The 56,847-nt window shown below is 65.2% G+C and carries 48 protein-coding genes and 5 pseudogenes (1 of these 53 running past the window's edge); 27 read left to right on the top strand and 26 right to left on the bottom strand.

Annotated features, from left to right (window positions below; genetic code table 11):
• Positions 1-57: 57 nt before the first annotated feature.
• A complete protein-coding gene (locus QF047_RS22145; RefSeq protein ID WP_307281600.1) occupies positions 58-900 on the top strand; it encodes a TIGR04086 family membrane protein in 843 nt (280 codons plus the stop codon).
• On the opposite strand, the gene QF047_RS22140 is transcribed toward QF047_RS22145, so the two are convergent.
• Positions 901-1,299 (bottom strand): YchJ family protein, encoded by a 399-nt coding sequence (locus QF047_RS22140; protein ID WP_307281599.1) that lies wholly within the window; start codon positions 1,297-1,299, stop codon positions 901-903.
• A gap of 228 nt (positions 1,300-1,527) precedes the next feature.
• Here QF047_RS22140 and QF047_RS22135 point away from each other — a divergent pair, with 228 nt between their 5' ends.
• From QF047_RS22135 to QF047_RS22115, 5 genes are all read left to right on the top strand, one after another.
• Positions 1,528-2,217 carry a hypothetical protein gene (locus QF047_RS22135; protein ID WP_307281597.1) on the top strand — a complete coding sequence of 230 codons (690 nt, stop codon included), beginning with the start codon at positions 1,528-1,530 and terminating at the stop codon, positions 2,215-2,217.
• Positions 2,218-2,244: 27 nt separating this feature from the next.
• Positions 2,245-3,249, top strand: coding sequence for an aldo/keto reductase family protein (locus tag QF047_RS22130; RefSeq protein WP_307281595.1), 1,005 nt, complete (start codon positions 2,245-2,247; stop codon positions 3,247-3,249).
• A 20-nt stretch (positions 3,250-3,269) separates the two neighbouring features.
• Positions 3,270-4,118 (top strand): SDR family oxidoreductase, encoded by an 849-nt coding sequence (locus QF047_RS22125; protein WP_307282124.1) that lies wholly within the window; start codon positions 3,270-3,272, stop codon positions 4,116-4,118.
• A gap of 144 nt (positions 4,119-4,262) precedes the next feature.
• Entirely contained in the window at positions 4,263-5,402 is a 1,140-nt protein-coding gene (locus QF047_RS22120) for a sulfite oxidase (RefSeq protein ID WP_307281593.1), read from the top strand.
• Positions 5,403-5,487: 85 nt separating this feature from the next.
• Positions 5,488-5,868 carry an RNA-binding S4 domain-containing protein gene (locus QF047_RS22115; RefSeq protein ID WP_307281590.1) on the top strand — a complete coding sequence of 127 codons (381 nt, stop codon included), beginning with the start codon at positions 5,488-5,490 and terminating at the stop codon, positions 5,866-5,868.
• Positions 5,869-5,877: 9 nt separating this feature from the next.
• On the opposite strand, the gene QF047_RS22110 is transcribed toward QF047_RS22115, so the two are convergent.
• Positions 5,878-6,384 carry a hypothetical protein gene (locus QF047_RS22110; protein WP_307281588.1) on the bottom strand — a complete coding sequence of 169 codons (507 nt, stop codon included), beginning with the start codon at positions 6,382-6,384 and terminating at the stop codon, positions 5,878-5,880.
• Positions 6,385-6,501: 117 nt separating this feature from the next.
• Between QF047_RS22110 and QF047_RS22105 the strand changes: the two are divergent.
• The 3 genes and pseudogenes from QF047_RS22105 to QF047_RS22095 all read left to right on the top strand — a co-directional run bounded on the left by QF047_RS22105 (position 6,502) and on the right by QF047_RS22095 (position 9,705).
• Positions 6,502-8,029 (top strand): annotated as a pseudogene (locus QF047_RS22105) (HNH endonuclease).
• 115 nt (positions 8,030-8,144) lie between these two features.
• Positions 8,145-8,762, top strand: coding sequence for a uracil-DNA glycosylase (locus QF047_RS22100; protein ID WP_306636604.1), 618 nt, complete (start codon positions 8,145-8,147; stop codon positions 8,760-8,762).
• Between the two features lie 13 nt (positions 8,763-8,775).
• Positions 8,776-9,705, top strand: a complete 930-nt coding sequence (locus tag QF047_RS22095; protein ID WP_307282121.1) for a hypothetical protein — start codon at positions 8,776-8,778, stop codon at positions 9,703-9,705.
• Between the two features lie 13 nt (positions 9,706-9,718).
• Here QF047_RS22095 and QF047_RS22090 read toward each other — a convergent pair whose 3' ends face one another.
• Positions 9,719-10,981 (bottom strand): type II toxin-antitoxin system HipA family toxin, encoded by a 1,263-nt coding sequence (locus QF047_RS22090; protein WP_307281585.1) that lies wholly within the window; start codon positions 10,979-10,981, stop codon positions 9,719-9,721.
• Entirely contained in the window at positions 10,978-11,244 is a 267-nt protein-coding gene (locus tag QF047_RS22085) for a type II toxin-antitoxin system Y4mF family antitoxin (RefSeq protein WP_307281582.1), read from the bottom strand. Before QF047_RS22085 ends, QF047_RS22090 begins: the two co-directional genes overlap by 4 nt.
• 334 nt (positions 11,245-11,578) lie before the next feature.
• Between QF047_RS22085 and QF047_RS22080 the strand changes: the two genes are divergently transcribed.
• From QF047_RS22080 to QF047_RS22055, 6 genes are all read left to right on the top strand, one after another.
• Positions 11,579-12,691, top strand: coding sequence for a thermonuclease family protein (locus QF047_RS22080; protein WP_307281580.1), 1,113 nt, complete (start codon positions 11,579-11,581; stop codon positions 12,689-12,691).
• 265 nt (positions 12,692-12,956) lie between these two features.
• Positions 12,957-13,586, top strand: a complete 630-nt coding sequence (locus QF047_RS22075; RefSeq protein ID WP_307281577.1) for a DedA family protein — start codon at positions 12,957-12,959, stop codon at positions 13,584-13,586.
• Between the two features lie 41 nt (positions 13,587-13,627).
• The gene (locus tag QF047_RS22070; RefSeq protein ID WP_306636613.1) at positions 13,628-14,335 is read left to right on the top strand and encodes a FadR/GntR family transcriptional regulator; all 708 of its coding nucleotides are present in this window, start codon (positions 13,628-13,630) and stop codon (positions 14,333-14,335) included.
• 29 nt (positions 14,336-14,364) lie between these two features.
• Positions 14,365-15,441 (top strand): asparaginase, encoded by a 1,077-nt coding sequence (locus QF047_RS22065; protein ID WP_307281570.1) that lies wholly within the window; start codon positions 14,365-14,367, stop codon positions 15,439-15,441.
• 6 nt (positions 15,442-15,447) lie between these two features.
• On the top strand, positions 15,448-16,890 hold the full coding sequence (locus QF047_RS22060) for an aspartate ammonia-lyase (RefSeq protein WP_307281568.1): 1,443 nt from the start codon (positions 15,448-15,450) through the stop codon (positions 16,888-16,890).
• 29 nt (positions 16,891-16,919) lie between these two features.
• Complete coding sequence (locus QF047_RS22055; RefSeq protein WP_307281565.1) at positions 16,920-18,434, top strand: amino acid permease; 1,515 nt, start codon at positions 16,920-16,922, stop codon at positions 18,432-18,434.
• Positions 18,435-18,523: 89 nt separating this feature from the next.
• Here the strand turns inward: QF047_RS22055 and ggt are convergent.
• Positions 18,524-20,402 (bottom strand): annotated as a pseudogene (gene ggt, locus QF047_RS22050) (gamma-glutamyltransferase).
• A gap of 199 nt (positions 20,403-20,601) precedes the next feature.
• Here ggt and QF047_RS22045 point away from each other — a divergent pair.
• Positions 20,602-21,918, top strand: coding sequence for an ATP-binding protein (locus QF047_RS22045; RefSeq protein ID WP_307281563.1), 1,317 nt, complete (start codon positions 20,602-20,604; stop codon positions 21,916-21,918).
• 9 nt (positions 21,919-21,927) lie between these two features.
• Positions 21,928-23,187 carry a low temperature requirement protein A gene (locus QF047_RS22040; protein ID WP_307281560.1) on the top strand — a complete coding sequence of 420 codons (1,260 nt, stop codon included), beginning with the start codon at positions 21,928-21,930 and terminating at the stop codon, positions 23,185-23,187.
• On the opposite strand, the gene QF047_RS22035 is transcribed toward QF047_RS22040, so the two are convergent.
• Genes QF047_RS22035 through gluQRS form a run of 3 tightly spaced genes read right to left on the bottom strand, consistent with a single transcriptional unit; the run spans position 23,165 to position 24,980 of the window.
• Entirely contained in the window at positions 23,165-23,818 is a 654-nt protein-coding gene (locus QF047_RS22035) for an HD domain-containing protein (RefSeq protein WP_307281557.1), read from the bottom strand. The two genes, QF047_RS22040 and QF047_RS22035, sit on opposite strands and share 23 nt — an antisense overlap.
• A gap of 26 nt (positions 23,819-23,844) precedes the next feature.
• Positions 23,845-24,045: an AsnC family protein gene (locus QF047_RS22030; RefSeq protein WP_255470780.1), complete on the bottom strand. Its 201-nt coding sequence runs from the start codon at positions 24,043-24,045 to the stop codon at positions 23,845-23,847.
• 47 nt (positions 24,046-24,092) lie between these two features.
• Positions 24,093-24,980 carry a tRNA glutamyl-Q(34) synthetase GluQRS gene (gene gluQRS / locus QF047_RS22025; RefSeq protein ID WP_307281552.1) on the bottom strand — a complete coding sequence of 296 codons (888 nt, stop codon included), beginning with the start codon at positions 24,978-24,980 and terminating at the stop codon, positions 24,093-24,095.
• 334 nt (positions 24,981-25,314) lie between these two features.
• Between gluQRS and QF047_RS22020 the strand changes: the two genes are divergently transcribed.
• From QF047_RS22020 to QF047_RS22010, 3 genes are all read left to right on the top strand, one after another.
• Positions 25,315-25,782 (top strand): Lrp/AsnC family transcriptional regulator, encoded by a 468-nt coding sequence (locus QF047_RS22020; RefSeq protein ID WP_307281550.1) that lies wholly within the window; start codon positions 25,315-25,317, stop codon positions 25,780-25,782.
• 79 nt (positions 25,783-25,861) lie between these two features.
• The gene (locus tag QF047_RS22015) at positions 25,862-27,352 is read left to right on the top strand and encodes a WXG100 family type VII secretion target (protein ID WP_307281548.1); all 1,491 of its coding nucleotides are present in this window, start codon (positions 25,862-25,864) and stop codon (positions 27,350-27,352) included.
• Positions 27,353-27,489: 137 nt separating this feature from the next.
• Complete coding sequence (locus tag QF047_RS22010; protein WP_307281546.1) at positions 27,490-28,002, top strand: hypothetical protein; 513 nt, start codon at positions 27,490-27,492, stop codon at positions 28,000-28,002.
• Between the two features lie 20 nt (positions 28,003-28,022).
• Here the strand turns inward: QF047_RS22010 and QF047_RS22005 are convergent, their stop codons facing one another.
• Positions 28,023-28,478: an Lrp/AsnC family transcriptional regulator gene (locus QF047_RS22005; RefSeq protein ID WP_083435594.1), complete on the bottom strand. Its 456-nt coding sequence runs from the start codon at positions 28,476-28,478 to the stop codon at positions 28,023-28,025.
• A gap of 105 nt (positions 28,479-28,583) precedes the next feature.
• Here QF047_RS22005 and QF047_RS22000 point away from each other — a divergent pair, with 105 nt between their 5' ends.
• On the top strand, positions 28,584-29,222 hold the full coding sequence (locus QF047_RS22000; RefSeq protein ID WP_307281542.1) for a LysE family translocator: 639 nt from the start codon (positions 28,584-28,586) through the stop codon (positions 29,220-29,222).
• A gap of 7 nt (positions 29,223-29,229) precedes the next feature.
• Here the strand turns inward: QF047_RS22000 and QF047_RS21995 are convergent, their stop codons facing one another.
• From QF047_RS21995 to QF047_RS21970, 6 genes are all read right to left on the bottom strand, one after another.
• On the bottom strand, positions 29,230-30,207 hold the full coding sequence (locus tag QF047_RS21995; RefSeq protein WP_307281540.1) for a hypothetical protein: 978 nt from the start codon (positions 30,205-30,207) through the stop codon (positions 29,230-29,232).
• A gap of 56 nt (positions 30,208-30,263) precedes the next feature.
• Positions 30,264-30,638, bottom strand: a complete 375-nt coding sequence (locus tag QF047_RS21990; RefSeq protein WP_307281538.1) for a nuclear transport factor 2 family protein — start codon at positions 30,636-30,638, stop codon at positions 30,264-30,266.
• 40 nt (positions 30,639-30,678) lie between these two features.
• Complete coding sequence (locus QF047_RS21985) at positions 30,679-31,182, bottom strand: DUF456 domain-containing protein (RefSeq protein WP_307281535.1); 504 nt, start codon at positions 31,180-31,182, stop codon at positions 30,679-30,681.
• Between the two features lie 98 nt (positions 31,183-31,280).
• On the bottom strand, positions 31,281-32,480 hold the full coding sequence (locus QF047_RS21980; RefSeq protein WP_307281532.1) for an NADP-dependent malic enzyme: 1,200 nt from the start codon (positions 32,478-32,480) through the stop codon (positions 31,281-31,283).
• A 283-nt stretch (positions 32,481-32,763) separates the two neighbouring features.
• Entirely contained in the window at positions 32,764-33,372 is a 609-nt protein-coding gene (locus tag QF047_RS21975; RefSeq protein ID WP_306636644.1) for a TetR/AcrR family transcriptional regulator, read from the bottom strand.
• Positions 33,373-33,509: 137 nt separating this feature from the next.
• Positions 33,510-34,832, bottom strand: coding sequence for an MFS transporter (locus QF047_RS21970; protein WP_307281527.1), 1,323 nt, complete (start codon positions 34,830-34,832; stop codon positions 33,510-33,512).
• A gap of 143 nt (positions 34,833-34,975) precedes the next feature.
• On the opposite strand from QF047_RS21970, the gene rraA reads away from it, so the two are divergent.
• A complete protein-coding gene (gene rraA, locus QF047_RS21965) occupies positions 34,976-35,470 on the top strand; it encodes a ribonuclease E activity regulator RraA (RefSeq protein ID WP_307281525.1) in 495 nt (164 codons plus the stop codon).
• 108 nt (positions 35,471-35,578) lie between these two features.
• A complete protein-coding gene (locus tag QF047_RS21960; protein WP_307281522.1) occupies positions 35,579-37,231 on the top strand; it encodes an MDR family MFS transporter in 1,653 nt (550 codons plus the stop codon).
• A 103-nt stretch (positions 37,232-37,334) separates the two neighbouring features.
• On the opposite strand, the pseudogene QF047_RS21955 reads toward QF047_RS21960, so the two are convergent.
• Positions 37,335-38,400: pseudogene (locus tag QF047_RS21955) on the bottom strand (IS30 family transposase).
• Between the two features lie 715 nt (positions 38,401-39,115).
• On the opposite strand from QF047_RS21955, the gene QF047_RS21950 reads away from it, so the two are divergent.
• Entirely contained in the window at positions 39,116-40,555 is a 1,440-nt protein-coding gene (locus QF047_RS21950; protein ID WP_307281519.1) for a sugar porter family MFS transporter, read from the top strand.
• A 120-nt stretch (positions 40,556-40,675) separates the two neighbouring features.
• On the opposite strand, the gene QF047_RS21945 is transcribed toward QF047_RS21950, so the two are convergent.
• From QF047_RS21945 to QF047_RS21925, 5 genes and pseudogenes are all read right to left on the bottom strand, one after another.
• On the bottom strand, positions 40,676-41,899 hold the full coding sequence (locus tag QF047_RS21945; RefSeq protein ID WP_307281517.1) for an MFS transporter: 1,224 nt from the start codon (positions 41,897-41,899) through the stop codon (positions 40,676-40,678).
• 28 nt (positions 41,900-41,927) lie between these two features.
• Positions 41,928-42,374, bottom strand: a complete 447-nt coding sequence (locus QF047_RS21940; protein WP_307281514.1) for a MarR family winged helix-turn-helix transcriptional regulator — start codon at positions 42,372-42,374, stop codon at positions 41,928-41,930.
• Positions 42,375-42,755: 381 nt separating this feature from the next.
• Positions 42,756-43,920 (bottom strand): annotated as a pseudogene (locus QF047_RS21935) (mannitol-1-phosphate 5-dehydrogenase).
• Positions 43,920-46,014 (bottom strand): annotated as a pseudogene (locus QF047_RS21930) (PTS mannitol transporter subunit IICBA). The pseudogenes QF047_RS21935 and QF047_RS21930 overlap by 1 nt, the downstream one beginning before the upstream one ends.
• Positions 46,015-46,095: 81 nt before the next feature.
• Complete coding sequence (locus QF047_RS21925; protein ID WP_306636666.1) at positions 46,096-46,821, bottom strand: TetR/AcrR family transcriptional regulator; 726 nt, start codon at positions 46,819-46,821, stop codon at positions 46,096-46,098.
• A gap of 161 nt (positions 46,822-46,982) precedes the next feature.
• On the opposite strand from QF047_RS21925, the gene ptsP reads away from it, so the two are divergent.
• The gene (gene ptsP / locus QF047_RS21920; RefSeq protein ID WP_307281512.1) at positions 46,983-48,668 is read left to right on the top strand and encodes a phosphoenolpyruvate--protein phosphotransferase; all 1,686 of its coding nucleotides are present in this window, start codon (positions 46,983-46,985) and stop codon (positions 48,666-48,668) included.
• Between the two features lie 21 nt (positions 48,669-48,689).
• Here ptsP and QF047_RS21915 read toward each other — a convergent pair whose 3' ends face one another.
• Complete coding sequence (locus QF047_RS21915) at positions 48,690-49,484, bottom strand: alpha/beta fold hydrolase (protein ID WP_307281510.1); 795 nt, start codon at positions 49,482-49,484, stop codon at positions 48,690-48,692.
• Between the two features lie 57 nt (positions 49,485-49,541).
• On the opposite strand from QF047_RS21915, the gene QF047_RS21910 reads away from it, so the two are divergent.
• A complete protein-coding gene (locus QF047_RS21910; RefSeq protein WP_307281507.1) occupies positions 49,542-49,943 on the top strand; it encodes a helix-turn-helix domain-containing protein in 402 nt (133 codons plus the stop codon).
• On the opposite strand, the gene QF047_RS21905 is transcribed toward QF047_RS21910, so the two are convergent.
• Positions 49,906-51,126, bottom strand: coding sequence for a CdaR family transcriptional regulator (locus QF047_RS21905; RefSeq protein WP_307281504.1), 1,221 nt, complete (start codon positions 51,124-51,126; stop codon positions 49,906-49,908). The genes QF047_RS21910 and QF047_RS21905 overlap by 38 nt on opposite strands.
• Positions 51,127-51,359: 233 nt before the next feature.
• Between QF047_RS21905 and ald the strand changes: the two genes are divergently transcribed.
• Positions 51,360-52,478 carry an alanine dehydrogenase gene (gene ald, locus QF047_RS21900; protein ID WP_306636676.1) on the top strand — a complete coding sequence of 373 codons (1,119 nt, stop codon included), beginning with the start codon at positions 51,360-51,362 and terminating at the stop codon, positions 52,476-52,478.
• Between the two features lie 146 nt (positions 52,479-52,624).
• Here the strand turns inward: ald and QF047_RS21895 are convergent, their stop codons facing one another.
• The 3 genes from QF047_RS21895 to QF047_RS21885 all read right to left on the bottom strand — a co-directional run.
• Positions 52,625-53,695: a Gfo/Idh/MocA family oxidoreductase gene (locus tag QF047_RS21895; protein ID WP_307281500.1), complete on the bottom strand. Its 1,071-nt coding sequence runs from the start codon at positions 53,693-53,695 to the stop codon at positions 52,625-52,627.
• A 134-nt stretch (positions 53,696-53,829) separates the two neighbouring features.
• Positions 53,830-55,530: an ABC transporter family substrate-binding protein gene (locus tag QF047_RS21890; protein ID WP_307281497.1), complete on the bottom strand. Its 1,701-nt coding sequence runs from the start codon at positions 55,528-55,530 to the stop codon at positions 53,830-53,832.
• 49 nt (positions 55,531-55,579) lie between these two features.
• Positions 55,580-56,847, bottom strand: the 3' portion of a protein-coding gene (locus tag QF047_RS21885; protein ID WP_307281495.1) for an ABC transporter ATP-binding protein. The gene runs 970 nt beyond the window's last position; 1,268 of the gene's 2,238 nt are visible here — the last part of the coding sequence; the start codon falls outside the window, past its right edge — the gene reads right to left on this strand; it ends in the stop codon at positions 55,580-55,582.

Below are 56,847 nucleotides of genomic sequence, written 5' to 3'. Positions count from 1 at the left end.
GGTCACAAAATAGTAAGCATCCTTGCTATCTCTGTGGAGCGATGGTTGAGTGGAGCCATGAGCAGCGCAACAAACCCCGAGAACCTGCCTCCGCGCCGAGCCCGCGAGGATACTGACGGCAACGGAAGCTACCGCGCCGCCCCGGCCGGCGACGATTCGACGCGAACCTTTGACCAGGTGCCGGCCACCGACGCGGGAACTACGTCCACCTACGAACAGGTACCGGCGGCCCGGAACGAGCGGGCTACGGCCGCGTACGCCGAGCGGGACTACGTCCCCGCGGCTGCGGCGCCGGCCGTTGATCCGAATCTGACGGACAGGCAGACCGCCGTGGCCCGCGAAAAGGAGCAGTTCGGCGGTATCAAGGTGGGCTCGGCGTTCTTTGGCTGGCTGACTGCCACCGGCATGGCCGTGCTCCTGACGGCCCTCGTGGCCGCGGCCGGGACAGCTGTAGGCCTGGCCACCAATACGGACGTCAATGAGGCGGTAAACCAGGCGGCCTCGAACAGCGGCACCGTTGGCCTGGTGGGCATCATTGTGCTGCTGGTCATCCTGTTCCTCTCCTACTACTGCGGCGGTTACGTGGCAGGACGCATGGCGCGGTTCAACGGAGCCAAGCAGGGCCTCATGGTGTGGATCTGGGCGCTGATCGTTGCGGTCCTCGTCTCCATCCTGGCGCTCGTGGCAGGGCAGCAGTTCAACGTGCTGGCGAACCTCAACAGCTTCCCGCGGATCCCCATCAACGAAGGCCAGCTCAACACCATGAGTATCGTCGCCGCCGTGGTGGTCGCCCTGGTGGCGCTGGTGGGGGCCGTACTCGGCGGGCTTGCCGGCATGCGGTTCCACCGCAAGGTGGACAAAGTGGGCTTCACCCCGCGGGAAGATTACGACGACGAGTAGTCAGGCCAGGATCTTTCCGTCCAAGTAGAACCAGCGGCCGTTTTCCCGCACAAAGCGGCTCACCTCGTGCAGGACGCCGCGGTCACCGCCGTGCCGGTAGTAGGCCTTGAACTCCACCGTGCCCTGGACATCCAGCGGACCCCCGCGGTCCGTGGACACGATGTCCAGGCGCCGCCACTCCATCTCCGGATCCAGGTCCAGGTCCTTCGGGGCTTCCGAAGGGTGCCAGGTCCGCCGCAGGTAACTCTCATCAAGGAGCACGAATGCGCTGTAGCGGGACCGCATCACCTGCTCCGCGGTGGCTGCTTCTGCCGTTCCCGAATGGAACCTGCCACAGCACTTCCGGTACTGCTCACCGGACAGGCACATGCAGTTCCTGCTTCCCAGGTCCTCGGCCATCGGCGCTCCTGCCTTCTTCTCCCGGCCGCACCGCGCGGGCCCGGCATGCCAGTTCGACTATAGGCCCGAGGCCCTTGTCATATCGGATAACAGCTTTGAAACAACCCTGGGCGGCGCCGGGGGTCCGGCGGCGCCGCGCGGTAAAAATCCGTATGGTGGAGAAGGAGTTGTTGCCCTGGCCCCGTGGTGCCGGTGCGGGCTTCGCTGACGGCAGAGAGGAGAGATGACGTGGAACATCCGGATACGCTCATCCTCAACCTGACCTTTTTGGGCACCGTGGGCATGGCATTCCTGATGTTCCTGGTCCTCTTCCTGCTGGGCGTCATCACCCTCGTCCTCGCGGGGATCGGGCGGCTTACCGCCGTCACCCTGATGGCCTTGTTCGGGAGGCGCTTCCGCAGGGGAAACCATCCCCCCTTCCGCTCTGGCAGGCAGGCCACGGCAACGTCCGACGACGGGTCCCCGGCATCCGCGGCACCCGGCCGCCCGCCCCGCGACTGGCGGGCCGCGCTGAAGCCGGCTCGCCTGCGCAAGGCGCTGCGCACCGCCGTCGTGCACCATCCCGCCCTGGCGGCCGCGCGCCGCGAGCCCCCTGTCCTTGCTGAGGATTGGGCCTCAGCCGTTGCAGAGGCGGACGCGCGGGCCATGGCGCGGGCACGTGCCGCCGCCCCCGAAATCAAGCTTTCCGTGCGGGACCTGCCGGACCCCCATGTTCCTGCCGAGAAGGTGGTCGAAATCGCGCCGCTCGTAGAGTCGAAACTCGATGACCCCCGTCACGCACGCGTCGCACGGTCGTTTAAGAAGCAGGAACTTCCCCAGCCGCTGTCGCCGCTGGATACGGGATCGCTTGTTTCCCTGTCCGGCCCGGTACAGGTGCTCAAGGGCAGGGCCACCAACGGCAAACAGCCCTTACCCTGAGCAACCATCTGGGTTAGCGTGAAACCCATGGAATTCAGATACCTCGGAAACAGCGGCTTCAAAGTCTCAGAAATCACTTTCGGCAACTGGCTCACGCACGGCTCCCAGGTGGAGAACGACGTCGCCTCCCAGTGCGTGCGGGCCGCCCTCGATGCCGGCATCAGCACGTTCGACACGGCGGACGTTTACGCCAACACCGCGGCCGAAACTGTCCTCGGCGAAGCCCTGAAGGGCGAGCGCCGCGAGTCCCTGGAGATCTTCACCAAGGTCTTCGGCCCCACCGGCCCCAAGGGCAAAAATGATCTGGGCCTGTCCCGCAAGCACATCATGGAGTCCATCAACGGCTCGCTGCGGAGGCTCCAGACGGATTATGTGGACCTCTACCAGGCCCACCGCTACGACTTCGAAACGCCGCTGGAAGAGACCATGCAGGCGTTCGCTGACATCGTCCGGCAGGGCAAGGCGCTGTACATCGGCGTCAGCGAGTGGACCGCGGAGCAGCTGCGCGAGGGCCACGCGTTGTCCAAGGAACTCGGCTTCCAGCTCATTTCCAACCAGCCGCAGTACTCCATGCTGTGGCGCGTCATCGAAGCAGAGGTTGTGCCGGCGTCCGAGGAGCTGGGCGTCTCGCAGATCGTCTGGTCCCCCATGGCCCAAGGCGTCCTCAGCGGCAAGTACCTGCCCGGCCAGCCGGCTCCCGAAGGCAGCCGCGCCACGGACGAGAAGGGCGGCGCCAAGATGATCCAGCGCTGGATGCGCGACGACGTCCTGGCCGGCGTGCAGGAACTGAAGCCCATCGCGGAGGAAGCCGGCCTCTCCATGCCCCAGCTCGCCGTCGCCTGGGTGCTGCAGAACCCCAACGTGGCCTCTGCAATCATCGGCGCGTCCCGGCCCGAGCAGATCGCCGACAGCGTTGAGGCCGCAGGGGTGACACTGGAACCGGACGTCCTGAAGAAGATCGACGACGCCATCGGGTCCCTGGCCGAGCGCGACCCTGCGCAGACCAAGTCCCCGGCCGGGCGTGAAGCCTAGGATTCCTGGTGACTGACGCCATGGACCTGGCGGACCTCGCTGTCACCGGTTCCACCGGCGGCCTGGGCGGAATGGTGGCACGGCAGCTCGCCGCTGCCGGTTCCGCCCAGCGCCTGCTGGTCCGAGACGCCGGCCGCGCGCCGGAGCTGGAGAACGCCAGGCCCGTAGTGTGCAGTTACGCGGACTCCGCTGCTGCGCGGCAGGCCTTGGAGGGGGTGAGGGTGCTGTTCATGGTGTCCGCCGCCGAAACGGAGGACCGGGTGCAGCAGCATTACGCCTTTGTGGACGCCGCGGCCGACGCGGGGGTGCAGCATGTCGTTTACACGTCCTTCTACGGTGCGGCCCCGGACGCCACCTTCACGCTGGCCCGGGACCATTACGCCACGGAGCAGCGCATCCAGGATTCCGGCATGGACTACACCTTGCTGCGAAACAACTTCTACCTGGACTTCCTGCCGCTCCTTTGCGGCGAAGACGGCGTGATCGGCGGGCCCGCCGGGGAGGGCGTATTTTCCGCAGTGGCGCGCGAGGACATCGCACGCTGTGCCGTAGCAGTGGTGCGGGATCCAGCAATCCACAAGGGCAAGACCTACAACCTCACGGGCCCGGAGGAACTCACCATGGCCGAGGCTGCCCGGATCCTCACCGCAGGAACCGGGCGGACCATCACCTACCACCCGGAAACCACGGAGGAAGCGTACGCATCCCGGGCCTCGTATGGTGCGCCGCCCTGGCAGGTGGACGCGTGGGTGAGTACCTACACCGCCATGGCCGCCGGGGAGATGGCCGGGATCTCCCCGGACATCCACGGGCTGACGGGGCAGGACCCCCTGACCCTGTCCGAGTTCCTGAAGCGGCCGCAGCTGTAGCGGCTGCAGGCGCTACAGCTGCGGCCGCGCGTTGACGCGGGCGTTGACGGGCCGGCGGCGTGGGCGTAAACCTGATGCAACGGGCGCTGCCCCGGGCAGCACCCGAAGCCGCAGGAATCCGAGTGCCAGCAGAATCGCAGCGCCATGACCCAAATCCAGCCAGATCCACAGTCCACCCTTCCCGCTGCGGCCCCGAAACAGCAGGTGTCTGCCCCCGCCGGCCCCGCAGCCGGACCAACCACCGGACCGCTCACTCCGGAGGAACTCCAACTGGGCGCCCGCAACCACTCCATGCCCCTGGAAGCCCTTCGCCGTGATATCACTCCGCCGGGCCTCCACTACGTGCTCACCCATTTCGACATCCCGTTTATCGACAACGGGGCCTGGCACCTGCGGGTCAACGGCGCGGTGGAGCGTGCCCTCGAGCTGAGCATGCCGGCGCTGCGCAGGGACCCCGCCATTACGGTGCCGGTCACGCTGGAGTGCGCGGGCAACGGCCGCTCGCTCCTGAAGCCGCGGCCACTGAGCCAACCGTGGGTGCTTGAAGGAGTGGGCACGGCTGCCTGGACCGGGGTTCCGCTCGCCTATCTCCTCGGGAAGGCGGGGATCCTTCCGCACGCAGTGGAAGTGGTGTTCACCGGCGCTGATGCCGGGATCCAGGGCGGCGTCACCCAGCGGTACGCTCGGAGCCTGCCGATCCGTGAGGCGATGCGTGCCGACATCGTACTTGCTTACAAAATGAACGGCAGCGAACTGCCGCCCCAGCACGGATACCCTCTCCGGCTGGTGGTGCCGGGCTGGTACGGCATGACGAGCGTGAAGTGGCTGGAATCCATCGAAGTGGTCACCGCGCCTTTTGCCGGCTACCAGCAGCAGGTCGCGTACCGCTACCAGGATTCACCGGACGACGCCGGCACACCCGTTTCGCGGATCAGGGTACGTTCGCTGATGGTTCCGCCGGGTATCCCGGACTTCTTCACGCGGACCCGGGTAATACCGCCCGGTCCCGTGATGCTGCAGGGCAGGGCGTGGTCCGGGCACGGGGCCATTACTGCTGTTGAAGTAGGGATCGACGGCACGTGGCTGCCCGCGCAGCTGGAAGAATCGGCGGGCGGGTTCGCGTGGCGCAAGTGGACCCTGCCATGGGTGGCGGATCCGGGCGAACATGAGCTCACGTGCCGTGCCACCGATGCCAGTGGCGCCACCCAGCCCCTGGAGCAGAACTGGAACTACCAGGGGCTGGGCAACAATGTGGTGCAGCGGGTCAGCGTCAGGGTGGAATAGGCCCGGGCCGGTTCTAGGCCCGGGCCGGTTCAGATGGCGACTGCTCGGAGGAGTCCCGCTGGCGGGGCTATACTCGGTGCCAGCCATGACCAGCCTTCCTTCCTCCCCCGCCAGCGTCCGAATTGATGCGTGGCTGTGGGCCATCCGCGCATACAAGACCCGCTCGGCGGCAACCGCCGCCTGCCGTGCAGGGCACGTCCGGCTGAACGGAAGCCCGGCCAAGGCTTCTGCCACGCTCGTCAACGGGGACAGCGTCACCGTCCGGATGTCCGGTTACGAACGGATCCTTGAGGTGCGCCGGCTGATCAACAAGCGCGTGGGCGCGGAGGCCGCTTCCCACTGCTTCACCGACCACACACCGCCGCGTCCGGCAGCCCCCGCACTGGGCCTGCCGCAGCGCGACCGGGGTTCGGGACGGCCCACCAAGAAAGACCGGCGCGAGATGGAACGGCTGCGCGGGGCCTGACGGGCCTGGTTAGTTCTTCACCCGCGCGCGCACCAGGTTCGCGAACGGCAGTTTCCCGTACTCCTCGATAAAGGCTGTGTGGTACTCCGCTTCGGCTTTGCTGAGGGCTTCGGCGGGCAGTTCCATCCAGGCAATTAATAACTGCCCGGCGTCCTTGAGTTGCCAGACCAGGCGCCCATCCCAGTGCCCCGGCGGTTTACCTTGCCCGAAGTCCAGGAACTCCTGGATCTGCCTCCTCAGGCCGCGGTTGCCTTTGCTGCCTGGACCGGCCTTGCCCAGATAAAGGACGACGGCGGCCTCCACCCACGCGGCTGCAAGCTCCGGCTCCTGCAGCGACGGATCCTTCTTCTTAAATACACCTGCGGTGCTCTTCTTCAGGAAGTCCGGCTGGAACCCGTCCGGCCTCAGGACAGCGAAGATGCCCGTTCCCTGCGGGACCCGCATGGCATCGAGGTCTTTGCCGGACCTAAAGCCCGCAAAGCCTTCATCTTTCAGGCCCTTCCTGGTGAACTGCATCCCTACATTGAACAGCATGGGCCCGGGGCGGTTGCTGCTTTATTCACAGCGGCTGGGTTATCCACATAGGGCGCGAGGGTTCGTGCCTATGGCTGGGCCTGCTGGAAGACTTTGTTTATGGAAGCGGATCAGTTATCGGCAGGGGCGGTCCCGGTGGGGAAGCGTGCTGTGCCTTCTGTTGCTGGTGTCCTTGCATTGCTGGCTGCTGTTCCTGTCGCTGAGGACCGCGCCGGAAAGATTGATCAGATGCGGGAATTCGAGGACGTGAAGTCCGCGGTCGCCGCGAAACAGGCCCGGATTGCCGTTCCCTATGACCTTGAGGTGCGGCGGGAACAGGCCGCCGCGGGCGTGCCCGCCGATGAGCTTGGTGCCGGGGTAGGCGCGCAAATCGCCCTGGCCCGGCGAGAGTCCCCGGCACGCGGCGGCAGGCTGCTGGGACTGGGGAAAGCCCTGGTCACCGAGATGCCCCACGCGTTCGCGGCACTTCAGAGCGGGCAGCTGAGCGAGTGGCGGGCCATCCTGATCGTGAAGGAAACCGCCTGCCTGTCCGCCGAAGACCGGGCCGCGGTGGACGAAGAAATCGCCGCGGACACCGGCACCCTGACCGGCTGCGGGGACCGGGCCATCACCGCCGCCGTCCGCACCGCCGCCTACCGGCGCGACCCCCAATCCTTCGCGAAACGGGCTTCCCATGCCGTGGCGGAACGGACCGTCAGCCTGCGCCCGGCACCGGAAACCATGGCCTACCTGACCGCGCTGGTCCCGGTCGCGCAGGGCGTCGCCGCCTACGCTGCCCTGACCCGCCAGGCAGACGCCCTCAAATCTTCCGGCGATGAGCGGTCCAAGGGCCATCATGGCCGACGAACTGATCGAACGCATCACCGGCACCCCGGGCGGCTACACCGGCATCGACCTCCAGCTCGTGATGACCGACCGGACCCTCTTCCAAAGCGACGGCGAACCCGCCCCCCTCGCCGGCTACGGCATCGTTCCAGGTGAATGGGCCAGGAAAGTAGTCACAGGAGAACTGGTGGCTGGCCCAGGATCCACCGGTTTCGTGGCGGCTGGTCCAGCACCAGCAGGGCCGGGATCAGGTGATTCAGCAAACAGCGGCACGGGGGCCGTTGGTTTTGGCGGCCCGGGGACCGCACTCTCGGCAGGAACCGTGGAAAGCAAAGAATTCATAGTCTGGCTGCGCCGGCTCTACACCGCACCAACCAGTGGCGAGCTGGTGGGGATGGACTCCAAGGCCCGGCTCTTCCCGCCTGGGCTCCGCCGGTTTATTCAGGTACGGGATGACACCTGCCGCACCCCGTACTGCGACGCGCCGATCCGCCACCTGGACCACGTCATCCCCTGGCACAACAACGGCCCGACCACCAGCACCAACGGCCAAGGCCTCTGCGAAGCCTGCAACCACACCAAAGAAACACCAGGCTGGGCCGCAAAGCCGGTAACCTGGCCAGGGCAACGGCACACGGTGGAACTCCAAACTCCCACCGGGCACACTTACCGATCAACCGCCCCGCCCCTGCCCGGGGCTCCCTTGCCTGCGGCTGCTAAGCCGGCCTCCCGCCGTCGACGGAGATTACGGCACCGGATGAAAGCGCTCAAACGCGCCCATAAGACGCGATTACCGGTGTGAGCACAACCTCCGCAGCAGAAGGGAGACAACACTTCCCCTGCCCACCCCCTAGGCCGGAAGCGTAGAGTGGCCTAAGACGCCTGATTCTGGACGCCTTGCTGCTGAGGGAGAAATCGTGACGATTGACTGGGACGAAAAGAAAGCCCTGCTACAGGAACCGAACATCGCGAAGGTAACCCAGCTTTGCGACGAACTGATGGAAAAGAAGCCGGGCTCCACCGTTCCCTACATCGACCCGGTGCACGACGAGGATGAATGCCGGATCGTCAGCCTGCAGGTCAGCCCCGGAAAAGGCACCGAATCCGGCTTCGTCTCGCACTACAACGATGACGAAGCCGCCCGCCGCGCCACCCAGATTTACGAGCTCGCTGAGCTCGATTCCCGCTACGTTATGCCTTGGAACGCGTACCCCTGGGTCCGTGATCCGGGGATGCCCTCGGCGCTGAGCGTGCAGGAAAAAACTGATGGCCTGCGGCCCTTCCGCCAGTTCCTCAAGATCAACTCCCGGGTTTCAGCCATCATCGCCCACGGCACGGACGCCTCCACCTTCCTCACCCTGTTCGAGAAGACCTACCATTCGTCGCTGAAGAACAGCGGCATCAAGGTTTACAAGGCCACGGCCCTCGGGGGCCGGGCCTTTGCTGTCTCCGAAGCCAAACAGGAAGAGCTGCTGGCCAAGAACGTGGAAATCTATAAGGACGCCATGCAACGGGCAGGCATCCAGCACCTTTGATCCGTTGATGCCAATGGATGTCCTCGATTGGCTGCTCGACGGTGATCCTGCCATCCGCTGGCAGGTCCTGCGCTACCTGACGAATGCTTCGCCTGCGGAGGTCCAGGCCGAGCGGGACCGCGTCGCCACCGAAGGCTGGGGCGCCAGGCTGCTCGCACTGCAGGGGATGGACGGTCAATGGGCAGGCGGCACTTACTGGCCGGCGAACGATGACGGCCCCGGCCAGCCCTGGACCGCGACCACCTACACCCTGCTGCTCCTGCGGGACTTCGGCCTGAACCCGAACAGCCGCGAAGCGAGGCATGCGGTAAAGCTGGTCCGCAGCAACAGCCGTTGGGAAGAAGGTAACCAGCCCTTCTTCCAGGGCGAAGTGGAACCGTGCATCAATGGCATGGTCGTGGCACTCGGAGCCCACTTCGGAGAGAACGCGGACCAAGTAGTTGAGCGGTTGATCCGCGAACAACTCGACGATGGCGGCTGGAACTGTGAGGCCGAGAGAGGCTCCACCCGTTCCTCCTTCCACACCACCATCTGCGTTTTAGAGGGCCTTCTTGAATATGAGAGGGCCACAGGGGGAACGCCGGGATCCCGCAAAGCCCGGCACCGGGGAGAGGAGTACCTGCTGGAGCGCGGGTTGCTGCGGCAGAAGTCCACCGGCGGGCTGATCAGCAGGGACTGGCTGAAGTTCTCCTACCCGACACGCTGGTTCTACGACGTCCTCCGCGGGCTCGACTACTTCCGGGCCACCGGCGGCAACCCGGACCAGCGGCTGGAGGAGGGCATCGAAGTAGTGACATCCAAGGAGCAGCCGGACGGCAGGTGGCTGCTGGAAAACACCCACCCCGGGAGCGTCCACTTCGCAATGGAGGACGGCGACGGACAACCAAGCCGGTGGAACACCCTCCGCGCTCTGCGCGTACTGCGGTGGTATCAGGGCGGCTAAGCCACGCCCGTGCTCACCCTTCCATCAGCCTGCGGCGGTGCTTCAACTCCTTGACCCACGCCCTGGTGACCAAGTCAGGAAACGGCGATCCGCCGTCGTCATTGCGCTTTGTCCCGGCTCCGCCCAAGCCACGAAAAGCCGTCCCCGACTCGAGGTCCGCAATCAACGGTCCCGACGCCTTGAGCGCGATCTCCGCCACCTGGGCGGCCGCGCGGTCCGCGAGTCCCAGCTCGGAGGCCCAACCCAGGAACTGGCGGCGCGAAATCCCCGTCCGCTTTCCGTTTATGGTCAAGGCAAGGGTCTTATCTCCGTAAACCACGGTGGAAGGGATGTCGTACACCGGGGCGATGGTCCACTCCCCGAGTGGCTGCTGCACCATCGATACGTTCTTCGCGTGCAGGTCTCCGTTACCCGTCAGCCACGCGTACGCTGCCTGGATCGCCAGGTTCCGGAGCGCCGGAAGCGGCGCGGAGCAGTGGTCCGCGAGCGCGTGGCACACCTGGCCGTACCCCACGTTGTACTTGTCGGCAGGATAGAGCTTCAGCACTTGCGCGCCGTCCTCAACGGCGAGGCGCCGAAGGTCCCGCAGCCCTGATCCTGGTTTTGTCCCCGGCTCTGGCACACGGTCAAAACGCTCCACCAGCAGCCCCGGCCGGCCGGCAATATCCCGGATCAGCTGAACGCGGCTGAGCGGGATCCGAAGCTTGGCGGCGTAACGGAACATCACCAGCTCGTTCTCGACGACGTGCGGGAACTCGGGCGCATTTAGCTTCAGGATGAACTGCCGGCCGGCATTGGCCACCGGCAGCGAAATCATTCCAGCGGACAACTTATCCTGTACCCCGGCGAGGGCTACAGGATCAATGAGGTCCGGATCACCGAGCAGCTGGTCAAAGTCCAAGGCCTGCTGCGGATCCAGCTGGACCGCGTGCTCATCCCTGTTCAGGGGTTCGCCATGCCCGACGATCTGAACGTCTCCCACCGGGTTGCCGCCGGCTGCGATCAGGAGGGACAGGTCATCGTCCGCGCTGGTCTTGATGGAACGTCGCAGGGCGTTGAGCCGGCGGCCCTCCGGCAGCAGACCGGTGAAATACGGCGGGGCGGCCCCGGCGCCGGAGAGGACTGGTTGGCTGGTGAGCGGCAGGGAAGTGGCGACGGCGGGACCACCGGAGGTGAGATAGCCCGGGACATAGCTGAACCTGGTACCGCCGTCGTGCCGCTCGAGCCGCGCGGCGAGCACGCCCGCCTTGTAGATATCGGCAATGCGGTGCCTCACGGCCGGGCCTCCTCGGGGCTCGCCGTCATCGTGCCTTGCCGGGCAGAGGCGCCTGTCCGCGTAGTCAGCTGGAGGTCCAGACCGAGAGTATCCAAAAGCACCAGGAGTGAGTCGAGCTGGACGCTCTGTTTGCCTTGTTCAACGAACCGCACGAAGCGCTCCGACACCCCGGCCAGCTGGGCGAGATCCTGCTGCGTCAGGCGCAGGATAGCGCGGCGGGACCGGACTTCCGCGGCAAGATGGTTCGAAAAGGATGCCCTCATCGGACCTCCTCCTCCGGCACGAACGTTCCGATTAGTGATGCTGCCTCAATTCTATGGGCACCCCCATCCTGGTCAACAGCTATCTTTCGGAACGAGCGTTCCGGAGAGTGGCCTGCAGACTACTGCAACTTGCGGCCGCCTATTTCCGCTCCTGCGCCAGCCGCCGAATCCGCGGCGTCCGCAGGCAGGGCAGAGAACTCTCCCGATCTTGAGCTTCTCTTGAGGAAGCCTTGCGTCAGGACGTTCAGCATAAATGTAGGAAACTTCCAGGTTCTCCTAGGTTGGATCCTCACGCCCTGAAGCATCTGGCCGTAAATGCTAAGGAAAGCTCCGAATGAAAAACCTGATTGTGGCTTCGCTCGCCACTGCCGCACTGATTGCGGGATCCATAGCAGTAGGTGCAGCTGCAAACGCAGATTCCGGAACGGTGGTGCGGGTAGTCGACGGTGACACTCTAATCGTCTCCATCAACAATGGTGATCACACCATTCGACTTCTGAATGTGGACACGCCTGAAACAAAGGACCCCAATCAGCCGGTGGAATGCCTTGGCCCGCAAGCCTCGAAGTACTTGGAAGAGACGCTTCCGAAAGGCACTCAAGTAAGGCTGGAATTTGATGTCGAACGGCACGACAAATACGGCCGCACGCTGGCCGGGGTCTTTGCTCCGGACGGTTCTCTCGTGAATGCCGAGATTGCAAGGGAAGGGCTGGGGATACCGGTGCAGTTCGGCGAAAACCGCAAGTTCCTTCCCCCCGTGCAGGCAGCCTATGAGGAAGCCCGGACCGCGCAGGCCGGCCTGTTCTCTGATGAGATCGAGTGCACGCTGCCCGCGCAGCTGGCAGAGACAACCAAAGCACTGGAAGAAGCAGCCGGAGCTGCGCCGGCAACAACGTCGGCGGCCGCAAGCACGGCGGCGTCGGTACTGGTTACGAAGCTGGCCGCCGCCAAATCCCTCAGAGCCATCTTTAGCGCAACCAAGGACGCCAACAGGGCGATCTACTGGGCCGGGCTTTCCGTTGCTGCCACCACGGCCGGCCTCGCCGTTCTCGATAACAAGATCGCCACGGGGGAGCAGAAGAGGGACGAATTCAAGTCACAGCAGTCGACGTTGGCGGCAGCTGAAAAGAAGGCTGAAGAAGAACGGCTGGCAGCAGAAGCCCGCGCCGCCGCAGAAAAGAAGGCCGCTGAGGAACGCGAAGCCGCTGAGAAGAAGGCGGCCGATGAAGCAGCAGCCGCCGCAAAGACCGCTGCAGAGGAAGCCGCCCGCCAGGCCGCGGCAGAAGCAGAGCGGCTTCGGAGACTGCCCGCACCTGCGCCTTACGTGACCCCGGTTCCCCGGCCATATGTTCCGCCCGCACCGGCGCCCTATGTACCACCGGCACCCTCCAAATACACAGGGCCTCGGTGTTATGCACCGGGCGGGAAGACCTGGAGCCCCTGCTAAATAAATAGCGAAAGCGAACGGGTCCCAGGCATTCTTGGGACCCGTTGGCGTCTGAAGCAGGAGTCTCTTATGGATTACTTGTCCGCCTCGGCGCTTTTTCGGCGCTCCTCGATGCTCTGGGCAACATTGAGGACCGCATCCTCCGAGCTGGTACACCTGATCGAGAAACGCAAGCGGAACGTTATGTACACCAGCTTCCTCGACGAACTCGGCGAGCTGGAGGAAATCAGCTCCATTTCCTGCACCTCAGGCCTAGGATGTCCCCATGACGGCCTTCGTCGACGGCCTCCTGAACGTCAGCCCGCTGGTGGCCTACATCGCCGTCTTCTGCTTGGTCTTCGCCGAAGACGCGTTGTTTGTCGGCTTCGTCATTCCCGGTGAGACGGCGGCCGTGCTGGGCGGGGTGGTGGCCAGCCGCGGTGAAGTGCAGCTGGCCGGCATGATGATCGTTGCGGTGCTGGCCGCGGTCCTGGGCGACACAGTGGGCTACGAGGTGGGCAAGCATTTGGGTTCCCGGTTCTCCAGGTCCCGGGCACTATCCAGGCACCAGAAGCAGATGACGAAGGCCGAAGACTTCCTGCAGCGCAAGGGCGGCTGGGCGGTCTTCCTGGGCCGTTTCATCGCCTTCTTCCGGGCAGTGATGCCCGCCCTGGCCGGCACGTCCCGGATGCCCTACAGACGATTCCTGGTTTTCAATGCGGCGGGAGCCCTTGTCTGGGGCGCTGGCTTTGTCCTCCTCGGGTACCTCGCGGGCAACTCCTACGAGGCAGTGGCGAAGGCAGCCGGCCGGGACATCGCCGTCGTGATCGCCGTGCTGGCCGTGGCCGGGCTCATAGCCTGGCACTTCGGTTCCCGGCGGCAGCGCCAGCGCGCAGCCCGCCAGCCGGAGAGGTAGGAAAGTTTGACAGGCACTGTGACGCCTGCCATATTTAAAGCGTGAACCTGTCAGACAGCCGGACAGCAGGACAGCCTGCGGCCCTTCCGCTCGCACGGCTTAGTGCTGCCGAAGCGGTGTTCAACGCCATCCGCCAAGACATCGAGTCCGGCCGGCTGGGAGTGGGCAGCAAGCTCAACTCGGAAGCAACTCTTTCCCAGCAATATGCAGTTAGCCGCTCGGTGATCCGGGAAGCACTCCGCTCCTGTACCGCGCTGGGCCTCACGGTAACCAAAACGGGCAAGGGCACATTCGTGGTCGCCAACAAAGTGGCCAACGATCTCACCCTGGGCCAATACTCGGCCCGGGACCTGACCGAAGCACGCCCACATATCGAGGTTCCCGCAGCCGGGATGGCCGCGGAGCGCCGCAGCAAAGAGGAGCTTGAAACCCTCCGCCACATTGTTGCTGCCATGGCCACCGAAACCGATCCGGAATCCTGGGTAGCCCTGGACTCGAGCTTCCACGCCGCCATTGCCCGCGCAAGCGGCAACAAAGTATTCGCCAGCGTGGTGGCGGACATTCGCGGTGCCCTGGCCCACCAGTCCGAAACGCTGAACATGGTGGCGGACCGGAAGCACGCCTCAGACGTGGAACACCAGGAAATCTTGTCCGCCATCGAGGCTGGCTCTGCCGAAATAGCGCGTGACGCCATGGCCCGGCACCTGCAGGCCGTGGGCCTTGCCCTCGACTCCATCCTTAACAACTAACGACCGCAACAAAACCACCCAAGGATCCCATGCCCTCCCCTGTGTTTTCCGCTGCCCGCACTGCTGCCCCGGCAGAACTGGCCCTGCCGCAGCACCAGCCCCTGGTCGCCGCAATTCGTGACGGTCTGGTGGAAAGTGTGCACTACGGTTCGGCGATTGCCGTTGCGGCTAACGGAGCACCTCTGGCGTCTGCGGGCGATCCCCTCGTGCCGTTTTATCCCCGGTCCTCTCTCAAGCCGCTCCAGGCCGTGGCCATGGTCCGCGCCGGGCTCCAGCTGCCGGCCGATCTCCTTGCCTTGGCCGCGGCAAGCCACTCCGGCGCAGCGGAGCACCGCGAAGGGGCGCTCCGCATCCTCGAGCTGCACAGATTGAGCGTCAGCGACTTCGAGAACAGCACCGACCTCCCCTACGGCGTGAACGAGCGCGAAGAATGGCTGCGCAACGGCGGCGGACCCACCCAGCTCACCCAGAACTGCTCCGGAAAGCACGCCGCCATGGCCGCCACCTGCGTCATCAACGGCTGGCCGGTAGAGGGCTACCTGGATCCCTCCCACCCCCTGCAGCGGCTTGTAGCCGAAACGGTCAGGGAGCTGACCGGTGAGGAGCCCTTCGCCCTCAGCACCGACGGCTGCGGTACACCACTGTTCGCCCTGACGCTCCGCGGCATGGCCCGCGCGTTCGGACGCATCGCGTTCGCTGCGGCAGACTCCCTGGCAATAAACGACGACGGCGGGCAGGCTGCCCAGAGTGCGGAAGCCGCCGTCGGACTCGCCATGCAGCGGCATCCGGAGATGGTAGCCGGGGAAGGCCGCGACGTCACCGAGCTGATGCGCCTGCTGCCGGGTTCGGTGGCGAAGGACGGCTTTGAAGGCGTACAGGTGGTGGGCCTGGCGGATGGCAGCGCCGTCGCCGTGAAGATTTCCGACGGCGGCGACCGCGCCCGCATGCCCGCCACCGTGACCCTGCTCGGGGCGAGCGGCGTGGACACCGCGCCGCTCGCCGCCATCGCAACCGCCCCGGTCCTCGGTGGGGGCCACCAGGTGGGCCTGCTGCAGGCCACCGACTTTTTGAACCAACCGTCCGCACCCGTCAACGAAGCCCTGTAAGGACACATGACTGCCATCGACACCGCCGGGAACCCAGCACAACCGGCTGCACCCACACGGACCCGGTCCGAACACGATCTCCTCGGGGACCGGGACGTCCCCGCCAGCGCTTACTGGGGCGTGCACACGCTCCGGGCGGTGGAGAACTTCCCCATCACCGGCCAGAAACTGTCCTCGAACATGCATCTGGTCCGTGGCCTGGCAGCGGTCAAGCTCGCCGCAGCCCGCACCAACCGCGAACTCGGGCTGCTGGACCCCGAACGCGCCGACGCGATCGAACGGGCCTGCCAGGACATCCTGGCCGGCGAACTCGCCGACCAGTTCGTGGTGGACGTCATCCAGGGCGGCGCCGGGACGTCGTCGAACATGAACGCCAACGAGGTCATCGCCAACCGCGCCCTCGAAATCCTCGGCCACCCCAAGGGCAACTACGCCCGGCTGCACCCCAACGACCACGTGAACCTCTCCCAGTCCACCAACGATGTGTACCCCACCGCCGTGAAGCTGGGCACCATCTTCGCCGCCCGGGAACTGCTGGACGCACTGGCCGAACTCGAAGAAGCCTGTGCCGCCAAAGCCCTCGAATTCCGCACCGTCGTCAAAATGGGCCGCACTCAGCTGCAGGACGCCGTGCCCATGACCTTGGGACAGGAATTCGGCACCTACGCCATCACCATCGGCGAGGACCGGCTCCGCCTCGCCGAAGCCGAACTGCTGATCCACGAAATCAACCTCGGCGCCACCGCCATCGGCACCGGCCTCAACGCCCTGGCAGGCTACGCCGAAACCGCGTGCCGGCACCTGGCCGAAATCACTGGACTTCCGCTCGTCACCGCCGTCGACCTCATCGAGGCTACCCAGGACGTGGGCGCCTTCGTGCACCTCTCCGGCGTGCTCAAACGCGTCGCCGTCAAGCTCTCCAAAATCTGCAACGACCTCCGCCTGCTCTCCTCCGGCCCCCGCGCCGGCTTCGGCGAAATCAACCTGCCGGCGGTCCAGTCCGGCTCCTCCATCATGCCCGGCAAGATCAACCCGGTGATCCCGGAAGTGGTCTCCCAGGTGGCCTACGAGGTAGTCGGCAACGACGTCACCATCACCATGGCCGCCGAAGCCGGGCAGCTACAGCTCAACGCCTTCGAACCCGTCATCGTCCACAGCCTCCACAAGAGCATCTCCCACCTGGAAGCAGCCTGCCGCACCCTCACGGCACGCTGCATTCGGGGCATCACCGCCAACACCACGCACCTCCGCCGCACGGTGGAGCAGTCCATCGGCCTGGTCACCGCCCTGAATCCCCACCTGGGCTACGCCACCGCCACCGCCATCGCGCAGGAAGCACTCGCCACCGGCAAGGGCGTCGCCGAACTCGTCCTCGAACACGGACTCCTCACGGACACCCAGCTCCAGGAACTCCTCAGCCCCGAACGCCTCGCCAACCTCAGCAAGTAGTCCCCGACCGCCCCCTGAAGGACCCAGCCATGACAAACTCCCCCATACCCGACCACCTCATTGACGGCGGGCACGCGCACGCGTCCGAGACTTCCCTGCACGCGGAGGACAAGGGCTACCACAAGAACCTCAAGCCCCGGCAGATCCAGATGATCGCGATCGGCGGTGCGATCGGCACCGGCCTGTTCCTGGGCGCCGGCGGCCGGCTCAACGCCGCCGGACCGTCCCTGGTCATCGCCTACGCCGTCTGCGGATTCTTCGCGTTCCTGATCCTCCGCGCCCTGGGCGAACTCGTCCTGCACCGCCCCTCCTCAGGCTCCTTCGTCTCCTACGCCCGGGAATTCTTCGGCGAAAAAGCCGCGTTCGTTTCCGGCTGGTTCTACTGGATCAACTGGGCCACCACCACCATCGTGGACATCACCGCCGCGGCCCTCTACATGCACTTCTTCGGCAACTACATCCCCTGGATGGCCGACGTCCCGCAGTGGGCCTGGGCCCTGACCGCCCTCGTCGTCGTCCTCGCCCTGAACCTCGTCTCGGTCAAGGTCTTCGGCGAAATGGAATTCTGGTTCGCCCTGATCAAGGTCGCCGCCCTGGTCATCTTCCTCATCGCCGGCACCTACTTCGTCATCTTCGGCACCCCCGTGGACGGCCAACCAGTCGGTATCAGCCTCCTGACCGACAACGGCGGGATCTTCCCCAACGGCCTGCTGCCCATGATCATCCTCATGCAGGGCGTCCTGTTCGCCTACGCCTCCATCGAACTCGTCGGCACCGCCGCCGGCGAGACCGAAAACCCCGAGAAGATCATGCCCAAGGCCATCAACTCCGTGGTCTTCCGCATCGCCGTGTTCTACGTCGGCTCCGTCATCCTCCTGGCCCTGCTCCTGCCCTACACCTCCTACGTCAAAGGCGTCAGCCCCTTCGTGACGTTCTTCGGCTCCATCGGCATCCAGGGCGTGGACGTCATCATGAACCTCGTGGTCCTCACCGCCGCCCTGTCCTCGCTGAACGCAGGGCTCTACTCCACCGGCCGGATCCTGCGCTCCATGTCCGTCAACGGCTCCGCCCCCAAGTTCGCCTCCCGCATGAACAAAGCCGGCGTCCCCTACGGCGGGATCGCCATCACCGCCGGCGTGTCCCTCCTGGGCGTCCCGCTGAACTACCTCGTCCCGGCCGAGGCCTTCGAAATCGTCCTCAACGTCGCCTCCGTCGGCATCATCATGACCTGGGCCACCATCGTCCTGTGCCAGATCCAGCTCAAACGCTGGGCCGACAAAGGCTGGCTCGCCCGCCCGTCCTTCCGGATGTTCGGCGCCCCCTACACCGGCTACCTCTCCCTCCTCTTCCTGGCGGGCGTGCTGATCATGGTGTTCATTGAATCCCCGCTCACCATGCTCGTCACCGCCATCGCCTCGGTCCTCATGGTCATCGGCTGGTTCGCCTGCCGCAAACGCATCCATGAAATCGCCGAAACCCGCGAAGGCCACACCGGCCTCTCCCCGGTGGTCGCTAATCCGCCAGCTGCGACATTCAAGAAGTAATCCCGCTCTAGCGCGTACGACGGCGGCACCTGGGTTCTGATTTTGGAGAACCCAGGTGCCGCCGTCGTTAGCTGTTGTTCAGTTCCTGTTCAGTGTGATGGTGTCACCACCATCGCCGAGCCACCGCCTCGCCGTACGGGTTCAGCTACGGCGGTCACGGATTTACCGTCCCGGCTGAACTCGATAGCTGTCGCGGCACCTATCTCCGCCGCGGATGTTCCAGCCTTACCGGCAGGGGTGAATGTATGCCCGTACCGGGCCGACAAGACCTTCCCCGATGACGAGTCGATGAATGCCTGTTCGGCCGAAACTTGGGCCGTGTTGCGCTGGGAGGCGCGGGGGGCGGCCAGGGCGTCCTCGATGCTCATGCCGAGGTCGATCCTGTTGATGAGCGTTTGCAGCACAGTGGTGATGATGGTGGAGCCGCCAGGGGACCCAAGCGCCAGGACCGGCTGGTCATCCTTGAGCACGATAGTGGGCGACATGGACGAACGCGGGCGTTTGCCCGGCTGTATGCGGTTCGGGTCCGTTTCGTTGAACACCGGCGAGAAGTCGGTGAGTTCGTTGTTCAGGATGAACCCGCGGCCGGGAACCACAATGCCGGACCCGCCAGTCTGCTCGATGGTGAGGGTGTACTCCACCACGTTGCCCCATTTGTCGGAGACTGTGAGGTTGGTGGTGTTGATATTCTCGCTGTCCTTTTCGTCCTCGTGGGCACCAGGCTCAACGTCGCAGGCGCCGTCGTAGTCCACCACGTCTCCGGCCGCCACCGGCTTCGTCGCCGCGTGCAGCGGGTCGATCTCGCAGGCCCGCTCCTTCCCGAATACGGGGTCGAGGAGCGCCTTCGTGGGGACATCGACAAAAGCGGGGTCACCCACATACTTGCCCCGGTCCGCGAATGCCAGGGCGCTTGCTTCCAGGTAGTGGTGCAGGACAGCAGATTGGTTGCTCGCATTGCCATCGCCTTTCACCAGGCCCGGCAGATCGAACGTCTCCAGGATGTTCAGTGCCTCGCCCACGGTGGTGCCACCGCTGCTGGACGGGGCCATGCCGTAGACGTCGTAGCCGCGGTAGTCCAACGTGGGTGGGATCGCGGTCCAAGACCTTGTAGTCATTGAGGTCCTCGGCCTTCATGACGCCAGCTGGCCCAGGAACCGGAACCATAGGATCCAGAGAAGACGGCGCGTTCCGGACGGTGGAAACGATCTCTTCTGCCAGCTCGTCCTCGTAGAAGGCATCCATTCCCTCCCGCGCAAGGAGACGGTATGTCTGAGCCAGATCTTCGTTCTTGAAGGTTGATCCCACGGCGGGCGCATCGTTGTCCGGTCCCGGCAGGAAGAGCTTTCTGGTTGCTTCGAACGGAAGGAAACGATCCTTGTTTTCGAGGGTCTGCTTGCGGAATGTCTCGTCCACCGCAAACCCGTCCGTTGCCACGTCAATGGCGGGCTCCAGGACGTCGCCAAGGCTTAGGCTCCCCCAGCGCTTCAATGCCCGCTCCCACGTAGCAGCAGTACCGGGAACCCCCACGGAAATGCCGCTGGTCGCCTGCTTCTTGAACTCAAATGCCTCTTTGGTGCCGGGCTTTATGAACGCGTCCCTCGGCATCGCCGCCGGGGCAGTCTCCCGGCCGTCGATGGTTCTGACTTTGCCCTCCCGGGCGTCATAAAACACAAAGTAGCCGCCCCCGCCGATGCCGGCGGAATACGGCTCTGTGACGCCAAGGGTGGCTGCCGCGGCGACGGCTGCATCGACGGCGTTACCGCCTTCGCGTAGGACTTCGATGGCTGCGGCAGATGCGTCAAGATCCACCGTGCTGACGGCACCGCCGTAGCCCATGGCCGTAGGAGTCTTTTTGATCTCCTCGGCAGCCCCGGAATGTGCAGAGGCGGGGCTGATGATGGCTCCGGTGGTCACGCTCATTGCCAGCGCAGCCGTTATGGCGGCGGCCCGGCGTCCCAGAATTGGCATGATTGCTCCTGAAAGGGTTTTGAGTGATGTGGGTCACGCTACTCCTCGGCCAGTGGACACTCAACGGAATTCCCTACCCAACGGGCCCCCTCTAAGCGTCATGCAACCGACCGGCAACGCCCCGCGGCGCCCGGTTCGCATATGCTTCGCTGAGTAGCTCACGCTGGCTCAAGGACGAACCACAACAGGAGTAATGCTGATGACCAACTGGCGGATCAGGGACTTCCACTCATCGGACCTGGACGGGATCCTGCACCTTTGGGAAACCCTCAAGGCCCACAACGTCGGGCCGGTTTATGCCCTCTCCGAAGTCCTGGCATCCTGCGAAAAGGACCATGCCGTGGTGGCCGTGCAGGGCGACCAGGTGGTGGGCGCCGCCGTCGGACGGGCCGCGCACGACCAGGGCTGGATCGTTTTCCTGGCCACCCTGCCCGAATACCGCGGCCGTGGCATCGGCACGTCGCTGCTGGCCGCCGTCGAAAACCGCATGGCCCCGCATGGGCTGAACAAGCTCTCGGCACTGATGCCCGAATCCGAAACCCGGGTGGAAGCTTTCCTGGGCCGAGGCTTCGCCCTGAAGAAGAACCTGCGTTATTTCGAACGGACCATCCCGGTCCAGCGGCAGGAACTCGGCGCACTCGGCCAGCTCGGCGGGCGCGTCCTGGCCCGCGACCTGTGGGAAAACGTGGCCGGCATGCGCAAGGAAAAGGAATTGCTCGAACGCCGGCTCGTCCTTCCCCTCGCAGAGGCGGACCTTGCGGACGAATTCGGTGTAGTGCCGCCGCGCGCCGTCGTGCTCTTTGGCCCTCCGGGCACCGGGAAGACCACTTTCGCCAAAGCCATCGCCTCCCGGCTGGAATGGCCGTTCGTCGAAGTCTTCCCCTCCCGTCTCGCCGCCGATCCCCAAGGCCTGGCGGGGGCGCTGCGTGAGACGTTCCTGGAAATCGCCGAGCTGGAGCACGCAGTGGTGTTCATCGACGAGGTGGAGGAGATCGCCTCCCAGCGCTCCGGCGAACCACCGTCGCCGCTCCAGGGCGTCACCAACGAACTCCTCAAGATCATCCCGGCGTTCCGCGAACAGCCGGGCCGCCTGCTGGTGTGCGCCACGAACTTCATCCGCGCCCTGGACACCGCCTTCCTGCGCCACGGCCGCTTTGACTACGTCATCCCCATCGGACTGCCGGACCGGCAGGCCCGTGAAGCCATGTGGCAGCGCTTCATCCCTGCCCCCGTGGTGGATGCCGTGGACGTGGAGCTGCTCGTGGAACGCACCGAGGGATTCTCGCCCGCGGACATCGAGTACGCCGCCCGCAGCGCCTCCCAGCGGGCGCTGGAAAAAGCTGTGTACGACGACGGCGGGCTGGCCTCCGGCGGCACAGTTTCCGTCCGGGAGGCTGTACGGAAGGGGCCCTCCACGCAGGACTACCTCGACGCCATCGCCGAAACCCGGACCACCGTCAGCGCAGAAGTCCACCAGGAGTTCCTGGAGGACATCGACGCGTTGGGCCGCGTGTAACTTTGGTTTATGTCCTCCAATCCCCTCCGGCACGCCATGGCACGCATGGGCGGCCGGGACCCGCATGAGAAGCACCGGGCCGCCACACCGCTGGAACTCTTTTTCGACCTGACGTTTGTGATCGCGTTTGGCGTGGCCGGCAGCCAGTTCGCCCACGAAATCGCGGAAGCGCACTTCATCCCCGGCCTGCTTGGATTCTCATTCGCGATGTTCGCCGTGATCTGGGCGTGGATCAACTTCACGTGGTTCGCCAGCGCCTACGACACCGACGACTGGATCTTCCGTGTGGTCACCATGGTCCAGATCGTGGGAGTCCTGATCCTCGCCATGGGGATCGAGCCCATGTTCCGTTCCCTCGTGGAGGGGAAGCACGTGGACAACGCCGTGATTGTGGGCGGCTACGTGATCATGCGGCTCGCGCTGGTGACTCAATGGCTCCGGGCCGCCCGGCAGGATCCGGCAGGCCGCGACACCTGCCTGCGCTACGCCAAGTACCTCGTGGTGGTGCAGCTCGGATGGATCGCCGTGCTCTTTATCGAGGCCGACGTTTCCACCACTCTGATGATGATCCTGCCCTTGATCGTGCTGGAGATGGCCACCCCTTATGCGGCCGAGCGCAAGGCCAGGACCCCCTGGCACGCGCACCATATTGCCGAACGGTACGGACTCCTGGCCATCATCGCCCTGGGCGAATGCCTGATCGGCGCTATCGAAACCCTGCGCGCCATTGTGGGGACCCACGGCTGGAGCGTGGATGCGGCATTGGTGGGCTTCGGCGGAACGGCCCTGGCCTTCGGCATGTGGTGGATCTACTTTCTGCTGCCCGCCGGACGGGCGCTCCACTTGCGCCGCCACAGGTCGTTCCTCTTCGGCTACGGCCATATTCCGATCTTCGCCGCGATTGCGGCCACGGGCGCCGGGCTGCATGTGGCCGCCTACTACATTGACCACGAAGCCCACATCAGTGCAGCAGCCGCGGTGGCCACTATTGCCATCCCGGTGGCACTGTTCAAGGGCTCGCTGACCTGGCTGTACAGCGTGATGATTGGTCCGGACCGGACTGTTATCTCCGTGGCGGCCGGGGTGCTGATAACGCTGGCGGCTTCAGTCGGCCTTGCTGCGGCCGGAGTGCCTGTCCCGGTATGCCTGCTGGTGATTGTGCTGGCACTCGGTGCTTCCATAGTTATCGACGAGCGCCGCGGCTCCGAGCGGCTGCACCACGCCCTGGAAAAGCTGGAAGCGGAAACTAGCGCTCCTCAGCAGGCCTAGCCTCAGGCACGGCCGCGGTGGCGGCGTCCGTTTCCTCGTAGGACAGGTTCTCGTAATCCGTGGTGTCTTCCTCGTCCAGCCGGTTGTCCAGCTCCTCCAGCAGCCACGGATTCACGCGCGCGAGGATTTTCCGGACTTCCTCCACCTCGACGGCGGCGTACAGCACCGGCCGGGCGTCGCGGTATTTGGTGACCGGGGGTTTGTCCGGCCACTTCTCCGCCAGCGCCTGCACCCGCTCCGGCAGCGAGTTGTGGGCGTTGTCGGCGATCTTGACCAAGGCAGCATCGTGGTCCTCGGCGATCTCGCGGATCCCCGACTGGTAGTCGTCGGGGTTGCTGTGCAGCCGGTTGGTGACCCGTTCAATGATCTCCACAGCCCGCTCGGAGACGCCCATATCCAGCAGCGCCTGCCGGGTTATCGGAGTGTCTTCGGCGATGTCGTGCAGGTACCCCGCAATCCGAATGTCGTCGTCGAAGTCCGCCAAAGCGTCGCCGACGGCGAGGACATGCTCCCGGTAAGGCCGCTTCAGCTTGTCCTTCTGCCGGTTGTGGGCCACCTCGGCCAGGACCTTGGCAGTCTCAACGGTGAACCTGGGGGCCGGATTCTGGTCCGGAAAATGCTCGTCTGACATATCCCAAGCCTAGGCTGGCCAGGACCCTACTGCTTGCCATACTTCCGGTGCACCGCCTGTTTGCTGACACCCAGGCACAGTGCAATGGCCTCCCAGGACAGTCCGGCCTGCCGCGCGCCGCGGACGAGGGCCGATTCGGTGCGGCTCACTTCCTTCTGTAATTCGGCGACGGCGTGCAAGGCCTCTGCCGGCCCCATGCCGTCCATCGATCCCACCAGCGTTTTCATCCGTTCCACCTCCATGCCGTCAACAATAGTTGACGCGCCTAATTGCGTCAACGAAAGTTGACACCCCATATCCACGGCTCCCTGGGCAACCCGGCCGGATTGAAAGCGTTCAGCGCCTGTTCCAGGGATCCGGCCGGAAGCCCCAACGATTCCAGCAGCCGGTCCCGCATTGCATCGGAAGACATGCCAACAGCAGCCAAGTCGTGCAGCGTCACTGCGCCGTCCCGCTTCGCCAGCCGGACGCCGTCGTGGTTCACCACCAAGGGGACATGCGCATATTCCGGAACGGGAATATTCAGGAGCGAGGCGAGGTAGGCCTGCCGCGGCGTTGACGGGAGGAGGTCGTCGCCGCGGACCACCTGGTCGATGCCCTGTTCAGCGTCATCCACCACAACGGCGAGGTTGTACGCAGTCACTCCATCGTTCCTGCGGAGCACAAAGTCATCCACCATGCCGGTGTAGGTTCCGTGCAGCACATCATGCACGGTGTATTCCGAGACGCCTGCCCGAAGCCGGACGGCAGCGGGCCGGGTGGAACGCTTGAACTCCAGCTCAGCCGGGTCGAGGTTCCGGCAGGTCCCCGGATACGCGCCCTGAGGCGCATGGGGAGCCGAGGGCGCCTCCTGGATTTCGCGGCGCGTGCAGAAGCATTCGTAGGTGAGGCCGGCGGCCCGGAGCCTGGAAATCGCTGCGGTGTACAGGGAGCCCCGGGCGGTCTGGCGTACCACCTCGCCGTCCCAGGTCACGCCAATCGCCGCCAGGTCCCGCAACTGCTCCGCCTCCGCGCCGGACCGCGCCCGGTCCAGGTCCTCCACCCGCAGCAGGAAGTTCCGGCCGGTGGAGCGGGCAAACAGCCATGCCAGGATCGCAGTCCGAAGATTTCCTGCATGGAGCTCACCGGAGGGGCTGGGGGCAAAGCGGCCGGCGGAGGTCATGGATCCAGCCTATGCGGGAGGCAGGCGCGCGGGGACAAACACAAGAGCCCCTCAGCTACCGATGACTTCGGGAGTCCGACGTCGGTAGCTCAGGGGCTCTTGCCGTGGTTGCTTCAATGACCATGGTGTGAACAAGCGTCAATCAGCGGCAGCCTCCTTGCGGGAAGCGGTGTCCAGTTGCCGGGTGGTGTGCCGGGGAACCTGTAGCCTGCGGGAATCGGCGGTAGCCTTTGCCCTTGTTGCCACAATTTCAGCAGACATCCTACAGTTAGGGCAACCAGCAGAACTTGAGATGATCAGTTTGATCAATCGCGGAGCCTTCGACCGACAGGAAATGATCAGATTGCAGGAACTGGACGCCACGGACAGGCGGATCCTGAGTGCACTGGACGACGACCCCCGCGTTCCCATCATGGTGCTGGCGCAGAAGCTGGGCCTGGCCCGCGGAACAGTGCAGAGCCGGCTGGAGCGGATGACGGCGTCCGGCGCCTTGCGGCCCAACAGCAGCAGGGTGCTTCCGGCGGCGCTCGGACGGGGGGTGGCCGCCGCGGTCAGTGCTGAGTTGGACCAGAGCCACCTCAACGAGGCCATCGCTGCGCTTCGGAAGATTCCCGAGGTCCTGGAATGCCATGCACCGGCGGGCGACACCGACCTGCTGATCCGTGTGGTGGCCACCAGCCCGGACGACCTCTACCGGGTGTCAGAGGAAATCAGGCTGTGCCCGGGAATCGTCCGGACCTCCACCAGCATGTTCCTCCGCGAAGTGATCCCCTACCGGACCACCGGCCTGCTGAAGGAATAGCCGCGGGCGGGGAGCTCTCCCCATCGCCTCTTCGCCAGGCGGCGGTTAGGCTGGCACGGGAGTCCAAACGGGGGGAAGCATGGCAGGGAATTTTTACGGTGCTGACCTAGTGCAGCTACGGCAGCTTGCCGAGGACCTTGCCGGCGGCGCTAATAGGCTGAACGCCCTGGGCCAGCAGCTCGGCAGCAGCATCAGCTCCACTGCATGGAGGGGGCACGACGGCGAGCGCTTCCGAAGCGAGTGGACGTCCGCCCATCTGCGGTTCCTGAAGTCCGCAACGGCAGGGCTGGAAGCGGCGTCAAAGGCGCTGCTCGCCAACGCGGACGAGCAGGAGAAGGCCAGCACCCGCGGTGGCTCGGGCGGGCCCGGCGGCGGGAGCGGAGGTCAAGGCGGCGGTTCGGGTACCGCCCAGGACCTGACGGACACCCTGAACTCCATGACCCCTGACGAACGCCGGGAATACCTCCAGAGCGAAGAATTCAAACAGTGGGTGCTGGTGGCCAGCCCTGACGCCGCCAAGGCCGCCATGGATTCTGCGGCAGACTCTGGCCTGATCACCAGGAACTCCAAGGCCTACCGGGACTTCCTCAGTTCCTACTGGAACCAGCAGGCCATGCTGGATATGGGCATTGACCTGCAGGACTGGGACACCTCAAAGGGCACCGAATACAACTGGGAAACCATCAGGAAGGTCTACGACTTCTACGGCCAGGCCTACCTCGCCAACCCTGATCTGCAGTGGGCCGGCATGGCCAACATGATCGGGCCGTCCTTCGCCGGCGGCTTCAGGGACATGGCCATGCTCCGGGATCTCGCCCAACAGATCGCGGACAACCCCGCGTCGGACATCCCGCTCCCCGTCCTGGACCAGATCGAACAGCTCGCCGGGATGACGGACCAGGAAATCCGCTTCTACGAAACCAGCATGCTGGACATGAACAAGGAAATCTTCCTGGACCAGGCCCGCCAGCACCAGGCCTACATGGACGGCGGCCTGGCCGAGATCAACAGGCTGCGCGACTCGGGTGCCATCGATCCCGGTACCGCGGAGGAGTGGGCAAAGATCGATTCCGGAGACCCCGGGCTTGTCCGGGAGGGCAACACGGCCCTGCTCTACCGTGAGCAGAACGAGATCATCGCCGACGACTACGATTCCATGCGCAACCACCCGGGCGGCGAGGCCGTGACCTACATGGTGACACTGGCCGGCGAGCCCTCCATTCCCGGCGCGAAGAGCTACGCGGAAGTGTTCCCTTTCGAGTTCAGCGTTGAGAGTCCCGGACCGGAAAACGCGCCCTTCACCAACTGGGACAACCCCACACAGTTCCGCACCGACTTCACCACGGGTTTCCCCGACGGCAACATCTCCGACGCAGACCAGCGCTGGGCGCTCATCCGGCAGGATACGCTGCCGGCCTACCAGGACCTGCTGGCCACCGATCCTGCCCGGGCCCGGCAGGTCATCGCCTCGGACTTCGATGACCGGGTGGAACAGTACAGGCCTACCAACAACATCCCCGGGATCATGGACCGCTTCCTGGACGGCTTCGACGCGGAGGTCCACCAGTGACCCCACCACGCGGAACCGCAACCACCCGCTTAAGGCGCCAGGCCGCCGTCGTACTCCTGGCACTCGCTGCAAGCCCCGCGTTGGCGGGATGCCAGACCAGTGGGCCAGCCGCCGAACCGACCTCTCAAGGGAGCACCGTGAACACCTCCGAATTCTCCACCCTCGACGCAGCCGGCGTAGCCGCGATCCGTGACTCCAAAACCGCACGGCTGGACATGACGTCCGGGCGGCTCAGCAAAGACGGCGTCCGCGTGACGCAGGACAGCTACGGGCCCGAAATCAACACGAAGGACTCGGGCAAAATCAGCCTGACCATCGCCGGACCGTCAGGCGAAATCAGCGGGGAGACGGACCGTATCCGTTTCAACACCACGGATCAGCGCAGCGATTTCAGCGAGGTCACCTATTTCCTCACGGCGAATACACCCGAGGAGTACTTCCAGCTCATCCGCGAGGGCGTCGACCGGTACGGCATTTCAGCCGACTCAGCCGAAGAGTGGATCAGCAGCACCCAAGCTGACCCGGGTTCGAAGAGCGATTTCTCCATCACGTCCGGCCGGTCCACCGGGCTCGACGTTAACTACGACCTGCGGTACGACGGCGGCAAGGACACCCAGGTGATCATTGTCCACATCCGCCCGGTGAGCTAGGCCGGGCTTCAGCAACGTGCCTAGACCGGCGGGCCGGCGTTGGACTTCAGGTTCTTCATCACCAGGGTGGATGTCAGCCGCTCCACCCCCGGCAGAGACGTGAGTTCGGCGTCGTAGAAACGCTGGTAGGCGGGCAAGTCCTCGGCGATGACCTTCAACAGGTAGTCGGGTGAGCCAAAGAGCCGTTGCGCCTCCACGACATTCGGATTCTCCGCCACCCGGTTTTCGAAGACCTCCATGGTGGCACGGTCCACCTGGCGCAGGGTGACAAACACAATTGCCTCAAAACCCAGTCCCACGGCGGAGGGATCAATGTCCGCCCGGTAGCCCCGGATCACACCTGATTGCTCCAGGTCACGCAGCCGCCGGTGGCACGGGGCCACCGTCAAACCGACCTTGGCGGCGAGCGCCGTGGCGGTCATCCTGCCGTCTTCTTTGAGGTGGCGCAAAATATTTCTGTCGATGTGGTCAATCACGCAAGAACCTTACCGCCATACGACCGATACGGGCGAAAAAGGACAGCACTTCTGCGGCCAAAGTATCTAGGGTTTGTCCTGACGCACCATGTGGCAGGAGAAAGAATGAATCCGGAGCTGTTTTTGGCCTTTGTGCTGGTGGCGGCCGCCTTGGCATGCACCCCCGGCGTGGACTGGGCGTACTCCATTGCGGCCGGGCTCAGGCAGCGGAGTTTCGTGCCGGCCGTGGCAGGGCTTTGCGGCGGATATGTCCTGCATACGGTCCTGCTGGTGGCGGGACTGGCGGCCCTGCTCACGGGGATGCCCGGCGTCCTGGGCTGGATCACGCTGGCCGGCGCGGCGTACTTGTTGTGGCTCGGCATCAGCACGCTCCGTTCCTGGCGCGAAGCCAGCTTCACTGCCGGGGCCGGCACGGGGGGCAGCACCAGGCTCCGCACATTCCTTCAGGGCATGGGCACCAGCGGCATCAACCCCAAGGGCCTGCTCTTCTACGTGGCGCTGGTTCCCCAGTTCGTGAGCGCCGATGCGTCCCTTCCCGTGCCAGTGCAGTCGGGCCTGCTGGGGATGACGTTTGTGCTGCTCGCGGGCCTTGTGTACACCGCCGTCGCCCTGCTCTCCCGCACCCTGCTGCAGAGCCGGTCGGGAGCCGCCCGCCTGGTGACCCTTGCCAGCGGAGTGATCATGGTGGTGCTGGGTGCGGTACTGCTCGGCGAGCAGCTGCTGCCGGTTGTTACGGCGAAGTAAGGCCCCTTTACTCGTCGCTGAGCTTCTTCCAGTCCTGTTCCCAGATCCGGCGCATCTCCTCGTCCTTGCGGATGGGTGCAGGCGCGGCGATCTCCCTCTGCGGCACGGGGTCCTCCCGGCGCCGGCCCCAGTCACGGGGGTTGAGCGAGCGCCGGCTGGAGTCCAGCACCAGCAGCGCCCGGTCCGTGAGGGCGTCATTGCGCAGCGTCAGGTGGGTCTTGCGCCGGCGCAGGACCTCGGCGAGCGCCTGGTGCGCCGCCTCGTACCGGCCTTCGCGCCGCAGGGCCCGCGCCCGCACCAGCAGCAGTGCGGCGGAGAGATCGTCGGCATTGAGCAGGCCTTCGGTCCAGTCGATCACCGTCCGGCTCCGGCCCAGGGTCAGCGCCAGTGAGCAGCGCGCCAAAGCCATGGGGAGCGACGGCGGCAAGCCGGCCAGGGCGTCCAGCGCAGCTTCCGTGCGGCCCGTCTCGCGGAACGAGTGTGCCAGCGCAAGGAATACCGACTCCTCGCTGAACAGGACCGGAATCTCCACGCGCTCGGCGAGTTCGATCCGGGTGACGATCCGGGTGAGGTAGCTGGACGAATAGCGGTTCGCTTCTTCATCGTTCCTGGTGGTGAGCCCGCGCTGCAGGAGTTCCGATGCGCGCAGGTAGCCGCCGTGCTTGTACACGAGCAGCCCGGACATGAGGTAGCAAAGCCCTGCCCAGCCGGGGTAGGTGCGGGCCAGCGTGATCAGCCGTTCGGGCTCACGGCTGGTGAAGACGGCCTCGTGCACTGCCCTGGCCGGCTTGGGCAGCATCCGCTTGAGCCGGGGGATCTCCCCGTCCAAGGAGATCAAGGCCGGGTGGCGCCCGCCGAGCACACCGGTGAGCAGGCCGCCCACTCCGCCGGCAAGGTCATGGACAGGTGTGCGCAACTGGGGCTCGCCGAACGGTGTGAGGTCGCGGCTGTCCCAGTAGATCGGTGCAGTGTCCCCGGCGGTCATCCCTCCATGCTAACCGGGTCTTCCGGCCCGTTGGATGCCCGCCCGGACGAAGGGCCTCAGCCGCGTTCCATAAACCATTCGGTGAAGGCGGAGGCCCGGCCACCCGGGTCCAGCCGAATAACCCAGAGGTTGTCGTACGTGGGCCGGCCACCCGAATAGGCAGTGACACCCTGGACGAAAGCGGTGCCGGCGTCCACACCCAGCAGCTCCCAGCTGAACGTCCAGTCCCCTGGTTCGTCCCGGGCGGCGAGCCAGGCATCGACGATGCCGTCCTGCCCCTTCCAGGCATGCGGATCGTTGGGCCGTGTTTCGTACACAGCGTCCTCGGTAAAGAGGGCACGGATGTCCTCGGGCCGGTTGTTCGTCCATGCTGCCTGATACTTGTCCATCCAGCCCTGCACGCGCTCCCGTGCTGAATCCCGCTCCGTCATGCTGCCGTTCTACGCCCAGCCCCACGCGGACGCAAGCGTTTCAGCCGTTCGCAGCGGCGATCCACACGCCGATCACCCAGGTGCTGGCCGCGAGGCAGGCCAGACCGAACTCGGCGAGCATTCCCAACCCCGTTGCTTTCAGGGCGGCCCAGCTGGAGGTTGCTGCGCTTCCGAGGTTCCTGGTGCGGGCGAGTTCGCTGAGCAGCAGGCCCGCGGCGAAGCCCACGAAGAGTCCCACCACGGGGATGATGAACATTCCCGCCACTCCGGCTACCAGCCCTGCCACGATGCTTCGGCTGGGGATAGCGTGCTCCTTCAGCTTCCGGCCCGTGAGGACAGCACTGGCAGCCATGCCTGCCACCACGAACACCATGGCAATCGCGAACACCACCCAGCCTGCGGTGCCGGCGCCGCCCCAGATGGCCCATGCCAGCAGGCTTGCGCCGATCAGGATGCTGCCCGGAAGCACCGGGATGACTGTGCCCGCCACGCCGACAAGAATTGCCAGGCCGCACAGGATGGTCACCAAGGTTTCGGAATTCATGCACCCCAGTCTATGGTTGGCGCCCACTTAACCCCCGACGGCGGCACCTCCCCCGCAGGGGAGGCACCGCCGTCGTACATCCGGTGAGGGAAGGGCCGCTACTCCGCTTCCACCGCGGCGGCGACGGCTGCGGTCACAGCGGGCGCAACACGCGGATCCAGCGGGCTCGGCACGATGTAGTCCGCCGAAAGGTCTTCCGCTGCAAGCTCCGCGATGGCGTACGCAGCCGCGAGCTTCATCGCCGGGGTGATGCGGCGGGCACCGGCGTCAAGGGCGCCGCGGAAGATGCCCGGGAAGGCCAGCACGTTGTTGATCTGGTTGGGGAAGTCGCTGCGGCCGGTGGCCACCACGGCGGCGTACTTCACGGCGACCTCGGGCAGGACCTCGGGGTCCGGGTTGGACAGCGCGAAGACGATGGCGTCCTGGTTCATCAGCGCGAGGTGCGCTTCGTCCAGCTTGGAGGAGGAGACGCCGATGAAGACGTCGGCTCCGGCGAGGGCTTCGGCCGGGCCGCCTTCCACGCCGCGGGGGTTGCTGCGCCCTGCGATGTCCGCCTTCTTGCTGGCAGGGTCCGCCGCAAGGTCCTTGCGGCCGGCGTTGATGATGCCGCGGGAATCCAGCAGCACCACATCGTTAATGCCGGCGGCCAGCAGGATTTCGGCGACGGCAATGCCGGCCGCCCCTGCACCCGAGACCACCACGCGCAGGCTGTCGAGTTCGCGGCCCGTCACCTTGGCGGCGTTGGTCAGGGCAGCGAGGGCAACGACGGCGGTGCCGTGCTGGTCATCGTGCATCACCGGGCAGTCCAGCGCTTCGATGAGCTTTTCCTCGAGTTCGAAGCAGCGCGGTGCGGAGATGTCCTCGAGGTTGACGGCGCCGAAGCTGGGGCGCAGGCGGACGAGGGTTTCCACGATTTCGTCGACATCCGTGGTGTTGAGGACCAGCGGAATGGAGTCCAGGTCGCCGAAGGTCTTGAACAGGGCGGACTTGCCTTCCATCACGGGCAGCGAGGCGCTCGCTCCGATGTTGCCCAGTCCCAGGACGGCCGTGCCGTCACTGACCACTACCACCAGGCGCTCGGCCCAGGTGAGGGTGCGGGCCAGTTCAGGTTTGGCGTGGATGGCGCGGCTGACTTCGGCCACTCCCGGGGTGTAGGCGATGGACAGGTCGCGCTTGTTGGACAGCGGGACGGTGCTGGCGATGGAGAGCTTGCCGCCCTGATGGGCGTCGAAGATCTCGGCTTCGCTCAGCGCGGTGGCTGCGGAGTTGTCAGTGGCTGCAATTGCGTCAATGGACACGTCGTTGTCTCCTGGTGCTCGCCGTGGGCACACGGCACATGGTGCTCAGGCCCGAAAGAACCTGAGGCATTGGAAGAGGTGCGGCGGATTACCCAAGGGTGGCGGGTCCGATGGAGCTTCGGGGATACTCCCTGCTGCTCCGTTTCCATCATGCTAGCCAGCGGGAGAGGGCATCCCGGGACGATTTGACGGCGGTTGCCCGTGCTAAAACGTTTCTCCGACCACTTTCGTGACCCACGTCACGGCAATAAGCCGGATTTAATGACGTATTGGTCTAGACCGGTTACGCGGTCTGATGGAGTGTGTAGCTGCCCTCGGTGGCCGGAGCAAGCCGGGCGCAGGCCTTTTTGAGGTCCTCTTCGGCCTCGAAGAGGGACAGCCGCCGGTTCCTGACGGACTGGACCAGACCAGTGACCGTCAGCAGGAGCACCCTGGCCACAATGGCGTCACCGCAGGCATTGGCCACCACCTTTTCGCCCAGCGCGTCAATGTCGCGCAGCAGGACGGTGGTGTCCCGGTCCGGAAGGTACACCCCGCGGCTCAGGCACTGCTCCACTGCCGGCTGCATGACCCGCATGTGGAAGATCTCCATCACCAGGCCGCCGAGGGCCCGGCCCCGAAACCTGGCAGCGGTGGCCCGCCCTGCAGCCTGCAGCTCGCCGAGCTGGTGCCGGTAGAGCGCCAGCATCAGGTGCGTCGGGGTGGGAAAGTAGCGGTATAGCGTGCCCAGCGGAACATCCGCCTTTGCCGCCACCTCAGTCAGGTCCACGGACTCCAGGCCCTTGCGGGCAGAACTGCCGGCAGCGTCAAGGATGCGATAATAGCGCAGCCGCTGGCGCGGGGCTGAGGGCATGGCGGCCATGGGCGGATGATCTGGAAGGGTCTCAGGCATCTGTATTCCGGGTTGAGTTTTGACGGTGCAGCAGCCAGGAGCGTCCCCATCCCGGACCGCCTGCGATCCGGTTCAACTATACGGCACAGCCATGTAGCGCAATTAGTCAGCCGGCTTACTTCCGGCATCCTGGAAGGTCAGCGGACGCCCTTGATCTTGACGACAAACACCGCACCCAGGAGGCCCATGACAGCCGCAGTAATGAACAGCGTGAAGTACCCCCCGAAGTACGTCACCGCGAGGAACGCGAGGCCGGTCGCGAACACCTGCGGCAGCGAAGCGGCCACGTTAATGACCCCCATATCCTTGCCACGGTCGGCGGCCTGCGGCAGCACCTGCGTCAGCAGCGCAAAGTCAACGGCCTGGTAGGCGCCGAACCCCACGCCCAGGATGGCGGCGCCAACCAGGGCGCCGGTCCATACTGGGAAAAACGCCATAGTGAGGCCCGCGAGGGCAATGAGGACTGAGGATCCGATCACAAACGGCTTCCGCCGGCCCAGCCGGTCGCTCCACGGCCCCGCGATCACCGCAGTAACCATCACCAACGCCGCATAAATGCCGGTCAGGATCAGGACTCCCAGCGCCGGGTTCTCAAGCTTGAGGACGTCCCCGAGGAAAAAGATCAGGTACACAATGGTCAACTGGTTGCAGACGTTCACCAGGAAGCGGGTGAGCCAGGCCCAGGCGAAGTCCGGGTGGCGGGCCGGGCTGATCCAGAAGCCGCGGAGGAAGCTGCGCCACGAGAAAGGCGGGCGGAGCGCCCTCGGCAGGGGCGGGTCATTCCGGTGGAACAGGTACGGCAGCACCGAGAACAGCAGGGCGACAGCACACAGGGCGTAGCCCACCATGTAGTTTCCCGACACCACCGCCCCGAAGACTGAGCCCAGGAGGATGCCCGCTGTTTGGCCCAAGGCCGCAACTCCCCCCACTCCGCCGCGCTGCAGGACCGGCACCCGGTCCGGGATGGCGGCGGTGATGGCCGCATAGGCCGCGTTGGCGCCCAGCTGGACCAGGCACCAGAACAGGACCATCAGGGCAACAGCCGTGGCCCCGGACAACGCCAGCAATGCTGCCGTGGCCAGGACGGCACCGCCCAGTACCCAGGGGGCACGCCGGCCGAAACCCGAGACCGTCCGGTCAGACAGCGCCCCGAACAGCGGATTGGCCACCAGGGATACGGCGGCACCGCACCCAAGTACGAGGGACGCGATGGCTTCCTTGTTTGTTTCGTCGATGCCAGTGGCCTGCTCGGCGATAAAGATGTTGATGGGCCCGAAGAACGCGGCATTGATGCCGACGTTGACCAGCACCAGCCCCGTGATCCACCGCGCGGTGACCTTCGCCGTCGGCTCGGCGAGCGCCGCCGTCGAATACTCTGCTCCGTCGCCGGGTTTTGATGAGGAACCGGGACCCGGCGCATGGCCGGGATCCGCTGCTGCGGGTATGTCTGGCAGGCTCATGGCTGGTTCCCCCTGGACGGTTAGCGATAAAAGTCAGACTATCGTGGGCTTCATGGCCCGGCTTGTTATTCGGCAACCTAATTTGCGGCAGCGTGCTGCCCGGCAGCCGCAAAACGTGTAAGTACTGAAGACCTGGAGATCCCATGACGGCACCAGCCCAAAACCCCGCCAACAACATCAATACCGCAGACCTCTACGACGAACGGGGGGACGAACTGGCATCCGTGTCTCTGCAGTTCCAGTGCCTGGGCGGCCGCTCACACTTCAGCGGCGCGGCAAGGACCATCCGCTGCTTCCAGGACAACGCCCTGGTCAAAGCCACCCTTGGCACGCCGGGCAACGGCAACGTGCTGGTGGTGGACGGCGGCGGCTCGCTGGGCACGGCATTGATGGGGGACATGATCGCCGAAAGCGCCGTGGCCAACGGCTGGGCCGGCGTCGTGATCAATGGCGTCATCCGGGACCGCCAGGCGATCGCCGCGCTGGACCTCGGGGTGAAAGCCCTCGGCAGCAATCCGCGCAAGAGCGCCAAAGCCGGGGCCGGCGAAATTGATGTGGATGTGGAGATTGACGGTGTGACCATCCGCGCCGGCGCCATGATCTGGTGCGATCCGGACGGAATCCTCGTGGAGCGCTGAGGCGGCCAGGCCGCAAAGGACGAACACGTCCGGTTTCGGGGAATAGGTCCCGGCGTAAGATAGTTACTGAAAGCAACTATCAGAGCTTATTTCTTCCCTGGAGCACCCATGTCCCAACCCCCCGCCGCGCGCGCCGCCGGAGAAACCCTCACGCAGCGCCAAATCGTCACCGTTATGGTCGGCCTGATGCTGGGCATGTTCCTGGCCTCGCTGGACCAGACCATCGTGTCCACGTCCATCTACACCATCGCCAACGACCTGGACGGTCTCTCGCTCCAGGCCTGGGCCACCACCGCGTACCTCATCACGTCCACCGTGAGCACACCCCTTTATGGCAAGCTGAGCGACATCTTCGGCCGCCGCCCGCTGTACCTGACCGCCATCATCATCTTCCTGGCGGGTTCCCTCTACGCCGGCTCCGTCCACTCCATGACCGAACTGGCCATTGCCCGCGGCGTCCAGGGCCTGGGTGCCGGTGGCCTGCTGGCACTCGCGCTGACCATCATCGGCGACATCGTGTCCCTCAAGGACCGGGCCAAGTACCAGGGCTACTTCATGTCCGTGTTCGGCATCTCCTCGGTGCTCGGCCCCGTGGTGGGCGGCGCGTTCGCCGGTTCGGCGAACATCCTGGGCTTTGACGGCTGGCGCTGGGTGTTCTTTATCAACCTGCCCATCGGCCTGGCAGCACTGGCAGTCGTCTTCCTGTTCCTGCACCTGCCGGCCAAGCACGTGAAGCAGAAGATTGACTACTGGGGTGCCGCAGCCATCACCGTGGCCATCGTGCCGCTCCTGCTGGTTGCGGAGCAGGGCCGCAGCTGGGGCTGGGCGTCCCTGAACTCCTTCCTTTGCTACGGCCTGGGCGTGGTGGGCGTTGCCTGGTTCCTGCTAGCCGAGAAGCGGGCCGGGGACTACGCGCTGATCCCGCTGCGGCTCTTCCGGAACGCAACCTTCGGCCTGTCATCGCTGCTCAACTTCATCATCGGCATCGGAATGTTCGGCGCCATTGCCATGCTCCCGATGTACCTGCAGCTGGTCAAGGGCCTTACCCCCACCGAGGCCGGCCTGATGATGATCACCTTCACCGTCGGCATCCTCACCGGCTCCATCACGGCCGGGCGCACCATCTCCTCGTCCGGCACCTACCGGATCTTCCCCATCATGGGCACGGCCATCCTCACCGCCGCCGCCATAGTGATGGGACTGTCCCTGGGCGTGGACACGGGCCTGTGGGTTCCCGGCGTAATCGCCGTGTTCTTCGGCATGGGCCTGGGCTTCTGCATGCAGCCGCTCACCCTGGCCATGCAGGTATCCGTGCCGCGCCGTGACATGGGCGTGGGCACGTCCTCCGCAGCGTTCTTCCGCTCCATGGGCGGTGCCGTAGGCACTGCAGTGTTCATCTCCATGCTGTTCAGCCTGGCGGCCAGCCGGATCGCGGACAGCATGAAAACGGCCATGGGAAGCTCCGACTACCAGGCCGTCCTGCGGGACCCAGCCGTGGCAGCGGACCCCACCAACGCCAAGCTGTACGAGTTCTTCCAGAACGGGACGTCCAACGATTCCCTCAACGACACCAGCTGGCTCCATACCGCCAACAGCACGCTGACCCGGCCCATCACTGAGGGCTTCGCCTACGCGATCGACACCGTTATGCTCACGGCAGCCGTCCTCACCGGCATCGCGTTCCTCATCAGCTTTGCGCTGCCCAACAAGAAGCTGTCGGACCCCAAGGCTGCCCCGCAGGAACCGGCGGCGGTGCACTAGCCCTCCCCCGGTAACGCGGACTGGCCCCAGGGGCACCCCATTGAAGAGGACGACGGCGGCGCGGCCCGGGCGAATTCAGGGGGTCGTTGCAACACCGTTGGTGTTAGTGAGTCACCAGTAGATCACGCAGACGCTCGGCTGGGGTATCCCAGCCGAGCGTTTTGCGTGGTCGGGCGTTAAGCTCTTGGGCGACGTGTTCAAGGTCCTCGGGCCCGTAGACGGACAGGTCGGTGCCCTTGGGAAAGTATTGGCGCAGCAACCCGTTGGTGTTCTCGTTGGTACCGCGTTGCCAAGGGCTGGCGGGGTCGCAGAAGTAGACGGCCATGTCCGTGGACATGCTGAAGGACTTGTGGGCGGCCATTTCCGCGCCTTGGTCCCAGGTCAGGGAGCCGCGGAGGTGGGCTGGCAAGGAACTCATGGTCTTCACGAGGCCGTTTCCAACCGTTTCGGCGGTGTGGTTCCCGGGCAGGTGGACGAGCATGACGTAGCGGGTGGTGCGCTCCACCAGGGTCGCGATTGCGGATTGGTTGTATGCGCCGGTGATGAGGTCGCCCTCCCAGTGCCCGGGCACGGCGCGGTCCTCGATTTCGGGTGGGCGTTCGGAGATGTTGACCATAGGGTCCGCGAACCGGGAGATGCGTTGCTCGCCGGTGTTGTGGGCCTTGCGGCGGGTCCGGCCGGTGCGCAGGGCGGCCTGGATCTCACGTCGTAACCCGCCGCGGGCCTGGACGTAGAGTCCCTGGTAAATCGTCTCCGAACTCACGCGCATATGCGGATCATTAGGGGAATTCCTTGATGAGTGCATGGCTGATTTGTTCCGGAGACCAGCGTATGCGCAGCTTCTCTTCCACGTAAGCGCGCAGGCGCCCTTCGGCTGCCAGTTTGCTCTCCTTGGGCCGAGGACGGCGGGACGCAGCGGACCTCTGGGCGGCGTAAGGCTGATAACCGGCGCCCGGGCTGCTGTTGCGACCGATCTCACGGCTGATGCTCGAGGCGGAGCGGCCCAGCTTGATCCCTATCACGCGGAGAGAATCGCCGGCGGCCAGCAGATCCCGGATGCTTTCGCGTTCTTGCAGCGAGAGATACCGCGGGTCGATGGCCTTCTCCAGGGTAGCCAAACCCGGGCGCACTGGTCCCATACGTCCCGACGGCGTCTCGAAGGTAGTCACTCCTTGTTTGTAATCCACGACCCGCCCGTCCGGGTAAATGCGTCCGCTGCCGGTCTTGCGCACGCCCGCGTCCCACTCGCCTGCGGTCGTGGGGTGGATGCCCAGGACGCGAGCTGCTTCGCGGCGGGAATGCCCTGCCTCGCGCAGTTGGCGGAAGTCCTCTCGACTGGGCTGGTCTGCCCGTTTACGGGCCAGCCCTGCGTTCCTGATCCACTTGTAGCAGGTGTTCCTGTTCAGCCCGAGCTGCGCGGCGGCATCGGAGGCGTTTCCAAGCCGGCCAAACAGAGCAAAGAAAGCGTCCTTCTCCTCCTGGGAGGCCTCCTGCTTCCGGAACCGTACACCAGCCGCCCGGGTCCACTGATAGCAGGCCATCCTGCCCAGCCCGAGTTCAGCGGCCACTGACGTGACGGTCCCACCCCGGGCAAGCACCTCGAAGAAGCGGTCCTTCTCACCCTGCGTGTATTTCCTACGCGGTTTCCCTGTTAAAGCTGGCACGGTCGTTGCAACTCCCAAAAAATATCGGGGTGTTGCAACGACCGCTAGAACTCAAGCCGCCGTCGTCCTCTTGCTTTCTGCGGGGTGGTGGGAAAGCCCCGAGTGGAACAGGCCGCCATGGCGTGGAACACTGTGTAACGCGTGTGCGCCGGCCAGTGGCCGGTTCCGCAGCCGACGACGTCCGCACCGCATCCACCCGAACCCAGACCAAGGGAGCACCATGCCCACAGCCCAGGAGCAGACAACCGCCCGGATACCTCGGCGGGTGATCTGGCTGGCACTCGCAGGTGCGGTGGGCGGATTCCTGTTCGGCTTCGATTCGTCTGTGGTGAACGGCGCGGTGGATGCCATGAAGGACGAATTCGCATTATCCGAGGCCGTGACGGGCTTCGCCGTGGCCATTGCCCTGCTGGGCTGTGCGGCCGGCGCCTTCCTCGCCGGCAAGGTGGCGGACCGGTACGGCCGCATCCCCGCCATGAAACTGGGTGCGCTGCTGTTCCTGGTCAGCGCCATCGGCACCGGCTTCGCCTTCGGCGTCTGGGACCTGATCTTCTGGCGCCTGGTGGGCGGGCTGGGGATCGGCCTGGCCTCGGTCATTGCCCCCGCGTACATTTCGGAGATCTCGCCCCGCAAGGTCCGGGGCCGGCTCGCATCGCTGCAGCAGCTCGCCATCACCACCGGCATCTTCGCCGCGCTGCTCTCCGACGCGCTCTTCGCCACCAGTGCAGGCGGAGCGGACCAGGCGTTCTGGCTGGGAATTGAGGCCTGGCGCTGGATGTTCCTGGCCGCCGCCGTGCCCGCCGTGGTCTACGGCTGGGTTGCCTACACGCTTCCTGAATCCCCGCGGTTCCTGGTGTTCCTTGGCAAGGAGGACGAGGCCCGCAAGGTGTTCGATTCAATCGCCCCGGCGGAGGACACCGACCGCCACATCCGCGAGATCCGCGAAGCCATCGAGGAAGACAAGCTGGCCGGCCAGAAGGGCTCGCTGCGCGGCAACGTCTTCGGGCTGCAGGCAGTGGTCTGGGTGGGCATCATCCTGTCCGTCCTGCAGCAGTTCGTGGGCATCAACGTGATCTTCTACTACTCCACTACCCTGTGGAAGGCCGTGGGCTTCCAGGAGAAGGACTCGCTCGCCATCTCGGTGGCCACGTCCATCACCAACATCCTGGTTACCCTTGTGGCCATCGCCCTGGTTGACCGGATCGGCCGGCGGCCCATCCTGCTGGCCGGTTCGGTGGGCATGGCAGTTTCCCTGGGGGCCATGGCGCTGGCGTTCTCCTCGGCAGTGGGATCCGGCGAGGAGATTTCCCTGCCAGGCGCCTGGGGCCCCGTGGCGCTGGTGGCCGCGAACGTCTTTGTGGTCAGCTTCGGGGCATCCTGGGGCCCGCTGGTGTGGGTTCTCCTGGGCGAGATTTTCCCGTCCCGGATCCGCGCCCGCGCACTGGGCCTGGCCGCGGCTGCGCAGTGGGTGGCGAACTTTGCCATCACCCTGAGCTTCCCGGTGATGGCTGCCGGGTCGCTGCCGCTCACGTATGCCATGTACGCACTGTTCGCGGCGTTGTCGTTCTTCTTCGTGATGTTCAAGGTGCCGGAGACCAACGGCATGTCGCTGGAGCAGGCGGAGACGCTGTTCGTGGCAAAGGGCTCGAAGAAGGCCTAGCGACGCCCCATCACCTTTCGCAGTATTTCCTCCAACGCCCCATCACTTTTCGGTCTTAAACACCAAACCCTCCATCACGTGCTGTGAAGGAGGGTTTGCTGTTTTCCGGATGGACAACGGTTACACGACGTGCGGCTCGTGCGCCGCCAGGTACTTCCGGCCGCCCAGGGCAACGCCGACGGCCACCACCATCGCCACCGCCCCGGCGAAGAACGGGACCTGCGGACCAAAGTGCTCGCCCAGCTGGGCGGCCGCAAACGGGGCCAGGGCGCCGCCCATCCAGCGCACAAAGTTGTAACCGGAGGAGGCCACCGGCCGGGGCGAATCCGAAACGCCCATGGCCAGCTCGGTGTAGATGGTGTTGTTGATGCCCAGCAGCGCTCCGGAGACCACCACCAGGACGACGACGGCAGTCACCGAGTGCCCCGCGGCCAGTCCCAGCCCCAGAAGGGTGAGCATCAGGGCCAGGAGGGTTCCGGCCAGGACCCTGGTGGCCCCGAAACGGTTCTGCAGCACGGGCGCCACAAACACCGAGAAGACGGCCACGGCCACGCCCCAGCCGAAGAACACCCTGCCGATCCCGTAGGCGTCCATGCCCAGGATGAACGGGGTGAACGCCAGGATGGTAAAGAAGCCGTAGTTGTAGAACAGCCCGCTGACGGCGGTGGTGCGCAGTCCCTTATGGCCCAGGGCCAGCAGGGGATCCCGCAGGCGGACTTTCCGCTCCGGAAGCGGGGTCCTGGGAAGCAGCACGATCAGGGCCACAAAAGCGGCAGTCATCAAGGCCGCAGTTCCGAAGAAGGGTGCCCGCCACTGCCAGCCGCCCAACAGGGCGCCCAGGAGCGGGCCAAGCGAAATGCCCAGGCCCAATGCGGCCTCATAGAGGATGATGGCCGTGCCTGCACCGCCGCTGGCAACACCGACGATCACTGCCAAAGCTGTGGCAACGAACAGGGCGTTACCCAGCCCCCATCCGGCCCGAAACCCCACGAGCTGATCCACGCTGCCGGACAGGCCCGAGAGCGAAGAAAACACCACAATGACGGCGAGGCCGATCAGCAGGGTCTTCTTGCCGCCGATGCGGGAGGAAACGAAGCCGGTGATCAGCATGGCCACTGCCGTCACCAGGAAGTAGCTGGTGAAGAGCAGGGAAACCTCGCTGGGGCTGGCGTCGAGATTGGTGGCGATGGCGGGCAGGATGGGGTCCACCAGTCCGATGCCCATAAACGCGAAAACGGCGGCCAGGGCTGTGGCCCATACCGCCTTTGGTTGTTTGAGGAACGAGGCCTTTTCGGCCTTCAGGGTTGCTTCTGCTGCCGGCAGTGTATCTGCTTGGCCGTTCATGGAGGGTGCTCCTAAAGGGGTGCTTGCGTCATTGCTGCAGCGACGCGTTGATTTTTCCGATGACGGGAAGTGCGGCCGCCAGAGTCTGCCGGTCCTGCTCGCTGAGCGAGCTGAGGATGCCGGCCATCACGGCGTTCCGCCGCGTATTGGCAGAGTCGACGGCGGCGCGACCCTCGGCGGTGAGCACCACGCGGACGGCTCGTGAGTCATCCGGGTCGGGTTCTCGGCGGGCCAATCCCGCCCGCTCCAGCTTGATGATCTGCTCCGTGGCGCTCGGCACCCGGACGCCAAGGTTCCGCGCGATCTCCCCTACCCGTACGCCGTCGTCCAGCAGCATCTTCAGGGTGCTGAGCTGGGCTGCGCTAAGTTCGCCCTCGGAATCGAGCCGCCGTACCAGGTACACACTGTGGCGGAGGGCCTCCCGGAAGTCACCGGCAAGCGCCTGCAGGGCCTTATCATCTCTTTTTCCAGTCATCGTTAGGTAGCCTAACAGTTAGGCTACCTAACAGTCAAGCGTTTAGGGTTAGTTTCATGACCAGCAGGTGCGAATGGTCGGCGTCGATCGCTTGGAAGGCAAGCTCATAGGGCGCCATGTCCACGGTCCGTTCACGCCCCGAACCCAAGGCGTCGTCCGGGAGCAGCCGCACGATGGCCGGCAGATGGGCGGGTAAGGCGTGGCGGAGGCGGAAGGGATCACAGCACGACGCCGGCACTCAAGTGAGTGCCGGCGTCGTGATTGCGGACGCATTGGTCAGAAATCCGCAGGAGGTGATGGGGCGTTGGGATAAAAGCCGCAGGAGGTGATGGGGCGTTGGGATAAAAGCCGCAGGAGGTGATGGGGCGTCTCTTGCGGCCTTTAGGCGGGGGTGCGGGCCACCTCCGCCTGGCGCTCCTCCACCAGCGTGGAGACGGCGTTAAACAGCGGGTGCTCCGGCTCCAGGCCCGTGATCCGCGCCGTGGCGTCAGCGGGACTGCTGGATGCCAGGATTGCGGCGAGTTCGGTTGCCTCGGCGTCGGCGGAATCGTTGAAGCGCAACGCAGCGGCGATAGCGCCGAGCAGGGCCTCCGGCACCACTCCCCGTTCGGCGAGCTCCGCAGCCGGCCCGATGAACCGCTCGTGCCGGCTCAGCTTCCGCAGCGGTGCCCGGCCCACCCGGTTCACGGTATCCGGCAGGTACGGGTTGGAGAACCGGACCAGGATCTTCTGGACGTAAGCTTCCTGTTCATCGTTGCTGAAGCCGTGTTTGCTGACGAGGAGCTGTTTGGTCTCTTCCAGCACCGCCCGGACGTCCTCGGCAACATCCTGGTCCGCCATCGCATCGGAAATCTTCTCCAGGCCCGCCTCGAACCCTAAATAGGCGGCCGAGGCATGCCCGGTGTTCACCGTAAACAACTTCCGCTCGATGTACGGCGAAAGCTCGTCCACAAAGGTGGCACCGGGAATCGCCGGGGCGGAACCGCCAAAGGCAGTCCGGTCAATGACCCATTCGTAGAACGTCTCCACGGTGACGTCGAGGCCCTGGCCGGCGGCCTGGTTCGGCACGATCCGGTCCACGGCGGTGTTGGCGAATACGGCCTTGCCATCCAGCGCCCCGGCGGCTGCCCCCGGCTGGGGAAGCCGCCTCCTTGGCCAGGATGTCCGTGGCGTTGATGGCGTTCTCGCAGGCCATCACCTGCAGCGGCGCCCGTCCGGGCTCCCTTGCAACGATGCCCCTGGCGATGACGGGCGCCACGAACTTGAGGATGTGCGGCCCCACAGCGGTGGTAACGATGTCCGCCGTGGCGATTTCCGCGACGAGTTCAGCCTCTTGGGTGTTGGAGTTCAACGCCCGGAAGTTGTCCACGGTCCGCACGGCCGGGTTTTCGCCCACCTCGTGCACGGCGTAGCTGTCCGCCGTGGCGAGCTGGTTGATGAGCTCCTCGGCGACGTCGGCGAACACCACCTCATAGCCTGCGTCATGCAGGAGCAGGCCCACGAAGCCGCGCCCGATGTTTCCGGCCCCGAAATGTACTGCCTTCACTATGCGTTGACCTTTCCGAAGAGCTCCAGGACCTCGTCCTCGGTTGTTGCGGCCTCAAGCCGGGCCACCTGTTCCTTGTTGGTGAAGACCTTTGCGATGGAGGACAGGATGTGCAGGTGCTCGTTGTTGATGCCCGCGACACCCACCACGAACTTGACCTGCTTGCCGTTCCAGTCGATGCCTTCCGGGTAGCGGATCACGGACACGGCGGACTTGCGGATGTGATCCTTGGCCGCGTTGGTTCCGTGCGGGATGGCCAGGAAGCTGCCCATGTAGGTGGACACGGACGCCTCGCGCTCGTGCATGGCCCGGACGTAGTCCTCATCCACGGCGCCGCGGGCCAGCAGGAGCCGGCCGGCTTCGTCGATGGCGGCGTCACGGGTGGTGGCCGAACCGTTCAAGACCACGCTCTCCCGCGCCAGGATTTCCGGTGCCCCGGCCGCTGGCTCTTCGGTTTCTGAGGTTCCGGTTTCGGATGGTCGGGCGGCGGTTCCCGCCGCCGCAGTTCCGGCCCCTACACCGGTCGCAGGTCCTGAGGCCGACGCTCCGCCGGGCGTCCCCGCCCCGGCGTCCGGGCCTTCGGTTGCAGAAGTAACCCTCGGTGTTGCTGTCCCTGACCAGCTCAACGATTTCGTCATAGCCCGGGCTGTTCATGAAGTTGTCCACGGAGTAATGCACGGCGCTGGAGGTGGCCGGTTTTGCGCGCTCGGTCAGGTCCTGGTGGGTGACCACAACGTCGTAGGAGTCGCTGAGGTTGGCGATGGACGCGTTGGTGACCTTGACGTCCGGGAACCCGGCAGCCTTGATCTTGTTCCGCAGCACCGAGGCGCCCATGGCACTGGAGCCCATTCCGGCGTCGCACGCGAAGACGATGTTCTGCACTGGCCTGGCGAGGACGCCCACGCCGCCAGCTCCGGCAGCGGCACCCGCGCCGGTGAGGGTGGAAGCGACCGAGCTCTTCTTGCCCTTCATCTGCTCCATCCGGGAGGTAGCGTCATTGAGGTCAACCTCGTCACTGTGCTTGGTGGTCCTCAAGATGACCGAGGCCACCAGGAAGGAGACGGCGGTTGCCAGCAGAACAGCCAGGATGACGCCGACGTAGCTGTCACGGGAGGTCTGGGCGAGTACGGCGATAATGGATCCGGGAGCGGAAGGCGCAACCAGGCCGGAATTAGTGATGGCGAGGGTAGCGATGCCCGTCATGCCCCCGGCAATCGTGGCCAGGATCAGCAGCGGGCGCATCAGCACGTATGGGAAGTAGATCTCATGGATGCCACCGAGGAAATGAATGATGGCTGCGCCGGGAGCGGAGGCCTTGGCTGCCCCTTTCCCAAAGAACATGTAGGCGAGCAGAAGCCCGAGCCCGGGGCCGGGGTTGGCCTCGAGCAGGAACAGGATGGACTTGCCCTGGTCCAGTGACTGCTGGATGCCCAGCGGGGTGAGCACGCCGTGGTTAATGGCGTTGTTCAGGAACAGCACCTTGGCTGGTTCGATGAAGATACTGGTCAGCGGTAGCAGGCCGTTGTTAACCAGGAACTGCACCACGTTGCCGGCGCCCGTACTGAACGCGGTGACCAGCGGCGAGATGCCGTAGAAGCCCAGCATGGCCAATAATCCGCCCCAGATGCCTGCGGAGAAGTTGTTGACCAGCATCTCGAAGCCCGGGCGGATCTTGCCGTCCCAGATAGTGTCGAGTTTCTTCATGGTCCAGCCGCCGAGGGGGCCCATGATCATGGCGCCGATAAACATCGGGATGCCGGCGCCAACGATCACGCCCATGGTGCCGATGGCACCCACCACGCCGCCGCGGACGTCATAGACCATCCGGCCGCCGGTGTAGGCAATCAGGAGCGGCAGCAGGTATTTGATCATGGGGTCAACAAGGCCCAGGTTCTTTACGCCTGCAGCATTGTTGCCGAAGCCGCCCAGTTCGGGTACGGGAATCCAGCCCTTCTCGATGAACAGGGCTGTAATGAGGCCCCAGGCAATAAAGGCGCCGATGTTGGGCATAATCATTCCGGACAGGAAGGTCCCGAACTTTTGGACGTGCACACGTGCGCTGGTGCGGGGTTTTGCAACTGTCTCTGTTGCCATGTGATTTCCTAACCGTCATTCCTGCGGCTGCGCAGGATGGTCCGATGTTTACGACGACGTACTGCTGGACGTTCTGGCGTTTTAGCCCGCCGGGCTGGCGGAGATGCGGTGAAGCCACTCGAGGAAGAGTTTGAGTTCCGAGCTGGAGAGCTGGTCTGAGTGCGAGGCCTGAAGTGCGGCGTTCAGGGCAATCGCGGCCACCACTACCGAGGACTTTCCGGTGTCGCCGGGGGCCGCGCTGGCGGGCTCGGCTGACACCGCGAAGATCATGGCGTCCCGGGTCATGGTGGACAGTTCGAGGTTCCGTTCGGTGGCGGGCTCCGCAATCAGCATCAGCGTCACTCCCACGTTGGCGGCCAGGATGGACCTGGCCGCTTCCCTGGGCTGGACGTTCAGCTGGCCCGCCGCCGCTGCCTTGTTCAGCATCTCCTCCATCAGCGCCTCGGCATCTGCAACGATGGCGGGGCGGCTTTCCGGCCGGATATTTCCGAACATCACCAGGTACAACTCCGGCTGGTTAAGGCCGAACTGCACATGGTTGTCCCACATTCTCCGGATGTCCTCAAGCGGCTGTCCGGAGGGGGCGAAGTCCCTTTCGCCCGCAACATACTCTTCAAACCCTGCGGCGACGACGGCGTCGAACAGACCTTCCTTGTCACCGAAGTGGTGGTACAGCGTGGGAGCCGATACCCCTGCCAGCTGCGTGATCTGGCGTGTGGAGACCGGCGCTCCCGCGGATTTTGCCAGCAGTTCCGCGGCTGCACGGAGCAGTCGCATTTTGGGGGGAAGCTGGCCATCCAAACTCATAACCGCTACCCTAGCACCTATAGCATTGCTATATGAACTGAATCACATACAATTTTTTTCAGGCACGTTTCCCGCCTCCGGATGTAGCAGTCCCCCGGCGGACCGGCATGGCGCCGGGACAGATCGGCGGGCCTGCAACCGGCAGAGAATGAGGACCTTCAGTGCAGAACTTCCCAGGAGTAGGCGTCAGCCCAGGCCGCGTCATCGGCACCGTCCGGCAGATGCCCAAACCCATCAGTGAACCTCCGGCCGACGAGCAGCTGGCAGCAGGCACCACCGCCGAGGAAGCCACCGCAGCCCTGAAGGCCGCCGCCCAGGCAGTGCACGACGAACTGAAGTCGCGTGCCGCCCATGCCACCGGCGACGGCAAGGCAGTCCTGGAAGCCACGGCGCTCATGGCCAAGGACACCATGCTGATCAAGGGTGCGGCCAAGCTTGTTGCCCGCGGAACCTCCAGCGAGCGAGCCATCTGGGAGTCCGGCTCCTCAGTCTCCGAAATGCTGCACAATCTGGGCGGCTACATGGCCGAACGTGCCACTGACGTCCTGGACGTGCGGGCCCGGATCGTCGCCGCGCTGCGGGGCGTGCCCGCGCCCGGCATTCCCGCCTCCAGCACGCCCTTCGTCCTGGTGGCCGAGGACCTGGCCCCGGCGGATACCGCCACCCTGGACCCGAACAAAGTGCTGGCGCTGGTCACGGCAGGCGGCGGCCCCCAGTCGCACACGGCCATTATCGCCCGTTCCCTCGGCCTTCCCGCGGTGGTTGCCGCGGTAGGGGTGGACGAACTCGCGGACGGCACCGAAGTGTATGTGGACGGCGCCGCGGGCACCATCACGTCAGCACCGGACGAAGCCCTGCGCTCCGCAGCAGAGGCCTGGGCGGCCACGGCGTCCCTGCTGGCCGAATTCAGCGGTACGGGTACGACGGCGGATGGGCACCAGGTGCCGCTGCTTGCCAATGTTGGCGGCGGCAAGGACGCCGAGGCGGCAGCCAAGCTGGGCGCCCAGGGCGTGGGGCTGTTCCGCACCGAGTTCTGCTTCCTGGAACGCGACACCGAACCCAGCGTGGAAGAGCAGGCCGCGGCCTACAAGAGTGTTTTTGATGCCTTCCCCGGCAAGAAGGTCGTGCTGCGTACACTGGACGCCGGCGCTGACAAGCCGTTGCCGTTCCTGACGGACTCAACTGAGCCCAACCCGGCCCTCGGTGTCCGCGGCTACCGCACCGACTTCACCACTCCCGGCGTCCTGGACCGGCAGCTGGAAGCCATCGCCCTGGCTGAGAAGCAATCCGAAGCGGATGTCTGGGTGATGGCCCCGATGATCTCCACGGCGGAAGAGGCTGCCCGGTTTGCCTCCATGTGCGCTGACGCCGGCATCAAGACTCCCGGCGTGATGGTGGAGGTGCCCTCCGCCGCCCTCACCGCGGAAGCCATCCTGCGCGAAGTGGGTTTCGCCAGCCTTGGCACCAACGACCTCACCCAGTACGCCATGGCCGCCGACCGGCAGTTGGGCCCGCTTGCCAACCTCAACACCCCCTGGCAACCGGCCGTCCTGCGCCTGGTGGGGCTGACGGTGGAAGGGTCACGCGCGGAGGGCAACAACAAACCCGTGGGCGTCTGTGGTGAGGCGGCCGCGGACCCGGCCCTCGCCGTCGTCCTTACGGGCCTCGGCGTGAGCACGCTGTCCATGACGGCCCGTTCCCTGGCGGCCGTGGCAGCGGTTCTCAAGACAGTGACGCTGGAGGAAGCGCAGCAGCTGGCCAAGCTGGCCCTGTCCGCCCCCAGCGCTACCGAGGCGCGCGCATGGGTACGGGAAAAGCTGCCTGTCCTGGCGGAACTGGGGCTCTAAAGCCCTGAACCCAGGCTGGGTTCAGGCCGTGACGCCAAACCCGTTCACGGCCCGGACCCAGCCGCTGATCGCCTGGGCGGCGATCGACGGGGCGGTGTGCTGGAAGACGTGCCCCTGGCCCAGGATCTCGGCCATGCTGCCCTGCGGGGCAACCCCGGCAAGGTTCTCGCACCAGGGGCGGCGGGCGATGGGATCCCTGGTACCGCGAAGCACCAGGACGGGCTGCCTGACGCCGGCCAGCCGTTCCTCCAGGGGGTATTCCATCATCACCGGCAGTTCGGTCAGGTACCAGCGCGGGCCGGCCCGGAAGTAGTCGCTGAACACAATCGCGTTGGCGGTCAGGGACTCGCTGAACATGGAGTCCCGCGTCAGCGCGAGGGCCTGCTGTGCCACCGTTTTCCTGCTGGGCTCGACCACCGGGCCCATGAGCACTGCCCCGGCCACCCGATCAGGTTCCCTGAGCGCCAGTTCCACCGCGAACTGGGTACCCATGGAGTGTCCCACCGGTACGTAAGTGGAAACGCCCGCATCGGCCAGGACCGCGCTGACAAACGCGGCAAAGTCTTCAACCTGCAACTGGCGCTGGGGCCGTGACGACTTGCCAAAGCCGGGGAGGTCGAAGGAGTAGACGTCGGCCGCTTCGGCCAGCTCGCGGTGCAGCCGCGCAAGGTAGCGGTGGGAGACGCCTATGCCGTGCAGCAGGACGTAGGTGGGGCGCCCCCCGGTCCCGCCAGCCACCCCTGCAGGCTGGACGGAAGCGTAGAGCCTTCCCTGTAAACCGCCGGATTCAACGTCCCGGCCACCACTCAATGCCATCAGGTGAGCATACCGTCAGAACGGCGAAGGCCCCGGTAAGCCCGATAGGCTGGGGCCATGGCACTGATCGCTCCCAGAATCGCGGACGCCCTCCCGCCCGAGGAGGCCGGGAAGCTGCAACGGGCCCTCGCCGGCGGCGACGACATCACTGTTTTTGTGGACGGCACAGTCCACCGGCTCCCACCCCTGGCGCGGGACGCCGTCGTGGACCTCCTCCGACGGTTCAGCCGCGGCGAGGCGGTGACGGTCAGCAGCGTCGAGGACATGCTGACCACCTCGAAGGCTGCGGAGCTGGCGGGAATCTCCCACACCTACCTGCGCAACATGACCGACCGCGGCGAGATCCCCGTGGAGTACCGCGGCAGCCACCGGCGCATTCCGCGGACCGCCATCATGGCCTGGCTCGAGGAGCAGAAGAAGGTCAAATCCGGGGACGGGCCGCCCAGCGCCGCATCTTGAGGGCGGCGTGGAGTTCCAGGCGGGGCATGCCCTTCAGCGGATCTACCCCGAGCAGTTGGCGGATGCGGCCCAACCGGTTGTAAATGCTGCTCCTGTGCAGATGGAGTTTGGCTGCGACGTCCTGGACAGACCCGTCATTGTCATACAGGAGTTCCAGGACCGGGATGAGTTCGCCGTTGCGGTCGTGGTCCTCGAGGACACGGAAGTAGACGGACCCGGGGTCAAACCAGGCTCCAGCCCCTCCCCCCGCTGATGCCAGGAGCTGATAGATGCCGGTGGACCGGCAATCCACGAGCTCACCCAACTGTGGGTCAACGGCGGCGGCCTGGGCGGCCAGTCTCGACTGCCGGTAGGCTTCGGCGAGCTCGCGGGGCTTGGCAAACCCCTCGCTGATACCCAGGATGATGCGGTGCACCGGGCGGCCGGAACGTTTGGCCAGCTCCAGCTGATAATGGACCAGGACCTGCGCATGGTTTGCCCTGCCCGAAGACTCACGGAAGAGCACCACGGAGTGGGTTTCCGTCCCCGCGCTGAAAAGGGCGACGTCCACACCCACCGTCGCCTGGAGTGCTGCGGACCGGTGGATGAGGGTTGTGGCGATCGGATCCGGGCCCCCGGCCCAGCCGTCGGCGTCCAGCACGGTCACCATCTGCCATGGGCCGCGGCCCTGGATTTCCTTCCAGCCCGCCACGGCGGCCACGGCGTTGGTTTCCCCCGCGCACGCGGCCAGGAACTCCCGTTCACGCCCGCGCCGGAATTCTGACTCGGCGGTGTTGGAATCCAGCAGCAGCGCGGAGAGCATCTCCACTTCGTTGGTGACGGCCGGCAACTGGGTGAGGATCGCCGTCGGATTCTCCTCTACCGAGTCCTGCTGCACCCACAGGTAACCCACCCGGAAACCGCGGACCATCAGCGGGACGCAGACGCGGCCCAGCATGCCCAGGTGCGGATTGGCGGGGACCACCACCGGGCGGACGGCGGTGGCGATGCCCTGCGAAAGCTGCCAGGCGCTCACATCCGCCGGCACTTTCTTGCTGAGGAGGAAGTTCACCCGGACGCGGTCCGCATGCGACTGGTTGGAGCTGTAGGCCAGCAGCACCCCGTCCAGGTCCTCCAGGGAAAGGCCGCGGCCCAGCTTCTGCGCCACCTGCTCGACCAGTTGTTCCACGCCCTGCTGCTGCATGGGCCAACACTACTGCTTTTGGACCGCTGCCCACGAACGGACGCGAGGCGACACTTGACGCTCCATCGCTGGACAAACGTCGAGTCAGCCGCGGGAAAAATCGCGGAATTGCGGGGTTTTACTGCGGCTGCTTCGGGCACTGAATGTCAGCTGGCTCACAACCGGATTTATCGTGGAAATACGAAATCCTTCCGCACTTTTCCGGCTTACCAGCCGAGAACCTGGAGCCCACGATGATCATCGGCGTCCCCAAAGAAATCAAGAACAACGAATTCCGCGTAGCCATCACGGCCGCCGGTGTCCACGAGTTCCGCACCCACGGCCACACCGTGCTTGTGGAACGAGGCGCAGGGCTGGGCTCAGGAATCACCGACGAGGAATATGCCATCGCCGGCGCCGAAATCGTGAACGAGGCCGACGACGTCTGGGCCCGCGCCGACATGGTCATGAAGGTCAAGGAACCCATCAAGGCCGAATACCACCGCTTCCGCAAGGGCCTGATCCTCTTCACCTACCTCCACCTCGCCGCCGAGCCCGAACTCACCCGCGAGCTCATCAACTCCGGCGTCACCGCCATCGCCTACGAAACCGTCCAGGAAGGCCGCACCCTCCCGCTCCTGGCCCCCATGTCCGAGGTGGCAGGCCGGCTCTCCGTCCAGGTGGGCGCCTCCTCCCTCATGGCACCGGCCGGCGGCAAAGGCGTGCTGCTCGGCGGCGTACCCGGCGTCCGGCCGGCCAAGGTAGTGGTCCTTGGCGCGGGCGTCGCCGGAACCAACGCCGCCGCCATGGCACTGGGCCTCGGCGCGGACGTGACCATCCTCGACATCAACATCCACCGCCTGCGTGAACTGGACGCCCAGTACCAGGGCCGGCTCAAGACGGTGGCGTCGAACAAGTACGAGATCGAGAAGTCCGTAGTGGACGCCGACCTGGTGATCGGTTCTGTCCTGATCCCCGGCGCCAAGGCACCCAAGCTGGTGACCAACGAGCTCGTGGCCCGGATGAAGCCCGGCTCAGTCCTCGTGGACATCGCCGTGGACCAGGGCGGCTGCTTCGAAGACACCCACCCCACCACGCACCAGGAACCCACCTACAAGGTCCACAACACCATCTTCTACTGCGTGGCCAACATGCCGGGTGCGGTGCCCAACACCTCCACCTACGCCCTGACCAACGTCACCCTTCGGTACGCAGTGTCCCTGGCCAACCTGGGCGTGAAAGCCGCCTTCGACCGCGACCCAGCCCTCGCTGCGGGCCTCAACATCGCCGCCGGCCACGTGGCCCACCACTCCGTCTCCGAGGCCCATAACCTGCCCCTCGTAGCGGACTGGCACGAACTGGTTTCGGCGTAGTCTCCCGGGCTCCGCCCGCAGCGGAGACCATCCCCGCGTGCTGCTCCCTCGTCGCATGGGCCCACGCCAGCAGGGTTCCCTGGCCGAGCTTGCGAGGTCAGGGTGCTGGTGGGGAGCACGCTTCCGGATGGCCTCCGCTGCGGCCGTTAACGAGCCATTGCAGCCAGTTCACGTGCTTTTTCTATGATCTTTAGGACTTCCACCGGTCCGGCGGGATCTACTGGGAGGGGTAGGGGCGACTTTGCTCCTCCGTCGAGGATCTTGTCTGCCAGGATCCGGTAGAACTCCGGGTAGGCGCCGCGTTCGGTGGGCAGGGCGTCCAAGTGCCCGTCACGGCCCAGGAGCCCTGCCCACTCGGGCGCCTCCTCGCCGTACTCAGCGTCGAGGGGACTGCCGCCGGCCACGATGTAGGGCTCCTGCGGATCAACGCCGTTCTTGGTGAAGGCCCCTACGGAACCCAGGACGCGGAACCGTGCGCCCTGCTGCGCGCACAGCATGTTCATGGTGAGGTGGCTCAGCACCCCCGACTCGTGCCGCAGCACCAGGAACACGTCGTCGTCCGCCCGCTCATCCTGCCGCCTGGCCCTCAGTTCCGCATGGACCACGCTGGCCGGGCCGAACAGCAGGAGGGCCTGGTCGATCAGGTGGCTGCCGAGGTCGAACAGGACGCCGCCGCCGTCGGCCGCAGTGGCCCGTGCCTTCCAGGCCTTCGCTATGGTGGGCGACCACCGCTCGAAGCGTGATTCGAACCGTGCCACCTTCCCCACGGCCTCCGCCGCCAAAAGCTTCCGGAGCGTCAGGAAGTCGCCGTCCCAGCGCCTGTTCTGAAAAACGGTCAGCACCCGGCCCAGCTGACGGGCCAGGGCAGTAAGTTCCTGGCCCTCGTCGCTGCTTACCGCGAAAGGCTTGTCCACCACCACGTCCAGCCCGGCCTCCAGGGCCGCCTTGGCAAGCGGGTAGTGCGTGGCCGGCGGGGTTCCCAGCACCACCAGGTCGAGGCCGGCGGCGTGCGCGAGGACCGCATCGCCGTCGTGCACTGTCCTGACGCCCGGGTAGCGGGCAGTCGCCGCCTTCTGCCGCTCCGCGTTGGACGTGGCGATGATATCCAGCGAGTAGCGCCCGTCAGCACCGATTAAGGGGGCGTGGAAGACGCTGCCCGATAGTCCATAGCCGACGACGGCCGTGCGGATGGTGCGTTCAGCTTCAGTCCCGGTCATGGGACTACGCTACTCCCGCACGCTCTCTCACTTAATGGCCCCTTAACCGCCAACGCTCTCTCACTTCCTCAAAGAAAGTGAGAGAGCGTTGCGGGAAAACCCACATTAAGTGAGAGAGCGTCCCGGGGGCGGGGTTACTTCTTTTCCCAGCCGAGGGTGGTCCAGTCCGGAACCTGGGACAGGCTCCGGAACAGGGACGGGCCATAGTTGGCCAGGCCGGTGCGGACGAAGGAGATCTGCGGGCCGTTGAAAAGTACTCCCATGGAGAAGTACTTGGCCATGTGCCTTTTCTCGATTTCCATGGCCGCCTTGTTGCGTTCGGCATTGTCCTCGATGGAGGCCACCTTGGCGATCTCGGCATCCAGTTCGGCATCGCCGAGCTTGTTTACGTTGATTTCCGAATTGTAGAACTGTGTTACGCCTTCGGTTGCATCCGCGCTGACGGTGTAGCCCGACAGGCTGACGTCGAACTCACGGGTTCCAACGATCTTGCCGAAGTCAGCCGATCCATGCTGTGCGATTCCCACGTCCATGCCTCCGGCCTTCAACTGGTCCACCAACGTCTGTGTGGTGGCCAGGGAAGTGGGGTCATCACCGAAGTTGGCGACTTTGTAAGAGACGGGCACGCCGTCTTTCTCCATGATGCCTGAAGCGTTGGGCGTGTACCCCGCGTCGGTAAGGATCTTCTTGGCAGCCTCTGGCCCGGTTTCCTTGACGGGGTAGTTGTCTTGGTAGTACTCCGAGAAGGGCAACAACAACATGGAGCCGGAACTGGGCTCTTGCCAGTTGAGGCCGTTGAAGCGGACATTGCGGATGGCTTCCCGATCGACCGCGGCGAACATGGCTTTGCGAACAGCGGCGTCGGTAATCTTCTGGGCGTTGATGTTCATGCCACCGGCGAAAAGTCGCTGACCTCGCCTGACCTCAGAATCCTTCGTGCCTTCGAGCTGTTTGTAGAGCGAGATGGTGTTGGCTGACATGGCGTCGATTTCGCCATTCTTGAAGGCGGCAATTTGGGCGCTGCTCTCCAACTGACGGAAGACGACGTTCTCGAGTACAGGCTTGGTGCCCCACCACTTTTCGTTAGGCACCAGGCTCACGGTCTTGGCGGCGCTGTCGTATTCGTCCAGCTTGAACGGACCGGCCATCCACTCCGGGTGCATGTCGCCACTAAAGCCCTCGTTAAAGATCTCGGGGGTATTGACGGCCGGGTGGATGATCCCTGTAAACAATGAATCCAAGGGGTAGACAGGCTGGCTCGTCTTGACGATGACTTCCTTGTCGCTGCTGCCGGCCTCCACTGATTCCACGAAGGCGTAGTTGCCGGAGCTGACGATGTCGTAGCCGGCGTCCGGGCTCTTGAGGATGTTCCACGTGTTCTGGAAGGCCTTGACGTCAATGGGGGTGCCATCGTTGTAGGTGGCCTTCTCGTTCACCTTGATGGTGATGGTCTGCTTGCCATCCTTGACTTCACTGTCCACGGACTCGCAGAAATCCTTGTTGGGGACAACCTTTCCATCGAAGGCGATGTCCCAGCAGCCCCAGGTGCCCGCTTGGTCGACGGGGCGGTGCAGTGCAGTGTTGTCCGCGCTGTTGCCGTTATTGGAGAAACCGTTGAAGTCCGGGCCGATGTTGCCCAGCGGAAGGGTGACCTTGCCGCCCTGTTCAAGATCGGCTGCCGGCTTTTCATTGATGCTGATGAGCTTGGACAGGTCACTGCCTGCCTCCTGCCCCTTCGCCGTTTCCGGCCCGCTGGCTCCGCCACCGCCGCAGGCCGTCAGGGTCAGAGCAGCGGCAATGGCCGCCGCTCCGCCGATCTTGGTCAGATTCCTCATGGTGTTCCCTTCGTTGGTGCGGGTGGTGATGCTGGTGATGGGTGGAAATCTATGGTGCATGGTGGTCCGCCGAATCGTGGACTACCAGCATGTCCTCGTCCAGTTCTCCGTCGGGGAAGAAGCAGGCGAAGCGTTGGTCCAGTGCGGGCAGCGGGCCGGCCGCCAGGGCCTGGGCAGCTGCGGAGGGTGCCACTGGTTCCAAGGGAGGTTCCAGGGTGAGGCACTTTTCCTTCTTCGCAGCCGGCAGGGCGGCGAAAACGGGGCAGCGGGTGGCGAAGTTGCAGCCCTTGGGGGCATCCAGTGGGGAGGGCAGGTCGCCTTGGAGGATGATTCGTTCCCGGGTCCGCTCCACCCGCGGGTCCGGCACCGGGATGGCCGAGAGCAGGGCCCGGGTGTAGGGATGGCGGGGGTTATCGAACACCCGGTCCACTTCGCCGATCTCCACGATCTTGCCCAGGTACATCACGGCGACGCGGTTGGAGATGTGCCGGACCACTGAAAGGTCGTGCGCCACCAGGAGGTAGCTGAGGCCAAGTTCGGCGCGGAGCTTGTCCAGGAGGTTGATCACGCCGGCCTGGACCGAGACATCCAGGGCGGAGACGGGCTCGTCGAGGACCACGAGTTTGGGATTCACGGCCAGGGCCCGGGCGATGCCGATGCGCTGGCGCTGTCCGCCGGAGAACTGGTTGGGGAAGCGGTTGACATGGTCCGGCTGGAGGCCCACCAGCTTCATCAGTTCCATGATGCGTTTCTTGATGGCCTGCCGGTCCATGCCTGCGTTCTGGAGCGGTTCGGCGAGGACTTCATAGACGGTGAAGCGCGGGTCCAGGGCGCCGGTGGGGTCCTGGAACACCATCTGGAGTTCCCGCCGCATCGCGCTCTTGGTCCGGGCATCGGCGGCCTGCTTGTTGCTGAGCCCGCCGATCACCACCTCGCCGTCCTGGTCCTTGTGGAACTCCATGATTTCCAGCAGTGTGGTGGTCTTGCCGGAGCCCGACTCGCCCACGATGGAGAAGCATTCCCCCTCGCGGATGTCGAAGCTGAGCCCGTCCACAGCTTTCACCGTGCCGATCCTCCGCTTGAGCAGGGCGCCTTTGGTCAGCGGGAAGTGTTTACGCACATCCTTTAACTGCAGGACTGCGGTGCGCTCTTCCCGCGGGATGGAGTCGAAGTTGGAGACGGGCACGGGCGGGGCCGAGAAGACGTCGTGGACGTCAACGTCGCCGCCGAGTGAACCGGACTTGATGCAGGCGGCCCGGTGCAGGTTGCTTGCTGTCACTGGGGCCAGCGCGGGTTCGCCGTCCAGGCAGGCCTCGG

It is taken from the genome of Arthrobacter sp. W4I7 (genome assembly GCF_030816215.1).
Taxonomy (GTDB): Bacteria; Actinomycetota; Actinomycetes; order Actinomycetales; family Micrococcaceae; genus Arthrobacter; species Arthrobacter siccitolerans_A.
Note: the sequence above shows the minus strand (reverse complement) of the source record. Positions and strands in the feature narration are given on the sequence as shown.

What these genes read in the sequence shown, in the direction of transcription:
- QF047_RS22145 (WP_307281600.1), top strand. Translation starts at nt 58, where the DNA reads ATGAGCAGCGCAACAAACCCCGAGAACCTGCCTCCGCGCCGAGCCCGC.
- QF047_RS22140 (WP_307281599.1), bottom strand. Translation starts at nt 1,299, where the DNA reads ATGGCCGAGGACCTGGGAAGCAGGAACTGCATGTGCCTGTCCGGTGAG.
- QF047_RS22130 (WP_307281595.1), top strand. Translation starts at nt 2,245, where the DNA reads ATGGAATTCAGATACCTCGGAAACAGCGGCTTCAAAGTCTCAGAAATC.
- QF047_RS22125 (WP_307282124.1), top strand. Translation starts at nt 3,270, where the DNA reads ATGGACCTGGCGGACCTCGCTGTCACCGGTTCCACCGGCGGCCTGGGC.
- QF047_RS22120 (WP_307281593.1), top strand. Translation starts at nt 4,263, where the DNA reads ATGACCCAAATCCAGCCAGATCCACAGTCCACCCTTCCCGCTGCGGCC.
- QF047_RS22115 (WP_307281590.1), top strand. Translation starts at nt 5,488, where the DNA reads ATGACCAGCCTTCCTTCCTCCCCCGCCAGCGTCCGAATTGATGCGTGG.
- QF047_RS22110 (WP_307281588.1), bottom strand. Translation starts at nt 6,384, where the DNA reads ATGCAGTTCACCAGGAAGGGCCTGAAAGATGAAGGCTTTGCGGGCTTT.
- QF047_RS22095 (WP_307282121.1), top strand. Translation starts at nt 8,776, where the DNA reads ATGGATGTCCTCGATTGGCTGCTCGACGGTGATCCTGCCATCCGCTGG.
- QF047_RS22085 (WP_307281582.1), bottom strand. Translation starts at nt 11,244, where the DNA reads ATGAGGGCATCCTTTTCGAACCATCTTGCCGCGGAAGTCCGGTCCCGC.
- QF047_RS22080 (WP_307281580.1), top strand. Translation starts at nt 11,579, where the DNA reads ATGAAAAACCTGATTGTGGCTTCGCTCGCCACTGCCGCACTGATTGCG.
- QF047_RS22075 (WP_307281577.1), top strand. Translation starts at nt 12,957, where the DNA reads ATGACGGCCTTCGTCGACGGCCTCCTGAACGTCAGCCCGCTGGTGGCC.
- QF047_RS22065 (WP_307281570.1), top strand. Translation starts at nt 14,365, where the DNA reads ATGCCCTCCCCTGTGTTTTCCGCTGCCCGCACTGCTGCCCCGGCAGAA.
- QF047_RS22060 (WP_307281568.1), top strand. Translation starts at nt 15,448, where the DNA reads ATGACTGCCATCGACACCGCCGGGAACCCAGCACAACCGGCTGCACCC.
- QF047_RS22055 (WP_307281565.1), top strand. Translation starts at nt 16,920, where the DNA reads ATGACAAACTCCCCCATACCCGACCACCTCATTGACGGCGGGCACGCG.
- QF047_RS22045 (WP_307281563.1), top strand. Translation starts at nt 20,602, where the DNA reads ATGACCAACTGGCGGATCAGGGACTTCCACTCATCGGACCTGGACGGG.
- QF047_RS22040 (WP_307281560.1), top strand. Translation starts at nt 21,928, where the DNA reads ATGTCCTCCAATCCCCTCCGGCACGCCATGGCACGCATGGGCGGCCGG.
- QF047_RS22035 (WP_307281557.1), bottom strand. Translation starts at nt 23,818, where the DNA reads ATGTCAGACGAGCATTTTCCGGACCAGAATCCGGCCCCCAGGTTCACC.
- QF047_RS22030 (WP_255470780.1), bottom strand. Translation starts at nt 24,045, where the DNA reads ATGAAAACGCTGGTGGGATCGATGGACGGCATGGGGCCGGCAGAGGCC.
- gluQRS (WP_307281552.1), bottom strand. Translation starts at nt 24,980, where the DNA reads ATGACCTCCGCCGGCCGCTTTGCCCCCAGCCCCTCCGGTGAGCTCCAT.
- QF047_RS22020 (WP_307281550.1), top strand. Translation starts at nt 25,315, where the DNA reads ATGATCAGATTGCAGGAACTGGACGCCACGGACAGGCGGATCCTGAGT.
- QF047_RS22015 (WP_307281548.1), top strand. Translation starts at nt 25,862, where the DNA reads ATGGCAGGGAATTTTTACGGTGCTGACCTAGTGCAGCTACGGCAGCTT.
- QF047_RS22000 (WP_307281542.1), top strand. Translation starts at nt 28,584, where the DNA reads ATGAATCCGGAGCTGTTTTTGGCCTTTGTGCTGGTGGCGGCCGCCTTG.
- QF047_RS21995 (WP_307281540.1), bottom strand. Translation starts at nt 30,207, where the DNA reads ATGACCGCCGGGGACACTGCACCGATCTACTGGGACAGCCGCGACCTC.
- QF047_RS21990 (WP_307281538.1), bottom strand. Translation starts at nt 30,638, where the DNA reads ATGACGGAGCGGGATTCAGCACGGGAGCGCGTGCAGGGCTGGATGGAC.
- QF047_RS21985 (WP_307281535.1), bottom strand. Translation starts at nt 31,182, where the DNA reads ATGAATTCCGAAACCTTGGTGACCATCCTGTGCGGCCTGGCAATTCTT.
- QF047_RS21975 (WP_306636644.1), bottom strand. Translation starts at nt 33,372, where the DNA reads ATGCCTGAGACCCTTCCAGATCATCCGCCCATGGCCGCCATGCCCTCA.
- QF047_RS21970 (WP_307281527.1), bottom strand. Translation starts at nt 34,832, where the DNA reads ATGAGCCTGCCAGACATACCCGCAGCAGCGGATCCCGGCCATGCGCCG.
- rraA (WP_307281525.1), top strand. Translation starts at nt 34,976, where the DNA reads ATGACGGCACCAGCCCAAAACCCCGCCAACAACATCAATACCGCAGAC.
- QF047_RS21960 (WP_307281522.1), top strand. Translation starts at nt 35,579, where the DNA reads ATGTCCCAACCCCCCGCCGCGCGCGCCGCCGGAGAAACCCTCACGCAG.
- QF047_RS21950 (WP_307281519.1), top strand. Translation starts at nt 39,116, where the DNA reads ATGCCCACAGCCCAGGAGCAGACAACCGCCCGGATACCTCGGCGGGTG.
- QF047_RS21945 (WP_307281517.1), bottom strand. Translation starts at nt 41,899, where the DNA reads ATGAACGGCCAAGCAGATACACTGCCGGCAGCAGAAGCAACCCTGAAG.
- QF047_RS21940 (WP_307281514.1), bottom strand. Translation starts at nt 42,374, where the DNA reads ATGACTGGAAAAAGAGATGATAAGGCCCTGCAGGCGCTTGCCGGTGAC.
- QF047_RS21925 (WP_306636666.1), bottom strand. Translation starts at nt 46,821, where the DNA reads ATGAGTTTGGATGGCCAGCTTCCCCCCAAAATGCGACTGCTCCGTGCA.
- QF047_RS21915 (WP_307281510.1), bottom strand. Translation starts at nt 49,484, where the DNA reads ATGGCATTGAGTGGTGGCCGGGACGTTGAATCCGGCGGTTTACAGGGA.
- QF047_RS21910 (WP_307281507.1), top strand. Translation starts at nt 49,542, where the DNA reads ATGGCACTGATCGCTCCCAGAATCGCGGACGCCCTCCCGCCCGAGGAG.
- QF047_RS21905 (WP_307281504.1), bottom strand. Translation starts at nt 51,126, where the DNA reads ATGCAGCAGCAGGGCGTGGAACAACTGGTCGAGCAGGTGGCGCAGAAG.
- ald (WP_306636676.1), top strand. Translation starts at nt 51,360, where the DNA reads ATGATCATCGGCGTCCCCAAAGAAATCAAGAACAACGAATTCCGCGTA.
- QF047_RS21895 (WP_307281500.1), bottom strand. Translation starts at nt 53,695, where the DNA reads ATGACCGGGACTGAAGCTGAACGCACCATCCGCACGGCCGTCGTCGGC.
- QF047_RS21890 (WP_307281497.1), bottom strand. Translation starts at nt 55,530, where the DNA reads ATGAGGAATCTGACCAAGATCGGCGGAGCGGCGGCCATTGCCGCTGCT.